The sequence below is a fragment of the Meiothermus taiwanensis WR-220 genome (genome assembly GCF_003568585.1).
GTDB lineage: Bacteria > Deinococcota > Deinococci > Deinococcales > Thermaceae > Meiothermus > Meiothermus taiwanensis.
In genome coordinates, this window is sequence record NZ_CP021130.1 from 2287754 (window position 1) to 2344407 (window position 56654).

Here is a 56654-nt window from a genome sequence, read left to right on the forward strand (position 1 = left end):
TCCTGAACATCGCCATGGGCTACGGCGGACGGGAAGAGATTGTAGATGCCGTCAAGAGCCTGCTATTGGAAGCAGCCCAGACCGGCAAGTCGCCGGAAGAGCTGGCCGCCGAGCTGGACATGAAGCACATCTCCGAGCGGCTTTACACCGCCGGCGTGCCCGACCCCGACTTCATCATCCGCACCTCGGGCGAGATACGGCTATCGGGCTTTTTGCTGTGGCAAGCGGCCTACAGCGAGTACTATTTCTTCGATGCCTTCTGGCCCGCCTTCCGCAAGGTGGACTTTCTGCGGGCGGTGCGCGACTATCAGAAGCGGGAACGCAGGTTTGGTAGGTAATACCAGATTCGGTTAGTTCGTCACCGAATGGTGGCGAACTAACCCGACCGAAGGGAGTGCTCTAGGATTCAAAAAGATAGCCTCTGGAGGTCTTTGCTTTGGAAGATTATCTTTTTGAATCCGGTATAACCTAGGTCAAAACACCAGCAAAACAAGCAAGGCCAGCACGCCCCCCGGTATCAGGCCAAGGGCCACGTATGCCCCCAGCCCCTTAGCCCCAAACGCCAGGGCGGCTTTGAACACGGTGTTACTAAGCGCAGCAACCAGAATAGCAACGGAAGCCACCGATACCATGAGCTGCTGGTTGGCGGCCAGCCGGGCCAGGGAGAGCGTGATAGCGTCTACATCAGCCACCCCTGAAAAAGCGCTCACCACAAACACCCCGGCACTGCCAAAAACCTCGAGGCCCGCCCTCGCCAGCAGTTTGACCAGGGCATACACACCGGCAAAGATCAGCGCGCTTTGGAGCTGCAAGGGATTCTGTACCGGTACACTTTCGGAGATACCGGAATCATGCCGGGCCAGCCAGGCCGTGACCAGCACCCCCCACAGCAGCCACACGAGCACCGGGAACCAAAGCAGCTGTAAAAGGGCCGGGGCTGTGGCGCTCCAGACCAGCAAGCGTCCCAACATCATCTGGGAAGCCAGCACCACCCCACCAGCCCAGAGCAGGTTTTTACTGGGGTTGGCCCGGCTTTGGGTCACCATCGAGAGGGTGACGGCGGTGGACGAAACCAGCCCCCCCAAAATGGCCGCTACCCACAAGCCTTTGGAGCCCGACAACCGCAAGGCCAGATAGCCCACAAAGTTGACCCCAGCCACCAGCAAAACCACCTGCCAGATTTCGCGGGGGTTCCAGACCCCATAGGGGCCATAGTTGACATCGGGCAGCAAGGGATAGACCACCCCCAGCAGCAGGGCCAGCAACACCACCGCTTCCACCTCGCTCCGCTCTATTCCACCCGCGAAGGCGTGCAGCTCGTCGTGGAAGGCCAGAAAGCCCAACAGCAAAGCCCCGGCAAACAGCGCGGGCAGCACGATCCCCAGGCCGCACAGCACACCCAGCACATACACCACCAGGGCGGCCACCTGGCTGGTAGCATCGCGGCTATTTTTCAGTGTGTATACCGCCAGGCCAGCCACCCCCAGCAGCCCTGCCGCCGAAAGCCATGGGGCTGGCCCCAGGGCCCCCACCCCACCCAGCAGCCCCAGCAGGGTGAAGGTACGCACCCCTCCAATGGTCGAACCCTGCCGTTCGACTTTGGCGCGCTCACGCTCGAGGCCCACCGCAAAGCCGATCAGGGTGGCGGCCAGCAAATGCCATAAAGACTCCTGCATCTCTTTACGCTACTACTTTTGCCCAGCGCAATCCTTCAGCAAGGTAGATCAGGGGTAGGGTTATCTCAGTGGTGTAGCCTCGAGGCCAGATTCAGCACCACCACCCCTGCGATGATAAGAAGGATGCCCAGGGCAATAGCGCCGTTCATAGGCTCCTTAAGCACCCACCAGCCCAGCAGCGCAATCAGAGCAGTGTCCAGCCCCGACCAGATGGCGTAGGCGATATTGAGCGGAATGGTTTTGAGGGAGAGGCTCAGAAAATAAAAGGCCAGGCCATAGCCCAGCACCACCACCAGCGAAGGCAGCAGTTTGCTAAACCCCTGGGAGGCCTTGAGTGCGGTGGAACCAATCACCTCAGAGACAATCGCAACCATGAGTAAAAGCCATCCGTTCATTCTTCCAGACTACACCGCGCCGCCGTGTACAATACCTGGTAATGATTCGCATCTTGCTTGCCGATGATCACGCCCTTTTTCGCCAGGGGCTCAAAAGCCTGCTGGAAGCTGAGCCCGACTTTAAGGTCATGGGCGAGGCTAAGGACGGGCGCGAGGCCCTACGCCACGCCCTCGAGGCCCACCCCGACATCATCCTGATGGACATCCAGATGCCCAACCTCGATGGCGTGCAGGCCACCCAGGAAATCCTCAAGGAATGGCCCCAGGCCAAGGTGATTATGCTCACCATGTACCGCCAGGACGGCTACGTCTTCGAGGCGGTAAAGGCCGGGGCACGGGGCTACATGCTCAAGGACGCCGACGCCAAGGAACTGCTGGAAGCCATCCGGCGGGTGTATCAGGGCGAGGTCTTGCTGGATGCCGAGATGGCCGAGCAGATCATCCAAGACTTCAAGGCCAAGCAAGAAACCACCCCCAAGGCCCACGCCGAGCTTTCCGAGCGCGAGGTGCAGATTTTGCGCCTGGTGGCCCAGGGCTACACCAACCTCGAGATCGCCGCCGAGCTATCGCTCTCGGAAAAAACCGTGCGCAACCGCCTGTCGGACATCTTTCAGAAACTTCACCTCAACAACCGCACCCAGGCCGCCCTCTACGCCCTGCGCGAGGGGTTGGCAGAAAAAAGCGACGAGTAGGCCCAGGGCCGGTATGATCTGGTTTGCATGAGTGATTTTGCCACCGAAACCACCCGCGATCCCGTCCTGCTGCTGGCAGAAATCGCCGAAATTAGCGGCGATGCTGCCCGGGCAGCCTGGGTTGCTCAGCAGCTGCAAGCCCAGGGGCTGCCTCCCCAGACCGACGAACTGGGCAATGTCTGGGCCGGCCAGGGCCCCATCTTGCTCATAGCCCACATCGACACCGTACTGCCCCCCGCCCCCTTGCGGCGGGAACAGCACCGCTGGTACGGCCCGGCCGTGGGCGATAACTCGTCGGGGGTAGCGGTCTTGCTGGCCCTGGCCGCTGAGCTGGTGGCCTTGGGCTGTACGGTGGCCTTTAGCGTGGGCGAGGAAGGCTTGGGTAACCTGCGGGGGGCCCGGCGCCTGGTTAGGCATCTACAGCCGCAGCAGGTGGTGGCGGTGGATGGGTATTTACCCGGTATCGTAAGCCGCTCGGCGGGCTCCCACCGGCTGCGGGCCCGCTTTATTGGCCCCGGCGGCCACGCCTGGGGCGACCGGGGGGCTCCATCCCCGGTGCCGGCCCTGGGGCAGGCCCTGGCTCAGATGTACGCCCTCGAGCGCACCAACCACACCAGCCTGAATGTGGGGCGGCTGTGGGGGGGTGAGGCCATCAACGCCATTCCCCAGGAAGTGGGCTTTGAGCTTGACCTGCGGGCCCTGGACGCAACAGAACTGGCTCAGATGGTGGCCCAGGTGCGCGAAATTCTGATGGAAGCGGCCCGTAAGTTCAATCTACGGATGGAGATTGAGGTACTCGGCGAGCGGCCAGCAGGCATGACCGCCACCCGCCCCATGCTGGAGGCCGCCCGTCAGGCCCTGATGGAGATCGGCCTCGAGGCCCAGTTCACCGCCGGCTCTACCGATGCCTCGGCTGGGGTGGAGGTAGGCCTCCCGGCCATCACCCTGAGCGTCTACCAGGGGGGCGGGGCCCACACCCCCGAAGAATGGGTGGAGCCCGACTCCCTGCGCTTGGGAGCACGCGCGCTGCGCAGCTTTGTGCGGCAGCTCCTCCAGATATAACGGCCTCGTAACGTTGATCCTGCTACCCTCCAGCCTGAGGGGTTATGTCCAACAACCGATCTTTCCTGCTGCAGCTCTGGCAAGACCAGGGAGGTGTCTGGGTGGTGCTCAAGGACGAGGTCTGCGGGCTGCTTTACCAGTTTGAGAGCCTCGAGGCACTGATCCATTTCCTGGCGCAAACCACGGGGTTTTCGCCACAGGCCCATGCCATTAAGGAAGCCGCGCGGGGCGCACCCGGAGAAAACAACCCGCAATAGCCAAGAGTGCGATAGGATAGTCGGGTGCGTGTGGGTGTTTTGAATAGCTGGCTGTCCAGTCGCTACCTGCCCTTCTGGGGATCTTACTTGCAAGCATTGGAGGTTGAGGTTGTCCAGCCTGAGGAGGCCTCGGTCAATTTACCGGTTCCCGCACCCATCCGTCGGGTGCTGGGTCAGGTTTTCAACCTCAAGACTCAAGGGGTCGACTATCTGTTGCTACCGGACGTGCAGCTTGGCGTTGAAGCCCACAAGGGCAGCCCTTCACCCTGGCTGGTCGATTTGCAGGCCACCCTGGAAAGGCTGGTACCGGGACTGCCCCCCGCCCTGGTGGTTCCTGCCGAGCGTTCGCCGGAGGTGGCGGGTCTGGCCGCCACAATTGGGCAGCTCCTGACCCAGAACCCCATGCTGGCCCGGCGGGCCCTGGAACGTACCAAACACCAGCTAGGCTTCACCTTTACCCCTCCCAAACAGTCCGGAGCCCACCTGATTGGACTGGTAGCCCAGCCCATGCTGCTGGACGACCCCGAGTGGCTGGACGCCCTGCGGGCTGCGCTGGCTGAGCAGGGGCTGAGCCTCTTCCTGGCCGACAAAGCCCCCGCGGAGCTGCGCCAGGAGGGGGCCCACCTCGAGCTGGGCCTCGAGCTGCCCACCGACCTCGAGGCCGCCGGTATGCACCGCTACCTCTCGAGGCTGGGCAAGATCAAGGGACTGCTCTACGTGCACGACCCTGAGTACCTGCCCCTGCCCAGCCCCCTGCGCAAACTGCTGAAGAAATCCGAACCCCCCAAGCCCTGGCGGGTGGTGGGCCTCGAGGCCCCCTGGCCCCAGGTGGCCGCCGAACTGGCCCAGCGCCTTCGGCTCTGATGCTTGGTCGAATAAACTACAGTCAGGTTATTGGGGAGGAATAAAGTGGTAAAGATGCCCTCATCCGATCATTCTAAGACATCCCCCAGAACTGACCGGTCAGTTTTCGGCCCGCTCTTCGCCCTGATGCCCTACCTGCGCCGCTACGGCCCCCAGTACCTGTGGGGCATGCTGGCCGGCATTGCCTCGGTGGGGGTGGCCTCGCTCTCGCCCTACTTCTTGCGCCACGCCATCGATGCCATCCGGGCCGGGGAGGCCTATCTGGTCTGGGTCTGGGCCATTCTGGGCGCGGCGGTGGCCTCGGCCTTCTTCTCCTGGGCCAACCGGCAGCTCTTGGTGGTGGCCAGCCGCTACATCGAGCACGACCTGCGCATGGATCTGTTCAAAAAGGCCCTCTCGCTGGACCACTATTTTTACAGCAAAAACCGCATCGGCGACCTGATGAACAAGTTCACCACCGACTTAGGCGCGGTGCGCGAGATGCTGGGCGGCGGTATCAACATGGGCAGCCGCCTGCTGATGTTTGTGGTCTTCGCCATTGTGGCCATGTACCTGGTGAGCGTGCCGCTGGCCCTGGCCCTCTCCCTGGTCTTCCCCATCATTTTTTTCGTGATGTACTACGTGCTGCGCCTGATTGACCGGCGCTACCGCGAAAGCCAGGAGTCCTTCGACCGGATCTCCACCCGCGCCCAGGAGAACTTCTCCGGCATCCGGGTGGTGAAGGGGTTTGCCCTGGAAGACCGCGAGCTTGCAGCCTTCCAGGCCCTCAACAAGGACTACATCGCCAAAAGCCTGGCCCTGACCCGCGTGGACGGGCCGGTGCGGGCCCTGATGGGCCTGATGATGGGCTTTGCCGCGCTCATCGTGCTGTGGATGGGTGGCGGCATGGTTATCCGGGGTGAGATGACCGCCGGGCAGTTCGTGCAGTTCAACGCCTACCTGATGATGCTGGGCTGGCCCATTATCGGCCTGGGTTATACCCTCACCATCTTCCAGCGGGGCTCGACGAGCTACAAGCGTCTGGAGGAGTTCTGGCATGAACCGGCCCGGATTGCTTCTACCCCCCCCTCCCCCGAGCCCGCTCCCCCATCAAAAGAGAACGGGGTGGCCGTCGGTTCGGAGCTGGCGGGAGAGATCAAGTTCGAGGGGGTCAGCCTCGAGCTGGGGGGGCGCAAGGTGCTGGACGGCATCACCCTGACCATCCCCGAGGGCACCACCCTGGGCATCACCGGGCGCACCGGCAGCGGCAAGAGCCTGCTGGTAAGCCTGGTTCCGCGCATCCTGGATCCCACCTCGGGCCGCGTCTTGGTGGGGGGCTACGACGTAAAGGAGCTGCCGCTCACCACCCTGCGGGCTTCAATCGGGATGGTGCCGCAGGAGCCTTTCCTCTTTTCCGACACCCTGGCCGAGAACATCTGCTTCGGGCTGCCAGCGGTGGACCTCGAGCGGGCCGTCTGGGCCGCCCAGCTGGCCGGGGTACACGACGACATCATGGCTTTTCCCAAGGGCTACCAGACCTCGCTGGGCGAGCGCGGCGTCACCCTTTCGGGCGGGCAGCGCCAGCGGGTGGCCCTGGCCCGGGCCCTGGCCCGCAGGCCGAAAATTCTAATCCTCGACGACGCCATGAGCGCGGTGGACACCGAGACCGAGTCGCGCATCCTCTCCGGGCTCAAAAGCGTGCTGGGCCAGCAAACCACCCTCCTGATCGGCCACCGCACCTCCACCTTGCAGTACGCCGACTGGATTGTGGTGCTGGATCACGGCAGAATCGTGGAGGAAGGCACCCACGAGATGCTGCTGGCCGCAGGCGGCATCTACGCCGAACTCGACCGCATCCAGCGCCTGCAAGCGGAGGTGGACTAGGAAAGCTTCAGCCCCCTATCTTAGCGGAGCAAACAGCGCACTCGCACTTCCCGTAGGGGCCCCAGGATGAGGGCAAATTAGCGGTAGAGCACTTGGTAAAGCGGCGATTGACCATCTGTTATCAGCTATCAGCGGAGCCTTATGCACGAAGAAGAAGCCTTTAAAAAGAGTTTTGATGCCAAGCTGGCCCGGCGCATCCTGAAGTATGTGCGTCCCTACTGGAAGCAGGTGGGGCTGGCCCTGCTGGCGCTGGTGGTGAGCACCCTCACCGCCGCCTCCACCCCGCTTTTCCTCAAGTACGCCATTGACAACGCCATCGTGCCGCGCGAGGTGCTCCCCCTGGCCCAGCGCTACGAGACCCTGTTGCTGGTCTGCGCGGTTTTTCTGGCGGTGCGGGTGGTGGACTTTATCGCCAACTACGCGCAAACCTACCTGATTAGCTGGGTGGGGCAGCACATCCTCTTCGACCTGCGCTCGGAGATCTTCGCCAAGCTCCAGCGCATGCATCTGGGCTACTTCGACCGCAACCCCGTGGGCCGTCTGATGACCCGCATCACCTCCGATGTGGACGCCATCAACCAGTTCATCACCGGCGGGCTGGTGGGGCTGATCGCCGACTTCGCCCTGATCATCGGCCTGATGACCTTCATGCTGGTGCTGGACTGGCGCCTGGCCCTGGTAGCCTTCGCCATCATGCCCATCTTCCTGGCCGTGACCACCTGGATCCGAGGTGGGATGCGCGAGGCCTACCGGGCCATGCGGCTGCGGCTGTCGAGGGTTAATGCTTCACTGCAAGAAAACCTGGCCGGCGTCCAGACCACCCAGCTTTTCAACCGGGAGCCCAAGAACGAAGCGCAGTTCAACCTGCTCTCCAGCGATCTGCGCGGGGCCTGGGTGGAGATCATCAAGTGGTTTGCCCTGTTCTTCCCTTTGGTGGGCCTCATGGGTGAGGTCACGGTGGCCCTGTTGCTGTGGTACGGGGGCGGGCAGGTCATACAGCAGGCCATTACCCTGGGCTTGCTGGTGGCTTTCACCGATTACGTGCGCCAGCTCTTCCAGCCCCTGCAGGATCTTTCCGAGAAGTTCAACATCTTCCAGGCCGCCATGGCCTCGGCGGAGCGCATTTTTGGCCTGCTGGACACCAAAGAAGAGGTGGCCGACAAGCCGGGGGCGATACCGGTCGAGCGCTTTAGAGGCCAGATTGACTTCGAGGACGTCTGGTTTGCCTATGGCCGGCGGGGCGAGGCCAAACCCCAGGGAACGGAGCCTGGGGATGAAGGAAAGGAGGTTGAAGCAGCCGGCCTCGAGGTGATCGAGCCCACCACCCCTGAAGAGGGCGAGTGGGACTGGGTGCTGCGGGGGGTGAGCTTCCGGGTGCGGCCCGGCGAGAAGGTGGCCCTGGTGGGGGCCACCGGCGCGGGCAAGACCAGCGTGATTAGCCTGATCGCCCGTTTCTACGACGTGCAGCAGGGTGCGGTCAAGATCGATGGCCTGGACGTGCGGGAGTACCGGCAGCGCGACCTGCGCCGGGCCATTGGCATCGTGCTGCAAGAGCCTTTTCTGTTCAGCGGCACCATTGCCTCGAACCTGCGGCTGGGCGACGAAAGCATTACCTTAGAGCGCATCGAGGAGGTGTGTGCCTTTGTGGGGGCCGACGAGTTTATAAAGCGGCTGCCGCAGGGTTACGAGACCGTTCTGCACGAGCGCGGCGGGGGGCTTTCCACGGGGCAGAAGCAGCTTTTGGCCCTGGCCCGGGCCATCCTGCACAACCCCGACATCCTGCTGATTCTGGACGAGGCCACCGCCAACGTGGACTCCGAGACCGAGCAGAAAATTCAGGCCGCGCTCGAGCGGGTTATGCAGGGCCGCACCTCGATTGTGATCGCCCACCGGCTCTCGACCATCCGCCATGTGGATCGGATTCTGGTCTTCCGCAAGGGCAGGCTGCTGGAAGAGGGCAGCCACGACGAGCTACTGAAAAAGGGCGGCTACTATGCCAGGCTCTACGAGCTGCAGTACGTGCATGGCGGCGGGGCCTGATTGGGCAGGGCTACAGCGCCTCCAGCGCTTCACGCTGGCGCTCGACAAGGGCCAGCAAGCGCGATAGGAGGGCTTTTTCTGCCAAGACCACCAGGCCTTTTTGCTTCAAGGGCACCAGCACCAGCACCCACTGGGGGAGTGATATAACCGAGAGGCGGGCCGGCTGTCCCGAGAGTTCGTTGGCCAGGTTGATCAGGTCGTCGAAAACCACCTGAGCACTCTTGGAGGCAAAAGGTAGCCCGCCCGCCACCACCTGCCCCCCTTCAACCAGGGCCACCGCCTCCACACCCCGTATGCGAAACTGCCTCAGCACCTCAGGCTCGGGGAGGGTGGCGGGCTGGGATGAGGGTGTAGGTGGTGGGCTGGGCGCCTGGAAAACGTCCAGCAAGGACTCGAGGTCGGCCCCTTTTAGTTCTTGCAAGACGCTCTGGGCTGCCTCGTACTCCTGGGCTAGCTGCGCCTCGAGGCGCTCGGCTTCCTCCAAAGCCCGCCGCACCTCGAGCAAACCGCTGGCCCCCAGGCGGGGCAGGCGCTCAGCCGCCGATTGCAGGAAGTCGCACAATGGCTTGAGGCGCAGGGCGGTTTCACCCCCCACCCCTTTGTGCACACCATAGGCCTCGAGCAAAGCCCCTATACGCGCGCCCAGGTCGGCCCGCAGCGTCTCCTGGGCGCGACGCAGACGGCCCAGGAGCGCGTGAATCTCGCTCAGGTCGGGTAGTTCACCGGCCTGGAGGTAGGTTCGGGCCTGGGCCACTTTAGCCTCGAGCTCCTCACCCCCCAGCCCCTTCATGCTGCGGGCCACCGCTTCGTAGCGCGAGAGTTCCTCGGCGATGGAAGCCCGCCGAGCCGCTACCAGATCGTCCAGCGCTCGCTCCAACGGGCTGGGGTCGGCAATACGGCCCTGGGCCAGGGCCTCACGGTTGGCCTGCAGGGGTTTCTTGAGTTCGATCAGGGATTCCTTGAGGACGCGCTCGAGGTGCTGGATGCGGGCCTCGAGGGCCTCCAGCCGGCCCAGCACCACCCCCCGGGCGCGCTCCACCAGGGCCTGCACCGCCGCCTCAAGCTCGGCCAGCGTGCCCAATCCCTGCTCGAGCTGCTGCAACAGGCGCTTTTTATCAGCCTCGAGGGGCTCGAGGCTTGGCAAAGCCTGCACGCTGGCCCGCAGGCCCATGCGCTTGAGGCTTTCCTCCTCGCGCTCCCGGGCCAGCTGGGAGAGCAGGTCGGAAAGCTCCTGGCGCAGGGTGCTCAAGGCCGCCTCGGAGATATCCGGGGCAGCCAGGGCCGTCAGGAAAGACTCCACCTGGGGCCGCCCACGGAAGGGCGACAGGGCATGTTCGGCCTCGCTGCGCAAAGTGGCCAGCGCGGCCTCGAGGCGGGCCTGGCGGGCCTTGTTTTCGCGGTTGGCCTTCTCTTCGGCCTCGAGGCTCTCCAGGTTGCGCTCCAGCTCGGCCAGCTCATGGGGAATCCCACCGGCCTGCAAGGTTTCCAGGGCCACCATCAAGCGCGCCTGCAGGGGGGCGGTTCGCTCCGAGGGCAGCTCGAGGCGGCCCAGGCGGTCGGCCAGCCACTCATAGCGCACCCGGGCCTCGGTTAAGGCCTCCTGGTGTGCGGTCTTGAGCAGCTCGGCAAAAGCATCCAGACGCTCCCCTAGGGGATTGCCGGCCGATAGCTCGGCCTCCAGTTCGGCCAGCTCACCAGCCACACTGGCCTGGTTCAGCACAGCCACATAGCGCTCTTTGAGTGACTCCAGCCGGCGGGCGTCCTCGGCCACATCGATCTCGCGGATGCGCGACAGCTGCTCAGAGGTCAGGGCCTCAAAGTCGAGGTCGATCACCAGGGCTTCGTCGTCGAAGCCGTCGCTGGCCTCCTCCAACACCACCGGCGCTTCGATGGTGGGGTCTTTGAGCACCACCTGTGGCTCGGTCGGCACGATTTCCTCGATGGTATCCAGGGTAATGGCAGCCTCACCGGTGGGATTCTGCACCACCGAGGACTCGACCAGCTTGCGCATATCAGCCGCCAGGGCCCGGGCTCGCTCCACCTCAGCGGCGGCCAGGGTTTCCTGGGCGTGGGCCTCCTGGATAATCCGGATCAGGTTTTCCAGGCGGCGCACCTTGGCCCCACCCACGCTCTGCACTCGAGATAAGCTCATCTCCAGCTCGGCAATATCCCGGGTCTGGCGCAGCAAAGCCGCCTGGAGCTTCTCCTCGAGCTGGGCCAGCACCTCCTGCCCCTCACGCAACAAAGTGCGCGCCGCAGCAGCCTCGGGATCCTGCTTAATCGCGTTGACCAGACCACGCAGGCGCCCAACCTCGGGCCAGTCCAGGTACAGGCTGAAGCGCTTTAGGCCGGCCTCGAGATCCGCCAGCACCCCCTGGGCATGCGCCGACAACCCACCGGTAGCGGACTTGGTGCTTTTCTCTCCACCAAGCCCCAGGGTTTTGAGCAGCTCCTCGATATGACTGCGGGCTGCGCTGGGGCTCATTTTGGCCTGAAGTTCGCGGTACACCAGGCGCTTGAGAATGGTCTCGGCCTCGGATGCGTCGAGCTTATCCGGGCTGGTGCCCAGCCGACGAAGGCCCTCTTCCAGCACCACCCGGGCACGATCCCCCAGCACCGGCTCGAGGGACTTACTGAGAGTCTGATACAGCGACAAGCCTTGACCTCCCGTCAAAACCATACGATACCCGTTCTTCGCCCAGTGTATCGTGAATCGCGCTGCCAGATGGTTCAAACCAACACCCGGCCAGTCTGTACAGCGGATTTACATCAAGTCCAAGCATCCCGTTAACATTCTGAAGCAGCCACCGCAGGCCTTTCCCTAGTGGATGTTCGGGGCCACCGCCTCTTGCTCAGCGAACCCGCTGGCCGGCAGCAGCCTCGATCAGCAGGTGGAAAATACCCCATTGCTCAGGCAGCAGCTCGGGGTGCCACTGTACCCCCAGGTAGAACGGATGGTCTTCGAGCACCACCGCCTCCACAATGCCATCGGGCGCAGCCGCCACCGCCCGCAGGCCGGGCGCCAGGTCTTTAATGGCCTGGTGGTGGTAGGAGTTGACCCGGAAGCGCGGCGCAAACAGCTTGCTGAGAGGGCTTTGCCCGGTCTGCTCAAGGCCATGCCCCAGCACCGGGGGTTCGGCCTTCTGGCTGTGCTGCACGGTGCGGAAGCCTTGCGCAGGCAGATCCTGGTACAGGCTACCGCCCAGGGCCACGTTCATGACCTGGATACCGCGGCAGATCCCCAGGGTAGGAATGCCGTGTTGGGCCGTATAACGAGCCACAAAGAGCTCGAGGGTGTCGCGCTCGAGGCTCACTTCCCCCAGCTCGGGGATGGGTTCTTCGCCAAACTGGGCCGGATCCACATCCACACCCCCTGGCAGCAGCACGCCGTCTAGCTGGTGCAGCAAAGCGGGCAGCTTGTCGCCCGCCTGGGGCGGTAGGATTACAATGCTGGCACCCTGGCTTTCCAGAGCCCGCACATAGGGCTCGAGCAGGCCCCAGATTCTGGTGCGAAAAAGACCTTCTGTGTTGCGCGACTGAGAGGTTACGCCAATGAGCATGCCCCAATCCTACACCGCCCTGCGGCCCGAGTTTAAAGAGGCCCTGCTGCAAGCCGCCTCTCAGTTTGAGACACCTTTTTACGCCTACGACTGGCCCACCATCCTAAAGCGCCTCGAGCGCCTGCAAAAAGCCTTTCCGCAGGCCGAGCTGTTCTACGCCATCAAAGCCAACCCTCGCCTGGGCCTGCTCAAGCGCTTCCTGGAACGGGGGGTCTTTGTGGAGGCGGTCAGCCTGGGTGAGGTGTTGCGGGCCTACAAGGCCGGCTTCCGCCGCAACGAGGTCTTGTTGAACGGGCCGGTTAAAACCCCGGCCATGCTGGAAGAGCTGAACCGCATGGGCCTTCCGATTCTGGGCCTCGACTCGCTGGCCGACCTCGAGCGGGCCTCAAGGGTGCTGCCCAGGGCCCGCGTCCTCTTACGGGTCAACCCCGACCTGCCCATCGTCACCCACGACCACCTGGCCACCGGGCGCGGCCATAGCAAGTTTGGCATCCTGCCCGAGGAAGTGGGGCCGGCCCTGGAACGGGCCCGCCGGAGCCGCCTCGAGGTGCTGGGCCTGCACATCCACCTGGGCTCAGCCCTGGAGCACCCCGAAGACTACCAGGCGGGCTACAGGGTGATGGACGAGCTGTACCGCACCCACGGCCCCTTCCAGGTCATGAACCTGGGCGGGGGCTTTGGGCTGGGCCTCGACCTGGATGCGTTGGGAGCACAGGCGACTGCCCTGGCCCACCGACACGGCGCGGAGCTGTGGCTCGAGCCGGGCCGCTACCTGGTTGCAGAGGCCGGGGTGCTGGTCACGCGCTGCTGGGGCATCAAGCGCACCCGGCGCAATTACCTGTTGATAGACGCCGGAATGAGCCAGCTGATCCGGCCCATGCTCTATGGCGCAGTACACCCGGTGGAGCCGCTGTACCACAACCCCCGACAAGCCACCTACGACCTGGCCGGCCCCGCCTGCGAGTCGGGCGATGTGCTGGCCCGCGACCTCACCCTGCCCGAACCCAAGGAGGGCGACCTGCTGGCCGTTTTGCAAGCTGGAGCCTACGCCGGTAGCATGAGCAGCAACTACCTCGACACCCCCCGCCCCCTCGAGCTGCTGTGGACAGGCCAGGACTGGGAGGTAATCCGCCGGCGGCAAAGCTGGGAAGCCTTGCTGGAAGACGAACTGTAGCCGGTCAAGCAGGAGGCCCGGCGCTGGGAGGCCTTTTATAGCGGATTCGGTGAGTTTGGCCCCTTTCGGGGCCAAACCAACCCGACCAACGGGATACGCTTTCTTCGCCGAGCGTAGCGAGGGGTGTGCTCTAGGATTCATACCAGATTCGGTTAGTTCGTCACCGAATGGTGGCGAACTAACCCGACCGAAGGGAGTGCTCTAGGATTCAAAAAGATAGCCTCTGGAGGTCTTTGCTTTGGAAGATTATCTTTTTGAATTCGGTCAGGCGAACCCAGGGCAATTCCTGGGGAGCAGGAAAGGCATGCAGCCTGCCCTGAGCTCGTACCAGGGGCTCAGCGCAGCAACCAGCGCACGTCCGCTAACACCCGTTCGGTTTCGGCGGCTTTGCCGTTGCCGTATATCAGCCGCAGCTGTCCTTTGGGATCGAGGGCAAAGACGGTGGCGGTATGGTCTACGTTGTACTCGGTGGCCGATTTGATCTGGGACTTTTGATAAAACACCCCGTAACGCTTGGCCACCTCGGCGATCTGCTCGGGGGTTCCAGTCAGCCCGATAAAGCTGGGGCTGAAGAAGGTGACGTAGTCCCTTAGCTTTTCCAGGGTGTCTCGTTCGGGATCTACCGAGATGAGCAGAACCTGCACCCGTGCCTGTTCGGCGGGGGTCAGGGCTTTGTAGACCTTGCTGAGCTCGAGCAAGGTGGTGGGGCAGACATCCGGGCAGTTTATAAAGCCAAAGAAGATCAAAACCACCTTACCCTGAAAGTCCGACAGGCTCTTGCTCGAGCCGTCGTGCGCGGTCAGGGTGAATTGGTTGGCCTCGAGCGGACGAGCATTCAACAGGCGCGTTCCATAGGGCTGGTAGGTATCGCGCGATACCAGAAAGGCCGCCCCCGCCAGCAACAAAGGCAGGCCAACCAACAGGATGATCCAAATTGCTCGACGCGGCATCTACACACTCCTGGGCTCGAGGGTTCGCAGCCCTCTGCACACCATGCTTAACCCTAGACAACCCAGCCCCAGGCAAATGTCCCTGAACGAACAGTCTGATACCAGATTCAAAAAGATCATCGTCCAGGGCAAAAACCGTCAGAGGCTATCTTTGAGCACTGACGTTGGTCGGGTTGGTTGACCACCTTCCGATGGGGCATGGCAAGCCAATTTACATTGGCCCCGCGGCTTTAGGGCAAGATAAGGGCTAGCATGGAGGATCGCACCATCGCTTTTACGCACCCCTTAGTACGCTGGGCCGGGGCCCTTTTGGTGGCCCCTTTCTTCCTGCAGCTGCTGGGACTGGGCAACACCTTGCTGGGGGGTGGGCTGTGCGGTGAGTTGTTCGGCAACGACACCCCGCTGGGGCTTCAGGGGGCGGGGTTCTGGTATGCGGTCCTGTTCATGATGCTGCTGGGATTCCAGCTTATGTACGGGGGGTTCTTGCTGCTGGCGCGCCTGCTCGAGATGCCCACCAGCATGGAGCGGGGAACCTACAAAGGGGGGGTCTGGCTGGTGGGGCTTATCACCCTGCTGTTCGTCCTGACCCGCACCACCGGCCTGCCCTACCCCAGCCCCCAGGGCCTGGCCTTGGGGGATACCGCCCCGGTAGATGTGCTGAGCCTGATACTGATGGGCTGCTCGTGGGTGGCCGGCTTCCTGCTGTGGCAGCTGCTCAGACATGGCGAACTTTCCAAAACCCGCTAGGCTGTAAGCATGGAGCGTTTACTCGAGGTCATGCGGCGTCTGCGGGGCCCGGATGGCTGTCCCTGGGACAAGGAGCAAACCCACCAAAGCCTGCGCCCCTACCTGCTCGAGGAGGCCGCCGAGGCTGTGGATGCCATTGGCAAAGGCGACCCCAGCGAAATCGCCGAGGAGCTGGGGGATGTGCTGCTGCAGGTGGCCTTTCATTCGGTGATTGCCGAGCAGGCGGGCACCTTTACTTATTCACAGGTGGAGCAGCACATTGTGGATAAGCTCATCCGGCGCCACCCCCACGTCTTCGGCGATGTGCAGGCCGACACCCCCGAGGCCGTTAGCGCCAACTGGAAGGCCATCAAGGCCCGGGAGGGCAAAACCGCCCAGTCTATTTGCGACCAGGTGCCGAGAAGCCTGGGGGCCCTGGCCCGCGCCGCCGAGATGCAGAAAAAAATGGGGTACACCTTTCCCGGAAAAGACCGGCTGATGGGGGCTCTCGAAGAGGGCAACCTGGCCGAGGCCCTGTGGCTGATGGTGGCCTGGTGCCGGGAGGAAAAAATCAATCCGGAGATTCTGTTGCGCGAGCGGTGCGAGGAAAGCTGTTTATAAAGCGTCAGATACCACAGATAGCAGCGCAAACCTGGTGCAAAATGGAAGTCCATGACAGCTCCGGCACGTTGTTGTCCAGTGTGCTGGACAGACCCATGAGATCGGACTTGCTCAAAGCCATTGTTGCCCGTCCTCCTGCCGCGCTCTCGAGGCCGGAGGGTTTTGTGGATGCCGCCGTGCTCCTGCCGGTTTGGGAGGGGCAACTTCTGTTCACCGTGCGCAGCGCCCACCTTCCCCACCACGCCGCGCAGATTAGCTTTCCTGGGGGTCGCTTTGACGATGGTGAGAGCGCCGAGCAGGCCGCCTTGCGCGAGGCCTGGGAAGAAGTGGGGCTGAACCCGGAGCATGTGGAAATCCTGGGACACCTCAACCCCACCCTCTCACCCTTTGGCTTCCGGGTATTTCCTTTGCTGGGCCGGATCACCCAGGAACCCCAGCTGACCCCCAACCCTGCAGAAGTAGATACCTTGCTCTGGGTACCCATAGAGGAGCTGCTGGCCGCACCCGCTTACGCTGAAGAACGCACCCCCCCGCCGGGCAACCGCCTTCCCAACGGCCTGGGCGGGGAGTTCTCCGAGATAGAAGGCCAGCTACGGCGCAAGGTCTGGCATTATCCCTGGCGGGGCTACGATATCTGGGGTGTGACCGGGAACATCGTGCACGATTTCCTCGAGCGCATCCGTGCGGTGCGCCTGTAGATCCCCTGGCCTCAGTCCGCGGCCGCCAAACCCTGCTCGAAAACCGGGCGGGCCTGCCGGGAGAGTTGATTGTACAGCTCGAGGAATTGCGCCTTGGCCTGCTGCCCCAAAAAGCCGGGTGGGGTCAGCTCGGGCGGCAGGCCGGGGTCTAAGAAGAGGTTCTTGCGGGCCTGGTGAATCATGTGGGTCAGGCGCACAAAGGCCTCCTCGGCGCTTTGGGGCCGCCCCTGCCTTTGCGATAGAAAAGCCCGGTAGCGGGTCTGGGCCGCCTTCAGGTTGAAGGATTTCTCGATGAGCTCGAGGGGGGGTGTGCTGGAGAAACGCTCGGCCTGGAACAGCTCCACATATTTTTGCAGGCCGTAAAAGCCCACCAGGTCGCGGGCGGCCTCGAGCGAGCCGTTGGGGCTGATCCAGACGCCCGGCGCCGGCGTACCGAAGCCCAGGAGGATTAGCTCGTTGCGGAAGCGATCCCGCACGGTGCGCTTGGTTTCCGGCACGGCGTAGACCAAAATGCGCCACCTGCCATCCCACGGGGCACCGTAGCTATACAGGCGCTCCCGCACCTTCTCGACCTGCCAGGCCACCCTGGGCGAAAGCCGGTAGTACGCCCGCCGCCCCTCTTTTTCCGGGATAATCCAGCCTCGTTTGACGCTGCGCGAAACCGCGGCCCGCACTGCAGGTTCGCTGAAATTCAACAGTTCCATCCAGCGGATCAGATCCCCCACCCAGGCCCGGTTTTCGGGGTACAGATACTCCATATAAAGCGTAAACAAGTAAGAGCGCGCCCGCATTGAGGCTCAGTATAATACGGGTTTTTGCATCTTCAGCAGAAAAGCGTTGGTACAGACCCCTAATCAGAGGCCGCTGCCCGGGCCTCGAGCCGAAACCACCGCCCACTTCGATAGCGCCACAAAAACATGCTCACCCGCACCGTCTCCTCGCCCAGAAGCCGCCCCAGAAATATGCCCCACAATCCCAAACCCAACGGAAACGCCAGCAACCAGGCCAGGGGCAGACCCACCACAAACACTGTTACGAAATCGGAGAGCAGCAAAAAACGGGTATCCCCCCCGCTGGCCAGGGTACCAAAAAAGATGAAATTGGACACCTTGACCGGCTGGAACAGCGCATTGAGCAGCACAGCCCAGAACCCCCATTCCTGCACCTGCGGGGTGGTGTTGGGGTAGAGCACCGGAAGGAGAAAAGCGAACAGGGCAAAAACAAAGCCAAAGATGGCGGCCGAAGCCAGTCCAATGTGCCAAATCTGGCGCGAAACTGCCCAGACGCCGGGGGAGTCGGCCCGCCCAATGGACTGGGCTACCAGAACGGTGGCCGCGTAATGCAGGCCGGCCGAGGCGGTGATGAAGACCATCTCGAGGTTGCTCACAATCTGAAACACCGCCAGCTCCGGGGTGCCCAGGCGCTCGAACAGCAGGGCAAACAAAAACACCCCTCCGCTAAAGACCACCTCGGTGATGAACAGCGGCAACACCAGCGGCACCGCCTCGCGGAGCAAATCCCGCCCTTGTCCCAGGCTGGGCCAGGCCCAGCGCAACCCCCAGCGGCTTCCAACGAGCAGCCCAAGCAGCAGCAGTGCCCGGATCCCCTGGGCCACCAGGGTCGCCAGCGCTGCCCCCACCACACCCATCCCCAGCGGATGCACAAACAGCCAGGACAACAGCGGTATCAGGGCAATGGCCGGAACGGTCACTAGCATTGGTATGCGCGCCCTGCCAATGCTACGAAAGGCCGCGCTGCTGACCACGCTTAGGGTAATGAGGGGCAAGGAGAAAGCCACCAGGGTGAGAAAAGGCCCACCGATGGCAGCAATCTCCGGGTTCGACCCAATCAGCTTTAGGAAAGGGGTGGCCCCCAGCCCCAGCGGCAGGGCCAGCGCCAGCGATACAAGCACAGAAAATCCGACAAAAAAGCTTACGATGCGCCGCACCGCGGCCTCGTCGCCCCGCCCCCTGGCCCGGCTGGCCAGAATGGCGCACCCCGCACCCAGGGTGTTCAGGCACAGGATGCCAATAAACAGCAGGTTGTTAGCCAGACCCACCGCGGCAATGGTGGCGGTACCCAGGGTTCCCACAATCACCTGATTAACCAAACCCAGGGCCAGCTGCGCGGTGGACTCGAGGCTCACCGGAAGGGCAATTCTGAATATTTCGCGCCGGGTATCAGCAGTCACAAAGGCCAGCATACTACGCAGCAGGAAGGTAGAATCGGGGAGATTATGAACCCCTTTGTATTGAACACCGAGCAGCTCATCGAGCAGGATATCGCCCACCACCTACACCCCGTCACCAACCTGCACCGCCACAAGCGGCAGGGCCCGCTGGTGCTGGTTGAGGGGAAGGGTTCCAAAGTGCGTGACAGCGAGGGCAGGTGGTACATTGATGGGTTCGCCGGGCTCTGGAATGTGAATGTGGGCTACGGGCGCCAGGAGCTGGTCGAGGCCGCCCGGCAACAGATGGCCCGGCTGGCCTTTCAGCCCACTTTTTTTGGGCTGGCCACCCCCCCGGTCATCGAGCTGGCCGCCAAGATGCACCAGCTTCTACCGCACCACTCCCATTTCCAGTTCACCTCGGGCGGGGCCGAGTCCAACGAGACCGCCATCAAGATTGCCCGCTATTACTGGGCTTTATCGGGCAAGCCCGAAAAAACCAAGATCATCTCGCGGCGCATGGCCTACCACGGGATCGCCATGGGGGCGCTGGCCGCCACCGGCGTACCGGCCTACCACGCCGATTTCGGGCCGCTGCCGCCAGGGTTTTTGTACCTGAGCGCGCCGCTGGCCTACCGCAACAACCCGGGGCTCTCGGAGCCCGGGTTTGTGGCGATGCTGGCCCAGGAGCTCGAGGACTTAATCCTTCGGGAAGGCCCCGAGACCATCGCGGCCTTCATCGGGGAGCCGGTGCAGGGCGCAGGGGGCGTGGTGCCACCCCCCGAAGGCTACTGGCAGGCCATTGTCCCCATTCTGAAGAAGTACGAGATCCTGCTGATCGCCGATGAGGTGATTACCGGCTTTGGCCGTACCGGCGAGATGTTTGGCCAGACCACCTACGGTTTCCAGGCCGACATCACCAGCTTTGCCAAGGGCATCACCTCGGGGTATGTGCCGCTGGGCGGGGTGGGCATCAGCCCGCAAATTTTCGAACGCATCTCGGCCCCCGACCGCATGTTCATGCACGGCTTTACCTACTCGGGGCATCCGGTAGCCTGTGCGGTGGCCCTGGCCAACATCGCGATTATCGAGCGCGAGCAGCTTTGGGTGAACGCCGCCGAGCGGGGTGCGCAGCTTTTGCGGCGGTTGCGCGAGCTCGAGGCCCACCCCCACGTGGGCAATGTGCGCGGCAAGGGCCTGATGGCCCTGGTCGAGGTGGTGGAGGATAAGGGCAGCAAAAAACCCTTCGATGCGGCCAGGGGCATTGGGGAACGCTTGATGCAGGTCAGCCGGGAAAAGGGCGTGATCGTGCGCTGCAACGACACCGGCTTTGCCATCGCCCCGCCCCTGGTCATTACCGAGCAAGAGATCGACGAGCTGGTAAACGCCCTAGCCGAGACCCTGGACGAAGTCCTGGGTGCCTAAAAAACCTCCCGTAATGGGGGCTCCATCAAACCGGTTCGGCGGTGGGCAGGTCGGCCACAGCGGGCCCCTGCAACAACCGGAGCACCTCCCCTGCTAGGTACAAAGAGCCCGTTACCAAAACCGGCCAGCCATCCTGCCGGGCCAACTGAATAGCGTTCTGGAGAGCCTCGAGGGGGTCTTGGAAGTAGGGCGCTGGGTAGGCCTGCGAGAGTTCCTCCCCCCGCAAAGCGCCCTTGGCCGCATAAGTAAAGCGCACGCTTTTGGCTTTGGGGAGCAGGGTTTGCAGGATGCTGCGGTAGTCCTTGCGGGGAAAGGCCCCAAACACCAAATGAAAACCCTCGAACTCACCCACCAGGGCCCTGGCTGCAGGGGGGTTGTGGGCCCCATCCAGCACCACCGGGACACCTTGGTAGGTAAGCTGCTGCATACGGCCTGGATGCTGGGCGCTGGACAGACCGCTGGCAATCACGCTGTCGCTATAGCCCAGCAAGCGCAACACCGCCGCGGCCAGGCGGGCGTTGTGCTCCTGAAAACGGCCCCGCAAAGAGGGAGGGGCCGGCAGCTCGAAGAGCGGACTGCCCTCGCTCAGCACATACATCGGTGCTGCCCGCTCAGCAGCGATGGTGCGGATTACCTCCAGCCCAACCCCCTCGGCCCCGGTCACCACCGGAACCCCTGTGCGAATGGCCCCTGCCTTATCCCTAGCCACCCCCTCGAGCGTGCCCCCCAGGGTCTCTAGGTGGTCTTCGCCGATGTTGGTCAGCACTGTGACCCGTACCCCAGGGAGCACGTTGGTGGCATCCAGCGCACCGCCCACCCCTGCCTCGACCGCCGCCAGCTCCACGCCCTGCTGGGCAAAATGCTGAAAAGCCAGGGCCGTGGTGAGATCGAAAAAAGCCACCGGTTCACGGAACGACTGGCTGCGGGCCCACTCCACAAAACGCAGCACCTCCGCCGCGGGGATCGGGCCCAGATGCGTGCGGATGCGCTCGCGAAAGTCCAGCAGATGGGGGCTGGTGGTGGCTCCATAGCGCTGACCAGCGGCTTTGAAGGCCGCCTCGAGGTAGGCCACCACGCTGCCTTTGCCGTTGGTGCCAATCACATGAACCGCAGAAAACCCAGCCTCGGGATGGCCCAGGCGTTCCAGCAGCTCTTGGATGCGCGAAAGGCCCCGCGGCGCCCCGGCGCGGCTTTGAGAAAACAACCATTCCACCGCTTCTGGGTAGGTCACAGGCATCAGTTTAGCGCAGATTTCGGGGTGTTTACAGGATAATAGGGCCATGGAAGCGCTGCGCGCCCGGTTGGAACTCGAGCTCAGCCAAGTCCTGCTGCACACCTGGATCAGCCGCCAGCTCGCCCGGGTGGACATGCCGGTTCGGCTGCTACGCTTTCCGCTGGGCCGCCTCCAGCACGGCCAGCTTCGGGATTTCGAACTGGGCCAAAACCACTGCCAGGCCGAGATTGGGTTCGCCAGCGGCCCGGCCCTGCGCTTCAGGGTGCGGGCGCTGGACTTCCAGCCCGATTCACAGGCCTGGCGACTACAGGTCGAACACCTACATTTTTCGGGGTTTCGGGGAGGGCCGGTGCTCAACCTGTTGCCGGGCAAGGTGCTGGAGATGATGGCCCAGCAGGCCAACCAGCGGCTGCCCGGTCTGCTGACGGTACACAACAACCTGGAACTCGAGTTTCGCCTGGAGCCGTTGCTGCAAAAAATCCTCCAAGAAACACCGCTCCAGACCATGGGCCTGGGAAAAACCCCCAGCGTGCGAATCGAGCACCTCGAGCTGGCTCAAAACCTGCTGCGGCTCACCCTTCGGGCCAGCGGCTGAGTCGGGTGGTCTTGTACCAGATTCGGTTAGTTCGTCACCGAATGGCGGCGGCTACCCCGACCGAAGTTATCCGCGTAGCGGAGGGCGATACCGCCCCTTGGAAGGGATACGCTTTCTTCGCCGAGCGTAGCGAGGGGTGTGCTCTAGGATTCAAAAAGATAGCCTCTGAATGTTTTTTGTTTGAAGATTATCTTTTTTCCGGTATTAGACAACCTGGCGCCGCAGGTTGGAAAATAGCAGGCTCGAGGCCAGCAGCACCCCCGCCAGCAACCCAAACATGCCGCTAATCTCGGTGCGCTGGGGCTTCCAGCCCACCGTCCGACCCAGGTTGCGGTAGGCCTGCCGCAGGGCTTCCGCCGAGTCTGCAGCGTAGTACTGACCCCCGGTGGCCTCAGCAATGGCCCGCAGGGTTTCTTCGTCGAACTGCATCCAGTAGCCGCCCCAGTACTGATCGGGGTCGCTGGGGTTGTTGCGGCGGCCCAGCCCGATGGTGTGCACCACCACCCCCATATCCTTGGCAAATGGGACGACCTCGAGCGGGTCTACACCGCTGTTGGTTCGACCATCCGAAAGCAGCACCACCGTGGAGGGCCCTAGGGGCTTGCCGTCTTCGTCTTTGGGGATGGCTTTGAGGCTCTCCAGCAAACCATCACCAATGGCCGTTCGACGGGCCATCTGCAACAGCTCGATCTGGTCTATCACCCGCCGGTGATCGGTGGTCGGCTCAACCTCCAGGGTGGCGTAGCCCGCGAAGCTCACCAGCCCCACCTTGACGCTATCCGGCAGCGACTCCACGAAGTTTTTGGCTTCCCGTTTGGCCGCCTCGAGGCGGGTCGGCTGGATGTCCTGGGCCCGCATCGAGAGGCTGATATCAATGGTCACGATGACGGTGGCAGTGGGGTCGGGTACCGGCAGCACAGCTTGCGGACGGGCTAGCGCGGCGATGGCCAGGGCCAGGGCCAGGCCGTACAACCCAGCGCTCAGGTGACGCTTCCAGCGAGGCTCGGATAAACGGGCCAACGGGGCCAGACCGGGGTAGAGCACGTGGCCGCTCGCGCGCCCCTCCTGCACCCTGCGCTGGTAGGCCCAGGCCAGCAGCGGCAGCAGCAGGAGCAACAGCAGCAGCAGCGGAAACTCAAACCCCACGGTTCACCCCTCGAGCAGCGCTTCGACAAATAAGCTACCCCTCGAGTTTGCCGGCTAATGCCCTGCCAGATGGTAGGCCCATTTACGGTTGGTCTTCAAAAAATATACACAAACCAACAGACCTGGGGTTTCCCGCCAAAGGCACACTACCCATTGGCCATCACCGGCTGGGCTTCAGGCTGGGATGAGGCCGGGGTGCCCAGCAGGTAGGCCACCACGTCCCGCGCGCTGTACTCGGTGCCAAACTGCCGCACGAAGCGGCCGATGCGCTCGAGGTCGTCGCCGCTGGTGACCAGGGGCAGCTCGAGGTCGCCATTTTTCTGGAGCTGGCCCATCCCCACCGCCGCCAAAAGGGCGTTGCACAGGCACTTGCGCCCCTCGGTGTGGGCGAGTTGGCCTCCTTTGGCCAGGTACTGCTCGATGGGTTCGGAAGCGCAGCGGAAGCCGATCTTGCCTTGGGGCGTCTGGTAGGCCTCACGCAGGTAGCCCAGGTCGCAGACCCGCGTTCGCCGCTGGTATTCCTCGGGCTGCGACAGGGTGCCCTCGACCTCGGCTACCTTGAAGGGAAACCCGGTGGGCGAGGCTTTGGGATCGGTAAAGACCCTGACTTCCCCCCTGGCAGCTTGCTCGAGGATGCCCCGCTTGAGGCCGGCCTCGAAGCCCGACTCCTGGCTATAGGCGAACAGCGTCCCTACCTGAATGCCGGCGGCCCCCCGTGCAAGGGCTTCTTGCAAAGCCTCGGGCGAGCCCGTACCACCGGCCAGCCAGAAGGGCAGGCCCAGGGCTTTGATCTGCTCCAAGTCCACCACCTCCCGCTCGCCGTACACCGGCTGCCCGCGTTCATCAAACACCGGCGCTCCCCTTGGTGGAGCGTTGTGCCCGCCTGCGGTGGGGCCCTCGATCACGAAGCCTTGAATGGTGCCCGTTACCTTGCGGGCCAGCAAAGTAGCCAGCGAGTTGGAGGCGATGATGGGCAAAAAGTGGGGGCGCTTGAGGGTTTGCACACCGCCCAGCACCTCGCGTGGGTTGAAGTGGAGCCGGGGGGCCTCGGTTCCCGTCCAGCCGGTTACGTCAATTTTGAGCGAGGCGGTCTCACCGGCGGCCAGTTTGTCGAGCACCTCGGGTATCTCGCGGGGAATGCCAGCCCCCATCAAAACGTAGTCCACCCCGGCCAGCATAGCCCCATACAGCGTGCCCAGGGTGGGCAGCTGCAACTTGGTCAGCAGGTTAATGCCCACCAGGCCCGGGTGCCCCTCCTTGGCCAGAAACACCTCCACATAACCCCCCAGCACGTGCATGATCTGCGAGGCGGTATCACCCAGCCGGCTGGGCATGGGCAGGCGCAGGTAGGGCTGGCCTTTGCGGCCTTCGGGCCGGAAGTATTTTTCCAGCACCGGTTTAACCCAGTGCTGTACAGGAAAGGAAGCCAGCGCGCGGCGCACCAGCCCACCGGGGTCGCCGTCCTGCAAACGCCGCACCAGCACGGTGTCCATGGCGGTTCCAGAAACCACCCCCAGCTGCCCCAGCAGCGAAACTGTTTTAGCCAGCCGCCAGCTGGAAACGGAAACACCCATCCCACCCTGAATAATGCGCGGTAGGGCTACAGTAGCAACACTTTGCACGTCAACAAACCTCCATATAAAGCACCTCGAGACAACGACAAGATGGCCGATTGTACGGTATGCGTGGGTGAGAACTACAGGCACAGGTTCAAAAGCCGCCCGATCTGTACTGGGTACAAAAACTACAGTCATACCAAGATTCGGCTAGCCCGACCAACGGCAGTGCTCAAAGATAGCCTCTAACGGTCTTTGCCCTGGACGACGATCTTTTTGAATCCGGTATCAGATGATGTAATGGAGCCTGTATGAGCCTCGAGGCCCTCTACGCCCGACTTACTACCTGCCGGGCCTGCCCCCGGCTGGTGGCCTGGCGGGAACAGGTTGGGCGGGAAAAACGCGCAGCATTCCGCAACACCCAGTACTGGGCCAAACCCGTGCCGGGCTTTGGCGATCCCATGGCCCGGATTTTGATCTTTGGGCTGGCCCCTGGTGCCCACGGCTCCAACCGTACCGGGCGGCCCTTTACCGGGGATGCCTCCGGTGATTTTCTGTACCCTGCCCTCTACCGGGCTGGGCTGGCCAGCCAGCCCACCTCGAGCCACCCGGGCGATGGTCTGAGGCTCGAGGGGGTCCACATCACCGCGGCGGTGCGCTGCGCCCCACCCCAAAACAAGCCCAGCCCGCTCGAGCTGCGCACCTGCGCAAACTGGACAGCCCAGGAACTGGCCCTCCTGCCCCATATTCGGGTCTACCTGGCCCTGGGCCAGATCGCCCACCAGGCCCTGCTGGCATACCACGGCCTGCCCAAAGCCCACCACCCCTTCCGGCACGGCAGCGAGTATCGGGTGGGGGAACGGTTTCTACTCAGCTCCTACCACGTGAGCCGCCAGAACACCAACACCGGCAGGCTAACCACGGCGATGTTCGAGGCCATCCTGGAGCGGGCCAAAACACTGGCCGAGATCGGGTAAAAAAAGGCCGTCTAGCTTTCCACCTGCTTGCTGTATAGGAAGTCGTAGAGTAACGCTGCCAAACCAGCCCCCACCAATGGGCCCACCCAGTAGACCCAGTGGGCCGCCCATTCCCCACCGATGATGGCCGGGCCCAGCACCCGCGCGGGGTTCATGGCCGCACCCGAGACGGCCCCACCGGCCAGGATGTCCATGGTGACCGCCAGGCCAACCGCCAGCCCGGCAAAGCTAAAGTTGTTAAAGACCGCTGAAGCAAAAAAGACCGAGGCCAGGAAAAAGGTTAGAAAAACCTCCATCATGAGGGCCTGGATGGCGGTGTGGTTCGTGCTGGGGGCCGGGGTTCCGTCCGCCACAGCAGTTCCGCCATAGATGGCACCAATGAAGAAGGCTGCCACCAAGCCTCCCAACAACTGCGCCACCCAGTAACCCACCGCACCCACCGGGGTCATGCGCCCGGTGATCAGCATTGCAAAGGTCACAGCGGGGTTAAAGTGCCCGCCCGAGATGGTCCCCAAGGCCACCATTGAAAGGCCAATGGCCAGGCCATGGGCCAGGGCAATGGCCATCCAGTCGCCCCCCTGGGTAGCCGCAATGGCCCCGATCCCCACAAAACACAGGGCAAACACCCCTAAAAACTCTGCCACAAGGGCGCGTAAGTTCATGCTTTCCTCCCGCCCATACGTTACCCCAGCCCGCCAACTTCTCACAATTGGCCGAATTTGACAGTCAAGCAGGGCTTGTGTGCGTAGGATAAACCCGTGTGGTCGCGGCTCAAGCGTTTGTATAAAGCCTTCGTCCCAGCCCGGGCCCAGCCGGACGACGACTGGGCACTGGCCGAACTCAGCCTCGAGGAGGCCCATCTATACAAAGCCATGGATGTGCGGGATCGGGAGCACGCTGTGCGGGTGGCCAAAAGGCTGCTGGAGCGCTACCCGGACGCCCCCAGCTATGCCGTGCGGGCCGCGCTGCTGCACGACTGCGGCAAAGCCCTGCGGCCCTACCGTCCCCTGGAGCGCATCCTGACCGGGCTCATAAGCCTGGATGTGCCCATTGAGCCCTTACACAAGGGTCTGCTGGGTGCCTGGCAGATTCGCCAGCACCACCCCGAGTACGGGGCGATGCGCATCCTCGAGCCCCAGGTAGCCCAGATTGTGCGGGAACACCACCACCCGGTGAGCCTGTGGGCCCAAAGGCTGCACGAGGTAGACGAAGAGTTCTAAGGGAAAACCACGTTGCGAACGATATCAGAATGCTCGATCAATTCGGCTTTAGGCCTACTTTCAAGGGGAACCAAAATAACTTGAACACCCTCTCTGCGTGCAAATTTCATCGCAGGTATAAAGTCGCTATCTGCGGTAACGAGGATAATTCGATCTACAAGGCGTTTACTTGATAACCAGGCAACATCTAGACCAATATTCATGTCCACACGTTTTTGTGTGAACTTTGGGTGAACCTCTTCTGCTGTGAGAATAACTGGATTAGGGGGCGAAGAAGCGGCTTCACGCATCAAGCGATCAACCCCATCTTTTGTGATCTGCCATCCATCAAAAGATAGCATTCCTCTACGGAAAGCGATGTAATCCTTTTTTACCAGCTCCGCTAGCATTTGCTTTCTTGCTCGGGCCATTTTACTTTGGGCATAGTCGATTTCCTCAGCCGATATAGGATGCCTGAGCATGCCTTCGAATGGGGGGCAGTCGTAGTAGTAAAAGCGAAATAGCTCTTCATTAGCCTCGAGCGTCTTGAGGCCAAACTCGTAGACGTCAGCGGCGCTAGGATCTCGTCCCATACGCCTCTTGAGCATAGGCAAGAGAAATCCACCATCCACCAACAATGCTGTTCTTTTCATAGCTACTACAGCATACAAGCACTGACCCCAGTGCTTAGATCTTGCCATGCACCGGGGTCTCGATTGCTTGCCCGCCTACGGGCTTATCGGATTCGTGTATATAGGATAGATGTTTAGGTGCCAAATGTCAATTTGGCTAGAACCGCTCGGTCACGCTCTTCATCTGCAGGAAGTTGAGCAGGTAGTCGGGCCCCCCGGCCTTGGTGTCGGTGCCCGAGAGGTTGAAGCCGCCAAAGGGCTGCACCCCTACCAGCGCCCCGGTGATCTTGCGGTTGAAGTAGAGGTTGCCCACATGGAACTCGCGCCGGGCCCGCTCGAGACGCTCGCGCTTGCGCGAGAAGACCCCGCCGGTCAGGCCAAAGCGCGTGCCATTGGCCACCTCCAGGGCGGTGTCGAAGTCGGGGACGCGGATCACCGAGAGCACCGGGCCAAAAATCTCCTCCTGGGCAATGCGGGCGTCGGGGGATACGTTCTCGAAGACGGTGGGGGAGATAAAGTAGCCGCCCCCCTCGAGCCGCCGCCCCCCCAGCGCGAGCCTGGCCTCCTGCTGCCCGATCTCGATGTAAGAGAGCACGGTTTTCTCCTGCTGGGCGCTGGCCACCGGCCCCATGTCGGGGTTCTCCTCGGCCGGGCCCACAATCAGGCTTTCGGTACGGTCGAGCACCTGTTCCATGAGCTGGTCGTAGATCCCGTCCACCACAATCAGGCGCGAGGCCGCCGAGCACTTCTGCCCCTGGAAGCCAAAGGCGCTCTGCACCGTGGCCTGGGCCGCTGCTGCGATATCCGCGGTTTCGTCCACGATCAGGCCGTCCTTGCCGCCCAGTTCCAGGAAGACCCGCTTGATCCAGACCTGCCCGGGCGAAAGCCGGGCCGCGCTCTCGTTGATCTTGAGGCCCACCTCGAGCGAGCCCGTAAAGTTGATGAAGCGGGTGCGCGGGTGCTGCACCAGATAGGCCCCCACCTCGCCCCCCTCTCCGGGCAGGTAGTTGGCCACCCCGGCGGGCAGGCCGGCTTCCTCCAGAATCTCGAAGAGCTTGGCCGCAATCACCACGGTATCCTCGGCGGGCTTGGCCACCACGCAGTTGCCCACCGCAATGGGGGCCAGCGTCATACCGGTCAGGATGGCCAGGGGGAAGTTCCAGGGGGCGATCACCACCCCCACCCCCAGCGGGATGTAGAAGGCCTCGTTGTCCTCGCCCGGATAGGGCACCACCGGGGCCCCGTCCTTGTACTTGAGGGCCGAGAGGGCGTAGTAGCGGGTAAAGTCGATGGCCTCGGCCACATCGGCGGCGGCCTCCGTCCAGTTCTTGCCGATCTCGTAGACCAGCCAGGCCTCGAGCTCCCGCTGGCGGCGCTTCATGATCTGGGCGGCTTTCAGCAGCACCCGGCTGCGGTGCTCCTGGGGCCAGTCGCGCCAGGTTTTGAAGGCCCGCCAGGCCGCGTCCAGGGCGGCGTCGGCCTCGGCGATGCCGGCCTTGGCGCTCACCCCCACCACCTCGCTGGGGTTGGAGGGGTTGGTGGAGGTGATGGTGGCCTGGGTGTGCACCCGCTCCCCCCCGATGATGAGGGGATAGTGGCGGCCAAACTGGGCCCGCACCTCGGCCAGGGCCTTGCGCATGGCCTCGAAGGCCTCGGGGCTCTGGAAGGTTTCGATGGGTTCGGGGCGGTAGGGTTCGGCGGTCATACTCACTCCTTTCAGTTAGGTTACAACAGCGCTTGCACGATACCCGGGATGGATCAGAAGCGGAGTCCCTCAGCGTGCGTACATCGAGCCGGCCACATCTACCCCTGAATCAGGCTGCGCGCCACGAACAAAAGGTTCTCGGGGCGCTCGGCGATGCGGCGGGAGAAGTAGGGATACCAGTCGGTGCCGTAGGGCACGTAGGCCCGCACGGTATAGCCCTCGGCGGCCAGCTTTTTCTGCTCGTCGCGGCGCACCCCATAAAGCATTTGAAACTCGAAGCGATCCGGCCCAATGCCCATCTGCGCCGTCCAGCGTTTTATCTCCTGGATGATCCGGGGGTCGTGGCTGGCAATGGCCGTGTAGAGACCGCTTTCCAGGGCTTTCTTGCACAGCAGCACAAACTGGGCGTCCACCAGGCGCTTATCCTGGAAGGCCACCTCGGGGGGTTCTTTGTAGGCACCCTTCACGATGCGCACCGGCGCTTTGAGAGGTATCAGGGCCTGCAGGTCTTGTTCGGTGCGCTTTAGGTAGCTCTGCAGCACCACCCCCACGTTTTCGAAACCCGCCTCGCGCAACCGCCGGTACATCCGCAGCGTTGCGTCTACACGGGGGCTGTCCTCCATGTCCATGCGCACGAAGCAGCCCACCTGCCGGGCCTCGCCGAGAATCTCCTCCATCAAGGAAAAAGCTAGGTCTTCGGAGATATCCAGACCTAGCTGGGTGAGCTTGAGGGCCACATAGCGGGGGTAAGGTCGTTCGCCCAGCGCCTGCACCAGCCGGATAATCTCGCGCTGGAACTGCCGGGCCTGGGCTTCGGAGGTGACCATCTCGCCCAGCAAGTCCAGGATGGCGTGAATCCGGTCGCGCTCGAGGGCCTCCACTGCCTGCAAGGCCTCCTCGAGGGTATCCCCGGCGATGAAGCGGCGGGCAAAGTTGCGGCCACGGGTGAGCACCAGTTGCTTGATGCTGGGATTCTGGGCAACGGCCAGCACAAACGAGCGGTAGCTTTGGTTGAAATCCATAGGGGCTCCTCTACTGCCAGGCCTGGGCCTGGAGGCTCTGCATCACCAGGTCGCGAAAGTGGCGCACATGGGCCCGGGCGGCCTCGGCGGCCTCGGCTGGGTTGCGGGCCTTGAGCGCCGACAAAATGGCCTGGTGCTGCTGGCGGGTTTTGGGGTGCTGGGAAAGGGTTTGCTGAAACGAACGGACGAGGGTGAGGCTCGAGCGCAGGTCGGCGTAGATGCGGGCCAGGGTTTTGTTGTGGGCCGCTTCGATCAGGGCGGTGTGAAAGTCGAAGTCCACCTGCATCTGCTGGGCATAGGCTTCCTTGGGCAGGGCATCGAGCGCCTGAAGCAGCCGCTCCAGCCGGTTCAGTTCCTCCTCGGTGGCGTTTTGTGCCGCCAGGGCCGCCGCCTCGCCCTCGAGCAGGGCCCGCACATCGTAAACCTCGCGCACCTCCTCCGCCGAGAGCACCCGCACCCGCGCCCCCTTCCCCGGCAGCAGCTCCACCAGCCCTTCCTGGGCCAGGCGCTGCAAGGCTTCGCGCACCGGGGTGCGGCTCACGCCCAGTTCCTGTGCCAGCCCCGGCTCGGAGATGCGCGCCCCCGGCAGCAAGGCCCCCATCAGGATGGCCCCCCGCAGGTGGGCATAGGCCGCCTCCCGCACCGAGTGAGGTCGCTGAAACTGGGCCATAAAGTGTATACAGTATACATTCCCTGTTTCGCCGGGTCAAATCAAAAGGGCGGCCTGCGGGCCGCCCAGAGAGTTTGTGCAGGTCTACGGCAAAAGCTTGCGCAGCTCCTCGACCTTGTCGGTGTTCTCCCAGGGGAAGCCCTCGCGGCCAAAGTGCCCGTAGGCCGAGGTGGGGGTGTAGATGGGGCGCTGCAGGTTCAGGTTCTCGATGATGGCCCGGGGACGGGCATCGAAAACCTTCTGGGCCGCCTCGGTGATTTTCTCGTCGGGCACAATCCCGGTGCCAAAGGTCTCGACCCGCATCCCCACCGGGCGGGCCTTGCCGATGGCGTAGGCCAGCTCGATCAGGGCGCGCTTGGCCAGCCCCGCTGCCACGATGTTCTTGGCAATGTAGCGGGCGTAATAGGCCGCCGAGCGGTCTACTTTGGTGGGGTCTTTACCGCTGAAGGCCCCGCCCCCGTGGGGAACCGCACCGCCATAGGTATCCACGATAATTTTGCGTCCGGTCAGGCCGGTGTCGCCGTGGGGCCCCCCAATCACAAACTTGCCCGAAGGGTTGACCAGGTAGAGGGTCTCTTTGCTCAGGTACTCTTCGGGAATGGCCTTTTCGATCACCTTGGTGCGGATGTCGTGGTGGATCTGGTCGGCCTCCACCTCCTCAGAGTGCTGGGCGGAGACCAGGGCCGTACCCACGTAGAGGGGCTTCTGCCCCTCGTAGACCACCGTCACCTGGGCCTTGCCATCGGGGCGCAGATAGGGGATCTCCCCGGTTTTGCGGGCTTCGGCCAGGCGGCGGGTCAGGCGGTGGGCCAGCGAGATGGGCAGCGGCATCAGCTCGGGGGTCTCATCGGTGGCGTAGCCGAACATCAGCCCCTGGTCGCCCGCGCCCACCCGGTCAAACTCATCGCGGGATCCCAGCACCCGCCACTCCCAGGACTCGTTGACCCCGCCTGCAATGTCCGGCGACTGCTCGTCTATAGCGGTGAGCACGGCGCAGGTATCGCCGTCGAAGCCGTATTTGGCCCGGGTATAGCCCACCTCGAGCACGGTCTGGCGCACCAGGCGGGGAATGTCCACGTAGCTATCGGTGGTGATCTCGCCCGCCACCATCACCAGGCCCGTGGTCACCAGGGTTTCGCAGGCCACCCGGGCTTTGGGATCCTGGGCCAGAATCGCGTCCAGCACCGCATCTGAGATGCGGTCGGCCAGTTTGTCGGGGTGCCCCTCCGTCACCGATTCCGAAGTTACCAGTCGTCGCAACTTAGTCCTCCTTATAGCAGCGGCCAGGCCGCGTCAACCGAAAGAGTATAGCACCCCATCCTTCCGTTCGACCAAAAAGCCCGCCCCCCTGTCTTATAGAGGGTCAGGCCGAACCCACCCGGCTGGCAATCAGCTCGACAAAAGCCTCCACGATGGCTGCATCGAGGGTCTGCCCAGCCTGCCGCTGTAGCTCGCCCAGCGCGTCCTCACAGCGCCAGGCGGCTTTATAGGGCCGCGGGTGAATCAGGGCATCGTAAACGTCCACCACAGCAAACAGGCGGGCCTCGAGGGGAATCTCCTCGCGGGTCAGACCAAAGGGATAGCCGGAGCCATCCACGCGTTCATGGTGGTAACGAACGATATTCCGGGCTGTCTGCGACAAGAAGCCCAGGTTTTCTAGCATGCCAAAACCAATATCGCAGTGGCTTTGCATAATGCGCCACTCGGCGTCAGTGAGGGTTCCAGGCTTGAGCAGAATTGAGTCTGGGATCGCCAGCTTGCCCAGGTCGTGCAGGTAGGCCCCCATGCGCAGCCCCTCGAGGTCGGGAAAGCCCAGACGCTGCCCCAGGGCCACGGTCAGGGCCACCACCCGGTCGGTGTGACCTTTGGTCTCGAGGTCACGCAGCTCCAGGCCCAGGCCCAGGGCCCGCAAGGCGTCCTCACGGGTACGGGTAATCTCCTCGAGGTGGGCCGCCCGTTCCAGCGCCCGCTCAAGCCGCCGGGCCACCGCCTCCAAAAGCGCCAGGTGCTCCTCAAAGATGTGGGCCTTGTGGTCAAAGCTGGCCAGGGTAAGGGCCCCATACGGCTCACCCCGTAAAAACAAAGGAGCGGTTAGCAGGGTTCTTAACTTATAAACCTTCAGCTCCGGCCAAGCCCCTTCCCAGTCCTGGTAGTCCTCGATGCGCTGCACCTTGCCGCTGGCCAGGGCCTTACCCATAAACCCCTGGCCCAGGGTGACGGGTAGGTTGGAAAAATGCTGTAAGCGCCCCTCTCCAGCCCGCTCATGCCCCAGAACCAGCCGCATCCAACCGCTGCCCCGGCTCGCATCCTGCAGTTCCAGGCGAAAAAAGCCACCGGCAGAAAGCCCCGTAAGGTCGATCAGCGTCTCCAGGGCCCGCTGGGCCATACGGGGGGGTTCGTCCAGGGTCTCGAGGTCGGAGGACATCTGCACCAGCCTGCGGTAGCGCTCGGCCTCCCGGTTGGCGCGCTCGAGGGCCTGCAAGCGCGAAAGCAACACCCCAGCCACCTTAGCCAGCGCTTCCAGCGCATAGCGATCCTGGGGGTGTATCTGCCCGCCCGCCCCGGCCGTATCCACCGAGAGCACACCCACCATCCGGCCTTCAGGGTCGCCCAGGGGCACCCCCAGGTAGGCCGCGGGAACCCGCCGGCCCGAAGCATACACAGCGTTGGGATCACCAGAGGCATCCGGTAAATACAGGGGGCTGCGCTGCTCCATCACCCGCCAGGCCAGCCCTTTATTCCGCTTGATTCGGATACCTGCCGCCTTTTCAGCCGCATAGCCCGCCGCTGCCACCACCTCGAGCACATCTGCTTTAGGCCGGTACAACGTGACCAGACTGGTGGAAGCCCCGGTCTGCTCCAGGGCTTCCCGCACGATAAGCTGTAGCAGTTCTTCGGTGGTTTGCGCGGCCGTTAGGCGTTGGCTGGCCCGGGTCAGGCTTTGCAACCGAGCCAGCTCGCGCTGCTGGGCCGCCTGTGCCTGCAAGCGGGCCAGCACCTGACCGGCCCCACGGCCGAAGGCCTCGAGCACCGGCACATCCTCCGCTTCGAAGGGGGTCTCCGAGTAGGCCACCACCACCCCGAAGCCCTCCCCCTGGGCATCCTGGAGAGGAATGGAAGCCGCGTACTCCTGAGGCCTGGCCGGTACCGCGAATTTTGGGCCGGTGTCTTCGAGGCGCACCATCTGCACCCGGCGCTCCTCGAGGGCCGCCCAGGAGATCCCCTGGCCTTTGGGAAGCGAGAAGCCCAGCGCCTCCCTCCAGTTGATGGCGGCCTCCACCCTTAACTCGCTGCCCTCCCGACGCAGCGCCACTGCCCGCTCCGCTCCCAGGATTTCCATTACCAGGCGGGGCAGCGCCTGCCAGAGCAGGTTCGCCTCATGAAAAGTAGACAGCACCTCCAGCACCCGGGCCAGGCGCTCTTCGCGCTCGAGGCGGGCCTGGGTATTCTGACGCTCCTTGAGGGTTTGCAAAACGACGCCCAGGCTAAGAGCCAGCTCCCGGGCCAGCGATACAGCCTCCGGCGGAAAGGGGGTGGCCTCACAGCGATCCAGGTTGATCCAGGCCTCTACCCGGTTTTGCAGTGGGACGGGAATCTTGAGCAACCAGCACATGCCCTGCAGGCTCTGGCGATCCCGCGGCAGCAAGCCGCTCCGCTCGGCCTGAATCCGGACGGCTCGGGGCCAGCCCGATAAGGCCTCCTCAAGGCTGCCCCCATACCAGCGAAGCTCATCTTGCAAGCTCAGGGTATACCCGGGCAGGGGCATATTGTGGCCTCGCATTGCCACAAAGCGGTAGGCGTTTTCCTGGCGCAGCAAAACCGAACCGGCCTGGGCCCCCGGAATCAAGCGCATGGCCCCCTCGAGAGCGGCCTTGAGCAAATCTTCCAGGGTGGGGCATCCAACCAGCTCACGCAGTAGGGCCAGCATGCCCTGATAAGAAGCGCCCATCTTTACACCAGCCTAGGGCTATATCCAACTTACACCAGTTTACACATCACAAGCCTGTTAACTCCGGCTTTGGTGCGGCAGACGGGCATGTTTTTCTCAGCGCTGCAAATTCGGCACCCCGTCCAGGCGGTACTGCCACTCGGCTTCAAAGCTGCGCCCCCAGGGGAATTGCAAACCCTCCGGCCGAAGCTGCCCCAGCCCCAGGCGCGGCATGGGTTCGGTTTGTAGGCGTTCGAAAACATAGCGGGCGGCCTCTTCGGTGAGGGGTTCGGGAAACCGGGCGCGCACCCACGGGCGGCCAATCTCCCCCCAAAGGTACTCGAGGTAGGCCTGGGCCAGCACCCGGGCGCGCCGCTCCTCGCACCAGGCCGCCGGATTGCCCGCCCTCTGACACAGGGGTGCAGCAAACAACCCCCCCTGGGCCAGGGCCGCACCCAGGTTATTGCCGGGGGTGCCCCAAGATGCGTAGGCGGCCAGGTCGCGGTAGATATCCAGGGCTAGCAGGTAACGAACCAGCGAGGCCTCACCCCGGTTGACCCGGGCGATATCAGCCAGCGCAACCGGCGCTTCACGCAAGCCCTGCAACACCGTCAAAACACCCCGCCGGGGGTCGCCGCCGGTGTACACCACCAGCACCAGATCGGGCCGGCTTTCCACAGCAACCGCCCCTGCCGAAAGCAGCAGCCGCGAAACGGATTCTTGCAAGGGAATCCCCTCGTAGCGGGTGATCTGCTGAGCCGCCTGGGGCTGGTCGTAGAGCACCCGCACCCGCACCCCTGGATTCAAGGCCCGCAGCAACAACACCTGCCCCGCCTCGTCGGCCCCGGGCCGCGTGGGAATGGGTAGGGTGGCGGCCTCGGCCACCGCTGGTGAGCCCGGCAAAGCATCGTCCCAGGGTGCTTCGAGGTACGCAAAACCATCCCCCAAACTGCGCAGCAGTTCCAGGTTTCGCGTCCGGTGGGTGGCATCGGGGTGACGCGGAATCACCCCAAAAGCCAGCACCTGCCCTCCCGTACGGGCCTGCCAGCGGTACAGTACCTCGAGGCGGCCCCGGGCCTCTTCCAGCGGGAGAGCAGAACTGCGGCTCTGCACCAGCCCGCCATACACCAGGGCATCCAGGCTGGCCACCAGGGTACGGCCGGTCTGTTCTTGCAACCAGCCCCAGAGCGCCTCTAGGTTGGCCCCTTGGCGCCCTTGGTAGAGGGCTCGAGGGGGGCAGCGCACCACCTGCCAGGTGCAGGGCAGCCAGTTGGGGGGTCGGTCGTCAAGGGGCAGATAAAGGGTTCCACTCGGAAAAGCCCATCCATGCGACACAAGGACAAAAGCAAGCAGCAACGCCCAGCGCACCAGGCCATGGTACGGCAGGTTGGTGAGGAAAATTGCAGGGTCGAGCCGCCGCCCCTGTCAACACGCTGGAGATGGTCGGCCGCATAAAGGGCGGGCTGGGGTGGATCGCCTCCCCCACCCCAGCGCCCCAACCTTGAATCTAGGTACTAGACCCCCACCCGCAGAAAGCGATCGGTGTAGAAGGGGCCCTCCCAGCGCTGGCTGCGGGGTTCATTGAGGATGGTGATGCGGTTTTCCAGGCGCGGCTCCCAGGAAGGCTGGGTGCGCAGGTACTCGATGAGCACCTCGGCATCGCTAAAGCCGGTGTCCACCCGCAAGCCTTTGGCATCCCGCAAAACCGTAAATCCGTCGCCCCCACCGGCGATAAAGTTGTTGGTGACAACCCGGTAGGTGGCATTGGGGTCGAGTGGCTGGAAGCCCGTAGGGGTCTGCACCTGAACCTGGGTTACCCGGCTGCCTGCCGGACGCGAGAGATCGAAGGTGTAGCGAAGGCCGGCCACCCCCGACAAGAAGCGGCCTGCGATCTGCTCCCACTGGGAAGCGCCGTTTTCTAGCGCGGCCAGAACTTCGCTGCCCCTGAGCTCGAGCACCACCAGGGTGTTGCCGAAGGGCAGCACCTCGTTGACCTGCCCCACCGTAATGTTCCCCGCTGGAATGGTCGCCCGGATGCCCCCACCGTTCTGCAGCGCGATGGTAGTGCCCGCCTGGCGGGTTTTCCAGAGCATGGCATCGGCAATCAGGTTGGCCAGGTTGGTCTCGCGGCGGCGCACATCGTTGCGCTCACCGTTGAGCGTAACAGCCGCCCTGGAAATCACCTGGGCCCGCAAGGCTGCGATGGGCAGCCCGTAAGCCGAAATGGCGTCGAGGGCGAAGCGATCCTCAGGGAGGTCGGTGGTTAGGGGAATCACCTGGCCTTGGTGAGCCACCAGCTCACCCCGCTCATCGAAGGTGACCTGTAGGCGACCCACCACCTTGGCCCACTCCCAGGCCTGCACGATCAGTACGTCTTTGTTTTCGGGGTTTTTCACGATGGTGGGGTAGGGCCCCCCAGGGCGCAGCTCCGGGAAGGGGGTCTGCCCCAGCAGGGTGTGGCTGTGACCCCCCACAATTACCTGAACGCCCGTCACCCGGCGGGCCAGTTCTTGGTCTTGCAGGTAGCCCAGGTGCGAAAGCACCACAATGTATTTCACGCCCTTAGCCAACAGTTCCACCACGGCCTGCTGGGTGGCCGCAACAGGATCGGTAAAGCGGACATTGGGGCCAGGGCTGGACATGATGGGGGTATCGGGGGTGGTCAGGCCGATAATCCCCACCCGCTGCCCGCCCACGCTCACCACCGCGTAGGGCTTGATCCGCCCGGCCAGCTTGGGCTCCCGCGAGACATCGGTGTTGGCCGAGACCACCGGGAAGCGCACCCCGTTCAAAAAGTTGGCCAGTCCATCCGGCCCCAGGTTGTACTCGTGGTTGCCAGGGGCCAGGGCCCGGATACCCATGCGGTGTAAGAAGTGCCGGTCGGCCAGCCCCTGGTACTGGTTGAAGTAGAGGGTCCCCTGGAACACATCGCCCGCGTGCAAAAACAGAGGGTTGGTCGCGGTCGCACGTAGGCGGTCAAACAGCGAGATCACCCGGGCAAAACCCCCCAGGCGCTGGTCTCGCCGCCCCCCCAGGGTAAGGCCGCCAGTGGGCTCGAGGTGGGCGTGGGTATCGTTGATGTGAACGATGGTCATGGTGAAGCTGCCACCCTGGGCCCGGGTCAACCCGGCCAGTGCCGCTCCACCCAGCAAACCCGCTTTGAGTACTTCTCTACGACGCATGCTTCCTCCTCTTGTATCGCCAGGTCATTCTATACCTGCTTCAGGTCAAAACCGAGTCAGCCTCTGGCATATCTAAAATACCAGCCCCTGGCCTCAGGGTATAAAGGGGCTTAATCCCAGCTTCAAGCAGCCCTCAGACAGACCACATCCCCAGGGCTTAGGCTGCCATATAAACCTAGACGGCTCGAGGAAACCTATATGCGCTATTTACTGGCTTGCTCAATGGTGGCCCTGGCTGCTTGCCAGGACGCTCCCACAGGCGAACCTTCCCTTTATCTCAGCCTGCTCGTCCCCTCCGGCCTCGATCAGCCCCTCTATCTGACCCATGCCGGCGACGGCAGTGGAAACCTGTACGTGGTAGAAAAAGCCGGGCGCATTCGGCTCATCGAAAATGGGGCCCTGCGTGCCCAAGCCTTCCTCGACATCACCGCAAAAACCGCCAAAGGCGGCGAACAGGGCTTGCTGGGCCTGGCTTTTCACCCCAACTACCGCAACAACGGCTTCTTCTACGTCAACTACACCAACACCGCTGGCGATACCATCATTGCCCGCTACACAGCCAACCGCAGCAGCAAGGTGGCCGACCCCGGTTCCGAGCAGATCGTCCTCAGCGTAGACCAGCCCTACGATAACCACAACGCCGGCTGGCTGGGTTTTGGCCCCGACGGCATGCTCTACATTCCCCTGGGGGATGGGGGCTCAGGTGGTGACCCGCAAAACCACGCCCAGCGCCTCGAGCCCCAGAGCGGGAATCGGCACCTGCTGGGCAAAGTCTTGCGCATCGACATCAATGGCAGCGAGCAGGGGCGCAACTATCGCATCCCCCCCGATAACCCCCGCCTGGGCGGACGGGTTTCGGAAATCTGGGCCTACGGCCTGCGCAACCCTTGGCGGGCCAGCTTCGATAGACAGACCGGCGATCTCTGGATCGGCGATGTGGGCCAGAACAGCCAGGAAGAAGTCAACCGGGGCCTAGGCGGTGGCAAAGGGCTTAACTACGGCTGGAAAATCATGGAAGGCACCGACTGCTACGACAACAGCATCGCCCCCGGCTGCCACAGCAGTGACCTAACCCCACCCGTACATACCTACGGACGCAACGACGGTTACTCCGTGATAGGGGGCTACGTCTACCGAGGCCGGCGCTTTCCCCGGATGCAGGGCCGCTATTTCTTCACCGACTTTGGCTCGGGCCACCTCTGGAGCCTGCGCCAGGTCAATGGGGCCTGGGAGCGCAAAACCGAGCTGGCCTCGGCTGGAAGCGCCCTGGCCTCCTTCGGCGAGGATGAGCAGGGTGAACTGTATGTCATAAGCCTAACCGCAGGGCAGGTCTGGCGACTGGAAGATCGACCCTAAAACAGACCCTGCACCCAACCCGGCGGGTCAACTTGTAGCCTGCACACACCGACCTCAGAAAAAGCTTGGCTACACTGCCTTCATGCGACAGATCGTTTGCTTTACCCTGTTGTGGTTCGGCCTGGCTTCTGCGCAATCTATTAACCTGGTTCCAATCGCCAGCAACCTCAGCCGCCCGCTGTTCCTCACCTATTCCCCGGACGATACCGGACGGCTTTTTATCCTCGAGCAGGGCGGCACCATCCGCATCTGGCAGAACGGGCGGCTGCTCGCAGAGCCATTCCTGGATATAAGCAACCTGGTCTCTTGCTGCGGTGAACGGGGTCTCTTGGGACTGGCCTTCCATCCCAACTTCCGCCAGAACAATTTGTTCTTTATCAACTACACCAACCGCAGCGGCGATACCGTAGTTGCCCGCTACCGCGCGAACGGCAACCGCGCCGAGACAAGCTCCGCCCAGATCCTGCTCACCATCGAGCAGCCCTATGCCAACCACAACGGCGGCATGATCGCTTTTGGCCCGGACGGCATGCTGTACATCGGCATGGGCGACGGGGGCTCGGCCGGCGACCCCCTCAACGCCGGCCAGCGGCTCGACACCTTGCTGGGCAAGATCCTGCGCATAGATGTGAACCGTAGCGAGGGCAACCGGGCCTATGCCATCCCCGCTGACAACCCCGTTCTGGCCGGGCGCCGCAGCGAGATCTGGTCGTATGGTTGGCGCAACCCCTGGCGCTTCAGCTTCGATCGTCAGACCGGCGATCTGTGGGTCGCAGATGTCGGGCAGAACGCTGTGGAGGAGGTACACTTTCAACCGGCCAGCAGCAAAGGCGGCGAGAACTACGGCTGGCGCATTATGGAAGGGGATCGGTGTTTCAATCCCCCGCAAAACTGCAACCGCAACGGTCTGGTAATGCCCGTGTTGACCTACACCCACGAGCAGGGCCGCTCCATCACCGGGGGCTACCGCTACCGGGGCAACGCCATGCCGGCCTTCCGTGGGGCTTACTTTTATGCCGACTATGTGAGCGGTCGCATCTGGGCGGCCACCCCCCAGGGCAGCGGCTGGCAGAGCCGGGAGGTGCTTAAGACCGATCTAAACATCAGTTCTTTTGGCGAAGACGCCGAGGGCGAGCTATATGTGGTAGATCACCGCGGTACTGTCTACCGTATGACCCAACGCTAAAAAGCCTCCCGCAGGGGAGGCCGGTTGGTTTCACCCAGGCTCAGGGCAGGTAGTTGCCAGGTGTGCCCAGGGTCTCGGGTTTTTCTGTCCACTCACCTGCAATGCCCAGCTTCCAGGCACCCGCAGCCCCACTGGGGTTGGCGTAGCCCCCGTAGATCCCCAGCCGCAGCCCACGCAAAACGGTGTAGTACAGCGAAGCGGTCACATCGTAGCCCAGGCCAAGGCCAAAGGGATAGCGTAGCCCCCCCTCCAGGTAGGCATTGAGGTCGCGCGTGAGTTCCAGCTTCAAACCGGCATAGGCGTTGGCCGCAGCATTGAGCGAAAGCGACGGCACAACCACCAAAGCGACGTCCAGGCCCGCCCCCCCATACAGCGCCGCCGCATTGGCGATGCGCTGGGTAATGAAAATTTCTGCACCCGCATCAAAGTCGAAGCTAAACGGGCCAGGCAGAAGAACCTGGTTGGAACCCAGGCGAACGGCCCCTTCCACATAGCCGCTACTGGACTCGTTCAGCTTGGCAACCCCCACCAGCCCGGCCCGGCTGGCCAACACAAACTGACCGGCGAAAAAACCCGGGCGCAGGCTGGCTCCCGCCACGATGTTATCCGACAGGTTGAAGCTGTAGTTAAGCGCGGTACCCCGGTAGCTACGGTAAGGGGTTGTAAACTGCCCACCCACCAGGCCAACCTCGGGCAAAAACTGTAGGTTGCCCGTAATGGAAAAGCCATCGGCTAAAGCCGCTCCCCCTATACCCAACGAAGCCATTGCTGCCAGCACGATTTTTTTCATGATGCCTCCTGATGGCAAGAACGCCACAAACGGCCCAATGATAGGGGCTCCACACGCCCTATGCCTGAGAGGGATTACAAATTTTCTTAATCGAATCAGTGCCCGTCCTATTCGCACATAGAAGGCCCGTCGCCAGCCCCGATCCACCGGTATGCTGTATACATGGCACGAACCAAGCAGGACATACTGCAAGAGCTCAAAGAACAGCAGGTGCGCTTCCTGCGTTTACAGTTCACCGATATCCTGGGCATTAACAAGGTCGTCGAGCTACCGGTGAATCAGTTCGAAAAGGCGCTGGACGGCGAGATCATGTTCGATGGCTCCTCCATCGAGGGCTTTGGCCGCCGGGAGGTAGAGGAGTCGGATATGTTGCTAAAGCCGGACTACAACACCTTTGTGGTCTATCCGAGCGACCTCGAGCCCAGCACCAAAGGGGCCGTGGCCCGCCTCATCTGCGACATTGCCTACCCCGATGGCAAACCCTTTGAGGGCGACCCCCGGCAGGCGCTCAAGCGGCAGATTGAGCGGGCTCAGAAAAAAGGCTTCGACAACCTCTATGTGGGCAGCGAGGTGGAGTTCTTTTTGTTCAACCGCAGCCCAGAAGGCGGCCCCACCACCCATACCTACGACCGGGCCGGCTACTTCGACCTGGCCCCCACCGACAAAGGCGAGGAGGCCCGCCGGGATATGGTGGACATGCTGGTGCGGATGGGTTTGCAGCTCGAGGCCGCCCACCACGAAGGGGCCCCCGGCCAGCACGAGATCGACCTCAAGTACACCGATGCCCTGCAGGCCGCCGACAACCTGACCACCCTCAAGTTTGTGGTCAAGCGCGTCGCCATCAACCACGGGCTGCACGCCACCTTTATGCCCAAACCCATCGCCGGCATCAACGGCTCGGGGTTGCATTTCCACCTTTCGCTCTTCAAAAATGGCGAAAATGCCTTTTATGAGCCAAAGGGGAAGCTCGAGGCCTGGCCCCACCAACTTTCCAAAACCGCCCTGCAATTTATCGCCGGCCTCTTCGAGCACGCCGAGGGCATGGCCGCCATCACCAACCCGCTGGTCAACTCCTACAAGCGCCTGACCCCCGGCTACGAGGCCCCTACCAGCGTGGCCTGGTCGGTCTCACACCGCAGCGCCATGATCCGGGTGCCCAAGCGGCGCGGCGTAGGCACCCGGGCCGAGTTTCGTTTCCCCGACCCCTCCTGCAACCCCTACCTGGCCCTGGCGGCAATCCTGGGGGCAGGCCTCGAGGGTATCGAGAACAACCTGACCCCCCCGCCGCCCATCGAGCGCGACGTATACGAGCTTTCGGTGCGCGACCGGCGCAAGTACCGCGTAAGCGAGATGCCCGGAACCCTGCGCGAGGCCCTCGAGGCCCTGCAAAAGAACCGGGTTATACGGGCTGCGCTGGGTGAGCAAATTTATAAAGATTTCCTACACGCCAAACAGGTGGAATGGAACTCTTACCGAATCGCAGTACACCAGTGGGAGCTTGACCAGTACTTGGCTGAGTACTAGCACAAAACGGAGGTTTTTGCTGGATTGCTTGTAAGATGAAAGGCTTCATCGGTGGTATGCGGCGGTCTTACCGAAGGGAGTGCTCTAGGATTCAAAAAGATAGCCTCTGGAGGTCTTTGCTTTAGATGATTATCTTTTTGAATCCAGTACTACAACCAGCCAATGCCATTCCACACGCATCCTGACCTGATTCAAGAATCATACAAAGCACCGGGAGAATCTTGCATTTTTATCCAGGACGATCTTGCATTTTTATCAGAGTTGTGTAGGCTCATATTGGCTGGTCAGCAGAACATCCCCCTAGATTGACACAACACAGCATGGGTTAGGTAAAATAGGCCAGCCAGCTAAGGCTAAACTTGTTGTTCTTTAGGAGGAATCGGCATGAAAAAGCTCGCAATTCTAGCACTGGGCGCATTGGCTCTGGGTGCAGCCTCGGCCCAGTCCAATGTGATCAAGATCGCTTCGGTCTCGCCCCTGTCCGGGCCCCAGTCGGGTCTAGGCACCGCCATCCAGCAGGGCGCTCAGATGGCTATTGAGGACGCCCAGGCCCGCTTCCAGCAGCTTGGCTTCCAGCTCCAGTTCGCCCCCCAGGACGATCAGGCCAACCCCGATGTGGGTGTGGCTGTGGCCCGGCGTATCGTTAACGACCCCGACCTTTTGGGAATCGTAGGTCACCTGAACTCAGGTGTGGCCATTCCAGCTTCGGAAATTTATAAAGACACCAACCTGGTGATGGTCTCCCCGGCCAACACCAACCCCCGGGTGACCGACCGCGGCTACCTGAGCGTTAACCGCATCTGCGGCCGCGACGATGTGCAGGGCCCGGTGGGCGCCGAGTACGCTGTGAAAGTACTCAAGCGCAACCGCCTGTTCGTAATCCACGACAAGACCCCCTACGGCCAGGGCCTGGCCGAGGCCTTCGCAGCCCGTGCCAAAGAACTGGGTGCCAACATCGTGGCCCTGGTGGGTACCGAGGAAGCCTCCAACTTCCAGCCCCTGATCCTCCAGATGCGCGCCCAGCGCCCCGACCTGGTCTACTACGGCGGTATCTACGACAAGGGCGGCGTGCTGGTCAAGCAGATGCGGGAGCGCGGCATCACAGCCACCTTCATGGGTGGTGACGGTCTGGACTCCTCCGACCTGGTCAAGATTGCCGGCGCAGCCTCCAAGGGTGTGCTCTACACCACCACCGCCGGCCCCATCAGCACCCTGCCCAAGGCTGCCGCTTTCGCCCAGCGCTACAAAGCCAAGTTCGGCAAAGACCCCGAGGCCTACGCGGTGTACGCTTTCGATGCCGCCAACGTGATTCTGAACGCCATCGAAGCTGCCATCAAGGCCAACAACGGCCGTAAACCCACCCGCGAGCAAGTGGCCCGGGCGGTGCGTGCGGTCAAGATGGACGGCCTTACCGGTCGCATTGAGTTTGACAGCAAGGGTGACCGTAAGCTTTCCGACTACTATGTCGTAGGTCTGAAAGAGGCCAAGTACCCTGGTGAAGTGCTGCGGGTGATTCAGTTCGCACCCCCGGCTGCTCGCCAGTAAGGTTGCTTACCCGCCAAAGGCCCCCGTTCACGCGGGGGCTTTTTGGTTGCTTATACCGGATTCAAAAAGATAATCTTCAAACAAAAAGCATTCAGGGGCGGCTTCGCCCTCCGCTATGCGGACAACTTCGGTCAGGTTGTCCGGTGCCGAACCAACCGAATCTGGTATTACAACCAACCCTTATAGCTTTACGTTGCTTCAGGAAAACCTTCAGGTACGATACACAGAAACCCCCATGCTCCAGCCGGCGGTTCAAACTTTGTACGGAAATATCAAAAAACTGACTCAATGGTCAGTTTTATCCAAATTTCAGCACTGCCAACCTGTTGTCAGGTTGGTTTGCAGCCTATATACTCTGGCAGGCTAAAGCTGGAAAAGAACGCACGCTTGTATGAGTTTTTATGCGTGTGTTCGTATAATCATAAAAGACTAGGGAGGTTTACTTGACGGTTGCAGATCTGTTTGCCATCCTACCGCAAACCCTGCTCGAGGGTCTGCTCTTGGGGTTCGTATACGCCATGGTGGCCCTGGGATACACCATGGTGTATGGGGTGTTGGGGCTGATTAATTTTGCCCACTCCGAGGTGTTCATGATCGGGGCGGTGATCGGCCTCGAGGTCTTCCGCTTCTGGGGCAATCCCGAATCACCGGTGATCGCCAATCCGTTCTTGCTGCTCTTGGTGGCTCTGATTTTTGCCGCGGTGGGTTCGGGCATCATGGCTGTTTTGGTCGAGCGCTTCGCCTACCGGCCCCTGCGCAAACGAGGCAGCAAAAACATTCTAGTGCCCATGATCACGGCCATTGGGGTCTCTTTTTTGTTGCAAGACCTGACCCGTATCTACGCCGCGCTGCGCCACAACGAGTTCAACATGCAGTACCGCACCTACGACGCCTTGAACCAGACCTTTGAGCTGCCCTTCCAGACCATCATCCAGGTCAAGGGCATCATCATCATAGTGGTTTCCATCCTGATGCTCATCGGGCTCACCTACCTGGTCAACCGCACCAAGCTGGGCAAGGCCATCCGGGCTGTCTCCCAAGATATGCAGACGGCCTCCCTGATGGGCATCAACCCCGATGTGATCATCTCGCGCACCTTTTTGATCGGGGGTTCGCTGGGTGGGGTGGCGGGGGTTTTGTTTGGCCTGCTCTATACCAACGTAACCCCCTACTCCGGGGTGCTGCCAGGGCTCAAAGCCTTTACCTCGGCGGTGCTGGGTGGCATTGGCAACATCCCGGGGGCTATGGTCGGGGGGCTTATTCTGGGCCAGCTCGAGACCCTTTCGGGCACCTACCTGCCCTTTCTAACCAACGGCAACTTTGGCACCGAATACAAAGATGTGTTTGCTTTCCTAACCCTGGTGCTGCTGTTGCTGTTCAGACCACAAGGCATCTTTGGTCAGAATGTGAGTGAAAAGGTATGAGCCCATTCATGCTTCCTTTTACCGTGGCCTTCACGGCCCTCTCCATGCTCGGGGCCTTTCTAGCACCTGAAAATGGGCTGACCAACCTGGCCATGCTGCTCTCGGTTGGGCTCGTCAGCCTGGGCCGGCTGCCCACCGCCTGGCGCTCGGGCTTGCTGGCCGCACTGGCCTTGGCCCTGACCCTGCTGCTGCGGCTCAATCCTGACGACAAGCTGGCCTTCTACGGCCTGCTGGGCGTGCTGGTCGCAGCCTTTTTGCTCCCCAATTTGAGCCGGTTGGTACGCATCGCCCTGGGCGTAGCCATCCTGTTTATTGCCGTGCCCATCGCCGGGCTTACCAACTCGTTCCTGTTCGAACTGGGCATCCAGATCGGGATTTTTGCCGCGCTGGCGCTGGGCCTTAACGTGGTGGTTGGACAGGCCGGGCTACTCGACCTGGGGTTTGCGGCCTTTTTCGCCATCGGGGCCTACACCTGGGGCATCTTCGGCTCACCGCAGGCGGCCCAGTTCATCCCCGGTTACCCCTCCGAGGGCCTGCCCGGCAACTACCTGTACCTGTTTATGGCGCTGGCCGTTATTACGGCGGCCATTACCGGGGTGCTGATCGGCTTGCCGGCCCTGCGCTTGCGGGGCGACTACCTGGCCATCGTAACCCTGGGCCTGGGTGAGGTGGTACGGGTTTTCGCCAACAACCTCGATAAGCCCCTCAACATCACCAATGGCCCCCAGGGCATCACCCCGGTCAACCGACCGGAGGTAGGGCCGCTTGCCGAGTTCCTGCGGGCCATTGGGGCCGAGCGCCTGTACGGTCGGCCCATTGACGAATCCATTGCCTATGCGTTTTTCTTCTATCTGCTGGTGCTGCTGGTCATCGGCATTGTGGTGCTGGTAAACATCCGGCTGGCCAACTCCCGCTTCGGACGGGCCTGGGTGGCCATCCGCGAGGACGAAATTGCCGCCAAGGCCATGGGCATTCCACTGCTGCCTACCAAGCTGCTGGCTTTCGCCACCGGTGCAGCTTTCTCCGGTGCGATGGGGGCAATTTTCGCCGCCAAGCAGACCTTCGTAAGCCCCGAGTCCTTTACCCTGCAAGCCTCGATTAATATCCTGGCTTTCGTGATTCTGGGGGGCATGGGCTCCATCGGTGGCGCGGTGGTGGGTGCGGCAGCGGTCACAGTGCTCAACATCGGCATCCTCAAGGACTTCTCCGACCTCCTGAACACCTGGCGCCAGACCGGGGTGACCATCCTGGGATACAACATGGCCAACCTACCACCCCAGCTTAACCCTGCCAAGTACGAGCGCCTGGTCTTCGGTTTGATTCTGATTCTGATGATGATCTTCAGGCCCGAGGGGCTTATACCCGAGCAGAGACACCGGGCCGAGCTACAGGAAGCCCGTCAGGAAGCCAAGGAAGGCGGTGGCAAATGAGCGAACTGGCCCTGGACGTACAAAACGCCACCAAAAAGTTTGGCGGCTTGGTGGCGGTTAACAACGTGAGCCTGCAGGTACGCCCTCGAGAAATCTTCTCGGTGATTGGCCCCAACGGGGCCGGCAAGACCACCTTTTTCAACCTGCTGACCGGAATTTACAAGCCCGATACCGGCAAGGTGCTGTTCTTTGGCAAAGACATTACCGGCTACTCACCCGATCGGGTGGCTCGCACCGGAATTGGTCGCACCTTTCAGAACATCCGGCTGTTCAAGGCCATGACCGTGCTGGAGAACGTGTTGGTGGGACACCACAGCCTTACACACCAGAGCTACCTGGACGTGCTGCTGCATACGCCGCGTTTCCACGCCTCGGAGCGGAAGGCGAAAGAGCGGGCCATGGAGCTGCTGGCCTATATGAACCTGGACAAGCGGGCCGAGGAGCTGGCCTCGGGGCTTTCGTATGGTGAGCAGCGTCGCCTCGAGATTGCCCGGGCCCTGGCCTTGGAGCCCAAGCTGCTCTTTCTGGACGAACCAGCGGCTGGTATGAACGAGCAAGAGACCGAAGACCTCAAGATGCGCGTACGCAAGCTGCGCGACGACCTGGGCCTGACCATCGTGCTGATCGAGCACGACATGGCCATGGTGATGAGCATCTCGGATCGGATTGCGGTGCTCGAGTACGGCTCCAAGATTGCCGAGGGGCTGCCGGCCGAGATCCGCAACAACCCCAAGGTAATCGAAGCCTATCTGGGCCGGGGCGCCGCAGGGCAGGCTGGAGGGGGTGCCCATGCCTCTGCTTGAAGTTAAGGACATCCACACCTACTACGGTCACATCCACGCGCTCAAGGGCGTCTCGCTCACGGTGGAGGAGGGTGAGATTGTGACCCTGATTGGTGCCAACGGCGCGGGCAAAAGCACCACCCTGCGCACCATCAGCGGAATGAACAAGCCCCGCAAGGGCGAGGTGGTGTACCAGGGCAACCCCATCCACAAACTGCCTGCCGACAAGATTGTGGGGCTGGGCATTGGGCACGTGCCCGAAGGACGGCGCATCTTCCCCCGCATGACGGTGGAGGAGAACCTCGAGATGGGCGGCTTTCTGATCCGCGACCCCAAGGTGCTGCAGGAGCGCAAGGAGCAGGCCTTTACCCTCTTCCCCCGCCTGGCCGAGCGCCGCAACCAGAAGGGGGGCACGCTTTCGGGTGGCGAGCAGCAGATGCTGGCGATCGGTCGCGCCCTGATGCAAGACCCCAAGCTGCTGCTGATGGACGAGCCCTCGATGGGCCTGGCCCCGGTGCTGGTGGATTTTATCTTCGAGATCATCCAGAAGCTCAATCAGCAGGGCAAAACCATTCTGCTGGTAGAGCAGAACGCCCGCCTGGCCCTGCAGATTGCCCACCGGGGCTACGTTTTGCAGACCGGACAGCTCACCATGAGCGGCCCAGCTAAAGAGCTGGCGGCCCGGCCTGAAATCCAGGAAGCCTATCTGGGTGGGCACTAGCCTTGGAGGAGCGAGTTATGAAAACCAAGCATGCCCAGTCCGCCAGCCTGAAGGGCCTCGAGGTGCCCGGCGCGGTGCTGCGCCCTTTTGCCGGTGAGCAGCTGATGCTCATGCGGGCCGAGGGCAAAGCAGGCTGGCCCCTGGCCGCCCACGCCCACCCCCACGAGCAGATCACCCTGGTGGTCTCGGGGCGGCTGCGGATGCGGGTTGGAGAGGAGTGGCTCGAGCTCGGTGCAGGCGATATAGTGCACGTCCCCTCCAACGTGGAGCACGAGGTGCTCTTCCTCGAGGACAGCGTGGTGTTTGACGCCTTTCACCCAGTGCGGCAGGATTTGCTCGAGCGCCTCGAGGCCCCAAAATAGTCCCCATGCAGCAGGAGGTCACCACCTACTACCTCGAGATCTGCGCCCCCCATGAGCTACGCCCTAAGCGCGTTGAGATGGAGGGGTTGCTGCTTATCAAAGCCGAAATTCCCAGCGCCGAGTTGCAGCATTTTCTGTATCGCAGCGTGGGCGGCAACTGGTACTGGTACGAAAAGGCCGACTGGACGTATAAGCAGTGGCTCGAGTACGCGCAAAACCCCCACCTGCACACCTGGATGCTGCTTCTAAAAGGCACGCCAGCGGGTTACTTTCAGCTCGAGGTGCAGCCAGACCACCAGGTGCAGATCGTGTATTTTGGCCTGCTGCCGCAGTTTGGCGGGATGGGGCTGGGGGGCCACCTCTTGACCTGTGCGCTCGAGGAAGCCTGGCGGCTGGGAGCGAAAAGGGTCTGGGTGCACACCTGCTCGCTGGATAGCCCAGCCGCCCTGGCCAACTACCAGGCCCGGGGTATGCAGCTCTACAAAACCGAGACCAGGCTGATGGAGATCCCCGACCAAACCCCCGGCCCCTGGCCCGGGGCTTATGGCTAGGTGGGCGACAGCTCGCCAAACCACTCAGCTGCCTTGCGCCGGGCCTGCTCCTTGATGGCAGGGGTGATGTAGGCGGCTACCGTAGCGATGGCCGCCAGTAGAACGCTCAAATCGTCGGTGAAGCCCACCAGCGGGGCCAGGTCGGCCACCAGATCGAAGGGCAGGATAAAGTAAACCAGCGCGCCCACGATGGTGCGCTTGGCCCAGGCCGGGGTCTCCGGGCGCTTCAGGGTGTAGTAGAGCCAGAGGGCTTTTTCCACCACCTCGCGCCCCGCCATGCGAGCGAACCTTCGCAGCTTGCGCCAGAAGGCGGCCTCGCTGTAGCGCTCGGTAGGTTGGATGGGCACGGCCTCGAGCTTCTGCAATTCTCCCATAAACCCCTCCTCTAGATGGTAGCAATTCCTCGACCAGATGGATGAGTTGGGTTCAAAAATGTAACCCAAGCTGCAAGATTGAGCACCCTTCTTTCCTTATGCTAACCTCGTCTTACAAGCAGCGTTCACCTGCAATCGGATGCCCAAGCAGTTCCCTTTCTTTGGAACCCTGCTAAATCCTGTGGGCTGACGTTGCAGGCAGCGACTGCAAAGGAGGAATAAGCATGCGAATCCGGTTTTGGCTCACCCTGGGGCTAGCCCTCCTGCTATCCTGGGCTCTGGCCCAGCCCCGCACCCTGATTATTGCCCAGGGCACCGACCCCACCTCGCTGGACGCCCCCCTGGCCACCGACTCGCCTTCCGGAACAGTGGTGAGTCATGTGGTGGAAACCCTGTTTGAGTACACCCCCGACGGCAAAATTGTGCCCTTGCTGGTCGAGCGCTACAGCTTTAGCAGCGACCGCAAAACGCTGACCCTGTTCCTTCGCAAAGGCATCAAGTTCCACGACGGCACCGATTTCAACGCCGAGGCGGTGAAGTTTAACCTCGAGCGCCTGATCTCCCCCGAGCTGGCCTCCTCGTTTGCCTTCCTGCTGCGCGGCCGGGTGAGCGCCTTCGAGGTAGTGGACAGCCACACCCTGCGCCTGCGCATGCCCGAGCCCTTCGCTCCAGTGCTGGCGCACCTCTCCCACGGCTCCACCGGGATCCAAAGCCCAGCCGCCATCCGGCGTTTGGGCGCAGGTTACCGCGACAACCCAGTAGGCACCGGCCCCTACAAGTTCGACCGTTGGCAGAAAGGGCAGTTTGTGGAGCTGGTGCGCAACGAGGAGTACTGGGGTAAAAAGCCGGCCATCGAGCGCCTGCGCTTCCTGGCTGTACCGGAGGCCACCACCCGGATGGCCCTGGTCGAGACCGGGCAGGCCCATGTGGCCGTGCGGGTGCCGCCCCAGGACGTGCAGCGCCTGAGCGCCCGCCCGGAAATTGAGGTGGTCACCACCCCCAGCGTGCGCACCATCTTCTTCTACTTCAACCAAGCCAAAAAGCCCTTCGACGATGTGCGGGTGCGCAAAGCCATCAACCACGCCATCAACAAGGAAGAGATTGTGAAGTTTGTGCTGGGCGGCTTTGGCCGGGCCTCCGATGCCCCCATCAGCCCCGGCATCTTTGGGTACACCAAGATTGGCAGCTATGAGTACAACCCCAACCTGGCCCGGCAACTGCTGGCCCAGGCCGGTTACAACGCTCAAAACCCCCTGCGCTTCACCCTGCACAGCCCCAACGGACGCTACCTGCAAGACATCCGGGTAGCCGAAGCGGTGCAGAGCCAGCTCCGGGCAGTGGGGGTACAGGCCCAGATCCAGACCCTCGAGTGGGGCGCCTACCTGGCCGCCAGCAACCAGCCGCGCGAGCGCAACGAGTTCCAGATGGCCATGCTGGGCTGGGGCACGGTAACGGGCGATGCCGACTACGGCCTGTTTGGCCTCTTCCACTCCTCGCAACACGCCCCCAATGGCTTTAACCGGGGCTTCTACTCCAACCCCCGGCTTGACCGCATCCTCGAGCAGGCCCGGGTTGCCACCAACCCCCAGGCCCGGCAACAGCTTTACAGAACAGCCATGCAGATCATCTACAACGATGCCCCCTGGGCCTTCCTGCACTCTGAACAGCAGGTCACAGCCATCCGTCGCGAGGTGCAGGGCTTTATCGTACACCCCATTGAGCGCCTTATTGCTACCCAGGCCAGCTTCCGGACTGCAAGCGAGCGCTAGTTAGCCACACACCCCCCGCCACAGCCAGCTGTGGCGGGCTTCTTCTTGCAGGAGAAGCGAGGCCTGGGTAGGATATCCAGCGACGTCAACCCGTACCGCACCTCAAGTCTGGTGTAGTCTTCACATGACCACTTATATTCTCCGCCGCCTGCTAACGGTCATCCCCACCTTGCTCGGGGTCTTGCTGGCCGTATTCCTGATGGTGCGGCTGGCGCCCGGCGACCCCGCCCAGCTCCTGGCCGGCGAGTTTGCTACCCCCGAGACCCTGGCCGACATCCGCCAGCGCTTTGGTCTGGATCAGCCCTGGTACACCCAGCTCGGACTCTACACCCTGAATGTGTTCCGTGGCGACTTGGGCGAGTCGGTTCGCACCCGCAAACCCGTAACCTACGAGCTAAGCCAGTACTTCCCCAATACCCTCCGGCTCACCCTGGGGGCCATGCTGGTGGCCCTCCTGATTGGCATACCGGCGGGCATCATCGCCGCCATCCGCCCCGGTACCATCTTCGACCTGCTCGCCATGCTGGGGGCCTTGATTGGGGTCTCGATGCCGGTCTTCTGGTTTGGCCTGATGGCGATTTTGATTTTCTCGGTGCAGCTCGGCTGGTTTCCGGTGGCCGGTACGGGTACTTTGCGCCACCTGATCCTCCCCGCCATCACCCTGGGCATCGGCACCGCCGCCATTCTGGCCCGCATGACCCGCAGCGCCATGCTGGAGGTGCTCTCGCAGGACTACATCCGCACCGCGCGGGCCAAAGGGGTGGCGGGCCGGGTGGTGATTTTCAAGCACGCCCTGCGCAACGCCCTGATTCCGGTGGTCACCATTGCTGGCCTGCAGTTCGGTGGACTGCTGGAGGGTGCGGTCATCACCGAAACGGTGTTTGCCTGGCCGGGCATTGGACAGCTGCTGGTGGGTTCGATCCTGGCTCGAGACTACCCGGTCGTCCAGGGGGCGGTGCTCCTGATTGCGGTGGCCTTTATCCTGATTAACCTGATAGTAGACCTGCTGTACGGCGCCATTGACCCGAGGATCCGCTATGACTAAACCAGTGGCGAATACCTCCACCCCAACCAGACGCGAGCCACCCCGCTGGCGGCGGCGCTTGTTGCGGAGCCCTCTGGCCATCACGGGGTTCGTCTTTATCGGTGTTTTCGTGCTGGTGGCAGCTTTCGCACCTTTCATCTCGCCGTACAGCCCGGTTGAGCAAAACCTGCGCGGCACCTATGTTCCCCCCATGCGTGTGGAGCTGAGGGGCCCCCAGGGCCAGCCCGGCCTCTGGGTGCGCGAGGTTAGCCGCACCCCACTGGGCCAGCTCGAGGTGGGGCAGGAGCTGTATCCCATCCGGTTCTTCGTGCGCGGCGAGCCCTGGGTCTGGTGGGGTGGCCTGCTCCGAAGTGATTTGCACTTGTTTGGGGTGGACGGCCCGATCAAGTTTTATCTGCTGGGGGCCGACGAACAGGGCCGCGACATCCTGAGCCGGCTGGCCCATGGCGCCTGGATCTCGCTCTCCATCGGGCTTATTGCGGTGACCATTGGTCTTTTGGTCGGGGTTCCGGTGGGGCTTTTTTCCGGCTACTTTGGCGGCACCTTCGACCTGATCACCCAGCGCATCGTGGAGGTGATGCTCTCCTTTCCTGGCATTCTGCTGGCCATCGTGCTGGTGGCCACCCTGGGCACCGGCCTGACCAACGTGATGATTGCGGTGGGTATCGCAGCCATTCCGGTATACGCCCGGCTGGTGCGGGGCTCGGTGCTGGCCTTGCGCGACCGGGAGTTTGTGGAGGCCAGCCGCGCCCTGGGTAGCCGCGATCTGCGCATCATGCTCCGGCACATCCTGCCCAACGCCCTCTCCCCCATCATCGTGCAGTCGAGCCTGCAGATGGCGGTGGCCATTTTGTTTGCCGCTGGGCTGGGCTTTCTGGGCCTGGGGGCGCGTCCCCCCGAACCGGAATGGGGGCTGATGCTGGCCCGGGGGCGCGAATACCTGGCCACGGCCCCGCACGTAGCAACCTTTCCGGGGCTGGCCATCATGTTCGTAGCCCTGGGCTTCAACCTGCTGGGCGATGCGCTGCGCGATGCCCTCGACCCCAGGGCTTTGCGGTAAGACATTTCTCACCAGCGGCCCCCTCTTTTTGAGCAAAGCTTCACCCAGGGCCCCCTACGCCTGCAAAGCCGCTAATATGGGGGTATGAAACCATGGCTGGGTCTTATCCTGCTGGCCCTGGCGGGCTGCATCCCCGAGCCGGGTCAGGCTACCTACCGGGTCGGCGAAATTCAGTTGCTCTTCCCCGAGAACACCGAGCGCTGGACGTACTTTTACGGCGAGCCCCAGGCGGTGCAGCTCGGCGGGCGCACGCTGGCCCTTACCAAAGGCAGCTCCAGCAGCCCCCTGGCCGTGCCGGAGGCCTTGCTGGTGGATGGCGAGGCCCTCTACCGCGAAATTGGGCCGGCGCAGCCGCGTGTAGCCCAGACCAGCCGCACCTTCCCGGGTTTGCAGTTTGTGGTACGGGCCAGCCGCAACCTGCAAAGCGCCTGGCTGTTTGATGGGAACTGGTCGAGGCTGGAAAGCAGCTTTGCCAGCAATAGCGCACAGGTTGTAGAGAACCGGCCCGGTACGCCCCGCTTCGAAGAACTGTCCGAGGCCGAGAACAGGGTGGTGCTGCAGGAGATCCTGGCCCGCCGCGGAGGACGCCCGGTGGTGCTGTACGAGGTTCAACCGGCCCTCGAGCCCAACCGCTACACCCCCGCCCCTGTCCAAAGCCGGGTGGTGGCCCTGGCCGTGCAGTACGGCCTCGAGACGGAACTCACCCTTATGCCCCCCAACCCCAGCCCCAATCCCCGCGTGCTGCGACAAGGCAGCCAGTCGGCCTACACCGACCCAACCCCCGCCGCGTACCTGGCGAGCAGCCCCGATCAGCTCCTTAGTGTCTGGCGGCTGGCCACCGGCCACCAGATTCCCCAGCCCGCCACCCCCTCGGTCGATTTCAGCCAGAGCCGGGTGGTGGCCTTCTTCTGGGGACAGAAGCCCACCGGCGGCTATGGTGTGCAGTACGTGAGCAGCCAGCTTTCGGGCAGTACCCTGCGGGTCACCTTGCGCCTGGTGAGCCCCGCGCCGGGGGCCATCCTGACCCAGGCCCTGACCAGCCCCTTCGTGCTGCTCGAGGTGCCCGGACGCTTCAACCGGGTTGAGTTTGTAGACGTGAACGGACGGCCCCTGGCCAGCGCAGGGAACTGAATCCCAACCCTTGGGGTGCGCGTTACTCCCTCTCCCCTGCCCCCTTGCCCTCCCGGCGCCCGCGGAAGACCATCCGGAAGGGAATCTCGCGCAGACCTAAGTCTTCGCCGATGCGGTTGCGCAAAAAGCCCTCGAAAGCCCGCGTGACAAACTCGGGGTGGTTGCAAAAGAAGACAAAGGTGGGGGGGGCCACCTCGGGCTGGGTGAGGAAAAAGAGCTTGAGGGGTTTGCCCTTGAAGTTGGGCAGCTGGGTCTGGGTGCTCCAGACCGAGAGCCAGCGGTTGAGCTCGGCGGTCTCGAAACGCACCCGGGCCAGCTCATAGAGCCGGGCGGCCTCGGAGAGGAGCTTGTGCAGGTTCTGCTTGGTCACCGAGGAGACATACAGCAGGGGCAGGTGCTGAACGTGCGAGAGTTTGAGGGCCAGGTCGGCCCGCACCCGCCTGGCCTCCTCTTTGCTTTCGATTAGATCCCATTTGGTGATGGTCAGGATGACCGGCTTGCCGGCCTCGAGGGCCTCGTTGGCCAGCTTAAGTTCGTGGTCGCCCAGCTCCTTGGGGTCTATCACCAAGAGCACCACATCGGCATCGCGGATGGCCTGGTGGGCCCGCACGATGGCCTGTTCCTCCACCCCGGTCTCGGGCCGCTTGCGGATGCCGGCGGTGTCGACCAGCAAAAACCGGCTACCCCCGTAGTCGAACTCCACATCGATGGAGTCGCGGGTGGTGCCGGGTATCTCCGAGACGATCACCCGCTCCTCGCCCAGGATGGCGTTGAGCAGGCTGGACTTGCCCGCATTGGGCCGGCCCACAATAGCCAGCCGGATGGGTACGACCTCGGGCTCGCTCTCCTCCTGGCGGATGGGCAGCAGGGCCCAGATGCGCTCCAGCAGCTCATCGAAGCCCCGGCTGTGGGCTGCGCTGGTGGGGACGGGCTCGCCAAAACCCAGGGCATAGAAACTCCCCAGGTAGGCCTCGTGCTTGGGGTCGTCTATCTTGGTAGCCACCAGCAGCACCGGCTTGCCCTGGCGGCGCAAAAAGTCGGCGACCTCGAGGTCGGCGGTAACGATATCGCTGCGCCCATCCACGGCAAAGAGCACCAGGTCGGCCTCCTGGATGGCGCGCTCCACTTTTTGCTTGATCTTCTTCTCCCACACATCCCCCGACCACAAGCCGCCGGTATCGATCAGCTTGAAGCGGCCCTGCTCGCTCTCCACCACACCCTCTTTGAGGTCGCGGGTCACCCCCGGCACATCGGCCACCACCGCAAACTGGCTCCCGGCCTTGGTGGCTTTCTCCGGGGCGGTGCGCAGTCCCAAAAGCTTGTTGAACAGGCTCGACTTACCCACGTTGGGGCGGCCCACAATCACCACTCTATACATAACTCAACCCGCTTTCGGTTCTAGCTGGCCCACGTTGCATAAGGCCACAAACAACATTCTTGATGTTACCATGCACGGTATGAAGCCTAAAGCCTGCCTGGTGGTCGGGATGGGGCGGGGCCTTGGGCTCTCGGTGGCCCGGCGCTTTGGCTGCGAGGGGTACCGGCTGGGCCTGATCGCCCGCAGCGCGGCCAGCCTGGAAAACTACGC

52 protein-coding genes (2 of these 52 running past the window's edge) are annotated in these 56654 nt (G+C 62.8%); 30 read left to right on the forward strand and 22 right to left on the reverse strand.

From position 1 onward, the window contains the following. A protein-coding gene (locus tag MTAI_RS11260; RefSeq protein WP_081698336.1) for an isoprenyl transferase crosses the window boundary here: on the forward strand, positions 1-338 show its end. 505 nt of this gene lie to the left of the window's left edge; the window shows 338 of its 843 coding nt (coding positions 506-843); the start codon falls outside the window, past its left edge; the stop codon is at positions 336-338. 135 nt (positions 339-473) lie between these two features. On the opposite strand, the gene MTAI_RS11265 is transcribed toward MTAI_RS11260, so the two are convergent. Together MTAI_RS11265 and MTAI_RS11270 are read right to left on the reverse strand one after the other, a co-directional pair. Further along, positions 474-1676: an MgtC/SapB family protein gene (locus MTAI_RS11265; RefSeq protein WP_027886420.1), complete on the reverse strand. Its 1203-nt coding sequence runs from the start codon at positions 1674-1676 to the stop codon at positions 474-476. 65 nt (positions 1677-1741) lie between these two features. Next, positions 1742-2071, reverse strand: a complete 330-nt coding sequence (locus tag MTAI_RS11270) for a DMT family transporter (RefSeq protein ID WP_187388552.1) — start codon at positions 2069-2071, stop codon at positions 1742-1744. A 41-nt stretch (positions 2072-2112) separates the two neighbouring features. Here MTAI_RS11270 and MTAI_RS11275 point away from each other — a divergent pair, with 41 nt between their 5' ends. The 6 genes from MTAI_RS11275 (at position 2113) to MTAI_RS11300 (ending at position 8849) form a co-directional block, all read left to right on the forward strand. Continuing rightward, entirely contained in the window at positions 2113-2763 is a 651-nt protein-coding gene (locus MTAI_RS11275; RefSeq protein WP_024049954.1) for a response regulator, read from the forward strand. A gap of 27 nt (positions 2764-2790) precedes the next feature. Further along, positions 2791-3825 carry a M20/M25/M40 family metallo-hydrolase gene (locus tag MTAI_RS11280; RefSeq protein ID WP_027886422.1) on the forward strand — a complete coding sequence of 345 codons (1035 nt, stop codon included), beginning with the start codon at positions 2791-2793 and terminating at the stop codon, positions 3823-3825. Between the two features lie 44 nt (positions 3826-3869). After that, positions 3870-4082 (forward strand): hypothetical protein, encoded by a 213-nt coding sequence (locus tag MTAI_RS11285; RefSeq protein WP_027886423.1) that lies wholly within the window; start codon positions 3870-3872, stop codon positions 4080-4082. 24 nt (positions 4083-4106) lie between these two features. Next, positions 4107-4946 carry a hypothetical protein gene (locus MTAI_RS11290; protein WP_027886424.1) on the forward strand — a complete coding sequence of 280 codons (840 nt, stop codon included), beginning with the start codon at positions 4107-4109 and terminating at the stop codon, positions 4944-4946. A 126-nt stretch (positions 4947-5072) separates the two neighbouring features. After that, the gene (locus MTAI_RS11295) at positions 5073-6809 is read left to right on the forward strand and encodes an ABC transporter ATP-binding protein (RefSeq protein WP_027886425.1); all 1737 of its coding nucleotides are present in this window, start codon (positions 5073-5075) and stop codon (positions 6807-6809) included. Between the two features lie 141 nt (positions 6810-6950). Next, the gene (locus MTAI_RS11300; protein ID WP_027886426.1) at positions 6951-8849 is read left to right on the forward strand and encodes an ABC transporter ATP-binding protein; all 1899 of its coding nucleotides are present in this window, start codon (positions 6951-6953) and stop codon (positions 8847-8849) included. A gap of 10 nt (positions 8850-8859) precedes the next feature. Here the strand turns inward: MTAI_RS11300 and MTAI_RS11305 are convergent, their stop codons facing one another. Beyond that, a complete protein-coding gene (locus tag MTAI_RS11305; protein WP_223299661.1) occupies positions 8860-11505 on the reverse strand; it encodes a coiled-coil domain-containing protein in 2646 nt (881 codons plus the stop codon). A 196-nt stretch (positions 11506-11701) separates the two neighbouring features. Next, complete coding sequence (locus MTAI_RS11310) at positions 11702-12409, reverse strand: gamma-glutamyl-gamma-aminobutyrate hydrolase family protein (RefSeq protein WP_027886428.1); 708 nt, start codon at positions 12407-12409, stop codon at positions 11702-11704. On the opposite strand from MTAI_RS11310, the gene lysA reads away from it, so the two are divergent. Beyond that, complete coding sequence (gene lysA / locus MTAI_RS11315) at positions 12402-13583, forward strand: diaminopimelate decarboxylase (protein ID WP_027886429.1); 1182 nt, start codon at positions 12402-12404, stop codon at positions 13581-13583. The genes MTAI_RS11310 and lysA overlap by 8 nt on opposite strands. Before the next feature lie 335 nt (positions 13584-13918). Here the strand turns inward: lysA and MTAI_RS11320 are convergent, their stop codons facing one another. Beyond that, complete coding sequence (locus tag MTAI_RS11320) at positions 13919-14533, reverse strand: SCO family protein (RefSeq protein WP_027886430.1); 615 nt, start codon at positions 14531-14533, stop codon at positions 13919-13921. A 252-nt stretch (positions 14534-14785) separates the two neighbouring features. Between MTAI_RS11320 and MTAI_RS11325 the strand changes: the two genes are divergently transcribed. The 3 genes from MTAI_RS11325 to MTAI_RS11335 all read left to right on the forward strand — a co-directional run bounded on the left by MTAI_RS11325 (position 14786) and on the right by MTAI_RS11335 (position 16578). Continuing rightward, positions 14786-15280 (forward strand): hypothetical protein, encoded by a 495-nt coding sequence (locus MTAI_RS11325; protein ID WP_036196727.1) that lies wholly within the window; start codon positions 14786-14788, stop codon positions 15278-15280. Between the two features lie 9 nt (positions 15281-15289). Further along, positions 15290-15880: a MazG family protein gene (locus MTAI_RS11330; protein ID WP_027886432.1), complete on the forward strand. Its 591-nt coding sequence runs from the start codon at positions 15290-15292 to the stop codon at positions 15878-15880. Positions 15881-15975: 95 nt separating this feature from the next. Beyond that, a complete protein-coding gene (locus MTAI_RS11335) occupies positions 15976-16578 on the forward strand; it encodes an NUDIX hydrolase (protein ID WP_027886433.1) in 603 nt (200 codons plus the stop codon). An 11-nt stretch (positions 16579-16589) separates the two neighbouring features. Here MTAI_RS11335 and MTAI_RS11340 read toward each other — a convergent pair whose 3' ends face one another. Together MTAI_RS11340 and MTAI_RS11345 are read right to left on the reverse strand one after the other, a co-directional pair. Continuing rightward, on the reverse strand, positions 16590-17369 hold the full coding sequence (locus tag MTAI_RS11340; protein ID WP_027886434.1) for a PaaX family transcriptional regulator: 780 nt from the start codon (positions 17367-17369) through the stop codon (positions 16590-16592). 59 nt (positions 17370-17428) lie between these two features. Then, positions 17429-18769, reverse strand: coding sequence for an MATE family efflux transporter (locus tag MTAI_RS11345; protein WP_027886435.1), 1341 nt, complete (start codon positions 18767-18769; stop codon positions 17429-17431). A gap of 45 nt (positions 18770-18814) precedes the next feature. Between MTAI_RS11345 and MTAI_RS11350 the strand changes: the two genes are divergently transcribed. Next, a complete protein-coding gene (locus MTAI_RS11350; RefSeq protein WP_027886436.1) occupies positions 18815-20170 on the forward strand; it encodes an aminotransferase family protein in 1356 nt (451 codons plus the stop codon). Positions 20171-20195: 25 nt separating this feature from the next. Here the strand turns inward: MTAI_RS11350 and MTAI_RS11355 are convergent, their stop codons facing one another. Beyond that, on the reverse strand, positions 20196-21401 hold the full coding sequence (locus tag MTAI_RS11355) for a bifunctional folylpolyglutamate synthase/dihydrofolate synthase (protein ID WP_043981917.1): 1206 nt from the start codon (positions 21399-21401) through the stop codon (positions 20196-20198). A gap of 49 nt (positions 21402-21450) precedes the next feature. On the opposite strand from MTAI_RS11355, the gene MTAI_RS11360 reads away from it, so the two are divergent. Beyond that, positions 21451-21999, forward strand: a complete 549-nt coding sequence (locus tag MTAI_RS11360) for a hypothetical protein (RefSeq protein ID WP_027886438.1) — start codon at positions 21451-21453, stop codon at positions 21997-21999. Between the two features lie 204 nt (positions 22000-22203). Here MTAI_RS11360 and MTAI_RS11365 read toward each other — a convergent pair whose 3' ends face one another. Together MTAI_RS11365 and MTAI_RS11370 are read right to left on the reverse strand one after the other, a co-directional pair. Further along, positions 22204-23145 carry a VWA domain-containing protein gene (locus MTAI_RS11365; protein ID WP_027886439.1) on the reverse strand — a complete coding sequence of 314 codons (942 nt, stop codon included), beginning with the start codon at positions 23143-23145 and terminating at the stop codon, positions 22204-22206. A 146-nt stretch (positions 23146-23291) separates the two neighbouring features. Further along, on the reverse strand, positions 23292-24767 hold the full coding sequence (locus tag MTAI_RS11370) for a nitronate monooxygenase (RefSeq protein WP_027886440.1): 1476 nt from the start codon (positions 24765-24767) through the stop codon (positions 23292-23294). A 245-nt stretch (positions 24768-25012) separates the two neighbouring features. On the opposite strand from MTAI_RS11370, the gene MTAI_RS11375 reads away from it, so the two are divergent. Continuing rightward, a complete protein-coding gene (locus MTAI_RS11375; protein ID WP_027886441.1) occupies positions 25013-25678 on the forward strand; it encodes a uracil-DNA glycosylase in 666 nt (221 codons plus the stop codon). 11 nt (positions 25679-25689) lie between these two features. Here the strand turns inward: MTAI_RS11375 and MTAI_RS11380 are convergent, their stop codons facing one another. Beyond that, positions 25690-26340, reverse strand: a complete 651-nt coding sequence (locus MTAI_RS11380) for an MIP/aquaporin family protein (RefSeq protein WP_027886442.1) — start codon at positions 26338-26340, stop codon at positions 25690-25692. A gap of 96 nt (positions 26341-26436) precedes the next feature. Between MTAI_RS11380 and MTAI_RS11385 the strand changes: the two genes are divergently transcribed. After that, complete coding sequence (locus MTAI_RS11385; protein WP_027886443.1) at positions 26437-26898, forward strand: HD domain-containing protein; 462 nt, start codon at positions 26437-26439, stop codon at positions 26896-26898. Here MTAI_RS11385 and MTAI_RS11390 read toward each other — a convergent pair. The 8 genes from MTAI_RS11390 to MTAI_RS11425 all read right to left on the reverse strand — a co-directional run bounded on the left by MTAI_RS11390 (position 26895) and on the right by MTAI_RS11425 (position 38016). Further along, complete coding sequence (locus MTAI_RS11390; protein WP_051349774.1) at positions 26895-27530, reverse strand: NYN domain-containing protein; 636 nt, start codon at positions 27528-27530, stop codon at positions 26895-26897. The genes MTAI_RS11385 and MTAI_RS11390 overlap by 4 nt on opposite strands. A 136-nt stretch (positions 27531-27666) precedes the next feature. Continuing rightward, a complete protein-coding gene (gene pruA, locus MTAI_RS11395; RefSeq protein ID WP_027886444.1) occupies positions 27667-29214 on the reverse strand; it encodes an L-glutamate gamma-semialdehyde dehydrogenase in 1548 nt (515 codons plus the stop codon). Positions 29215-29312: 98 nt separating this feature from the next. Continuing rightward, positions 29313-30236 carry a proline dehydrogenase gene (locus MTAI_RS11400; protein WP_027886445.1) on the reverse strand — a complete coding sequence of 308 codons (924 nt, stop codon included), beginning with the start codon at positions 30234-30236 and terminating at the stop codon, positions 29313-29315. 10 nt (positions 30237-30246) lie between these two features. Beyond that, positions 30247-30906 carry a GntR family transcriptional regulator gene (locus MTAI_RS11405; protein ID WP_027886446.1) on the reverse strand — a complete coding sequence of 220 codons (660 nt, stop codon included), beginning with the start codon at positions 30904-30906 and terminating at the stop codon, positions 30247-30249. An 84-nt stretch (positions 30907-30990) separates the two neighbouring features. Then, positions 30991-32166: a methionine adenosyltransferase gene (gene metK, locus MTAI_RS11410; protein ID WP_027886447.1), complete on the reverse strand. Its 1176-nt coding sequence runs from the start codon at positions 32164-32166 to the stop codon at positions 30991-30993. 103 nt (positions 32167-32269) lie between these two features. Beyond that, a complete protein-coding gene (locus tag MTAI_RS11415) occupies positions 32270-34855 on the reverse strand; it encodes a GAF domain-containing protein (RefSeq protein WP_027886448.1) in 2586 nt (861 codons plus the stop codon). A gap of 96 nt (positions 34856-34951) precedes the next feature. Beyond that, the gene (locus MTAI_RS11420) at positions 34952-36202 is read right to left on the reverse strand and encodes a DUF4127 family protein (protein WP_027886449.1); all 1251 of its coding nucleotides are present in this window, start codon (positions 36200-36202) and stop codon (positions 34952-34954) included. A 146-nt stretch (positions 36203-36348) separates the two neighbouring features. Further along, positions 36349-38016 (reverse strand): bifunctional metallophosphatase/5'-nucleotidase, encoded by a 1668-nt coding sequence (locus MTAI_RS11425; protein WP_027886450.1) that lies wholly within the window; start codon positions 38014-38016, stop codon positions 36349-36351. 198 nt (positions 38017-38214) lie between these two features. Between MTAI_RS11425 and MTAI_RS11430 the strand changes: the two genes are divergently transcribed. Both MTAI_RS11430 and MTAI_RS11435 read left to right on the forward strand, forming a co-directional pair. Next, positions 38215-39372 carry a PQQ-dependent sugar dehydrogenase gene (locus tag MTAI_RS11430; RefSeq protein WP_036196733.1) on the forward strand — a complete coding sequence of 386 codons (1158 nt, stop codon included), beginning with the start codon at positions 38215-38217 and terminating at the stop codon, positions 39370-39372. An 82-nt stretch (positions 39373-39454) separates the two neighbouring features. Continuing rightward, on the forward strand, positions 39455-40558 hold the full coding sequence (locus MTAI_RS11435) for a PQQ-dependent sugar dehydrogenase (protein ID WP_027886452.1): 1104 nt from the start codon (positions 39455-39457) through the stop codon (positions 40556-40558). Positions 40559-40598: 40 nt separating this feature from the next. Here the strand turns inward: MTAI_RS11435 and MTAI_RS11440 are convergent, their stop codons facing one another. After that, entirely contained in the window at positions 40599-41348 is a 750-nt protein-coding gene (locus MTAI_RS11440) for a hypothetical protein (protein WP_036196734.1), read from the reverse strand. Between the two features lie 162 nt (positions 41349-41510). Here MTAI_RS11440 and glnA point away from each other — a divergent pair, with 162 nt between their 5' ends. The 8 genes from glnA to MTAI_RS11480 all read left to right on the forward strand — a co-directional run bounded on the left by glnA (position 41511) and on the right by MTAI_RS11480 (position 49687). After that, positions 41511-42872 carry a type I glutamate--ammonia ligase gene (gene glnA / locus MTAI_RS11445; protein ID WP_027886454.1) on the forward strand — a complete coding sequence of 454 codons (1362 nt, stop codon included), beginning with the start codon at positions 41511-41513 and terminating at the stop codon, positions 42870-42872. Positions 42873-43256: 384 nt separating this feature from the next. Further along, positions 43257-44417, forward strand: a complete 1161-nt coding sequence (locus MTAI_RS11450; protein WP_027886455.1) for a branched-chain amino acid ABC transporter substrate-binding protein — start codon at positions 43257-43259, stop codon at positions 44415-44417. A gap of 443 nt (positions 44418-44860) precedes the next feature. After that, positions 44861-45841: a branched-chain amino acid ABC transporter permease gene (locus MTAI_RS11455; RefSeq protein WP_027886456.1), complete on the forward strand. Its 981-nt coding sequence runs from the start codon at positions 44861-44863 to the stop codon at positions 45839-45841. Beyond that, positions 45838-47271, forward strand: coding sequence for a branched-chain amino acid ABC transporter permease (locus MTAI_RS11460; protein ID WP_027886457.1), 1434 nt, complete (start codon positions 45838-45840; stop codon positions 47269-47271). The genes MTAI_RS11455 and MTAI_RS11460 overlap by 4 nt, the downstream gene beginning before the upstream one ends. Next, positions 47268-48074, forward strand: a complete 807-nt coding sequence (locus MTAI_RS11465) for an ABC transporter ATP-binding protein (protein WP_027886458.1) — start codon at positions 47268-47270, stop codon at positions 48072-48074. The genes MTAI_RS11460 and MTAI_RS11465 overlap by 4 nt, the downstream gene beginning before the upstream one ends. Continuing rightward, complete coding sequence (locus MTAI_RS11470) at positions 48061-48774, forward strand: ABC transporter ATP-binding protein (RefSeq protein ID WP_027886459.1); 714 nt, start codon at positions 48061-48063, stop codon at positions 48772-48774. Before MTAI_RS11465 ends, MTAI_RS11470 begins: the two co-directional genes overlap by 14 nt. Before the next feature lie 17 nt (positions 48775-48791). Continuing rightward, positions 48792-49136: a cupin domain-containing protein gene (locus tag MTAI_RS11475; RefSeq protein WP_027886460.1), complete on the forward strand. Its 345-nt coding sequence runs from the start codon at positions 48792-48794 to the stop codon at positions 49134-49136. 5 nt (positions 49137-49141) lie between these two features. Next, positions 49142-49687, forward strand: coding sequence for a GNAT family N-acetyltransferase (locus tag MTAI_RS11480; protein ID WP_027886461.1), 546 nt, complete (start codon positions 49142-49144; stop codon positions 49685-49687). Here the strand turns inward: MTAI_RS11480 and MTAI_RS11485 are convergent. Then, complete coding sequence (locus tag MTAI_RS11485) at positions 49684-50061, reverse strand: YkvA family protein (RefSeq protein WP_036196735.1); 378 nt, start codon at positions 50059-50061, stop codon at positions 49684-49686. The genes MTAI_RS11480 and MTAI_RS11485 overlap by 4 nt on opposite strands. A 224-nt stretch (positions 50062-50285) precedes the next feature. Here MTAI_RS11485 and MTAI_RS11490 point away from each other — a divergent pair, with 224 nt between their 5' ends. The 4 genes from MTAI_RS11490 to MTAI_RS11505 all read left to right on the forward strand — a co-directional run bounded on the left by MTAI_RS11490 (position 50286) and on the right by MTAI_RS11505 (position 55066). Continuing rightward, positions 50286-51830 carry a glutathione ABC transporter substrate-binding protein gene (locus MTAI_RS11490; protein WP_027886463.1) on the forward strand — a complete coding sequence of 515 codons (1545 nt, stop codon included), beginning with the start codon at positions 50286-50288 and terminating at the stop codon, positions 51828-51830. A gap of 124 nt (positions 51831-51954) precedes the next feature. Further along, positions 51955-52875 carry a nickel ABC transporter permease gene (gene nikB, locus MTAI_RS11495; RefSeq protein WP_027886464.1) on the forward strand — a complete coding sequence of 307 codons (921 nt, stop codon included), beginning with the start codon at positions 51955-51957 and terminating at the stop codon, positions 52873-52875. Positions 52876-52933: 58 nt separating this feature from the next. Further along, complete coding sequence (locus tag MTAI_RS11500; protein ID WP_027886465.1) at positions 52934-53935, forward strand: ABC transporter permease; 1002 nt, start codon at positions 52934-52936, stop codon at positions 53933-53935. A gap of 84 nt (positions 53936-54019) precedes the next feature. Continuing rightward, positions 54020-55066: a protease complex subunit PrcB family protein gene (locus tag MTAI_RS11505; protein WP_027886466.1), complete on the forward strand. Its 1047-nt coding sequence runs from the start codon at positions 54020-54022 to the stop codon at positions 55064-55066. 22 nt (positions 55067-55088) lie between these two features. Here MTAI_RS11505 and der read toward each other — a convergent pair whose 3' ends face one another. Continuing rightward, positions 55089-56444 (reverse strand): ribosome biogenesis GTPase Der, encoded by a 1356-nt coding sequence (gene der / locus MTAI_RS11510; protein ID WP_027886467.1) that lies wholly within the window; start codon positions 56442-56444, stop codon positions 55089-55091. 79 nt (positions 56445-56523) lie between these two features. On the opposite strand from der, the gene MTAI_RS11515 reads away from it, so the two are divergent. Continuing rightward, positions 56524-56654: the start of an SDR family NAD(P)-dependent oxidoreductase gene (locus tag MTAI_RS11515; RefSeq protein ID WP_027886468.1), read on the forward strand. 532 nt of this gene lie beyond the right edge of the window; only the first 131 of its 663 coding nucleotides appear in the window; its start codon is at positions 56524-56526; the stop codon falls past the right edge of the window.

Bases quoted from the DNA above. Each gene is read 5' to 3' on its own strand.
- MTAI_RS11265 (WP_027886420.1), bottom strand. From the start codon at position 1,676: ATGCAGGAGTCTTTATGGCATTTGCTGGCCGCCACCCTGATCGGCTTT.
- MTAI_RS11270 (WP_187388552.1), bottom strand. From the start codon at position 2,071: ATGAACGGATGGCTTTTACTCATGGTTGCGATTGTCTCTGAGGTGATT.
- MTAI_RS11275 (WP_024049954.1), top strand. From the start codon at position 2,113: ATGATTCGCATCTTGCTTGCCGATGATCACGCCCTTTTTCGCCAGGGG.
- MTAI_RS11280 (WP_027886422.1), top strand. From the start codon at position 2,791: ATGAGTGATTTTGCCACCGAAACCACCCGCGATCCCGTCCTGCTGCTG.
- MTAI_RS11285 (WP_027886423.1), top strand. From the start codon at position 3,870: ATGTCCAACAACCGATCTTTCCTGCTGCAGCTCTGGCAAGACCAGGGA.
- MTAI_RS11295 (WP_027886425.1), top strand. From the start codon at position 5,073: ATGCCCTACCTGCGCCGCTACGGCCCCCAGTACCTGTGGGGCATGCTG.
- MTAI_RS11300 (WP_027886426.1), top strand. From the start codon at position 6,951: ATGCACGAAGAAGAAGCCTTTAAAAAGAGTTTTGATGCCAAGCTGGCC.
- lysA (WP_027886429.1), top strand. From the start codon at position 12,402: ATGAGCATGCCCCAATCCTACACCGCCCTGCGGCCCGAGTTTAAAGAG.
- MTAI_RS11310 (WP_027886428.1), bottom strand. From the start codon at position 12,409: ATGCTCATTGGCGTAACCTCTCAGTCGCGCAACACAGAAGGTCTTTTT.
- MTAI_RS11320 (WP_027886430.1), bottom strand. From the start codon at position 14,533: ATGCCGCGTCGAGCAATTTGGATCATCCTGTTGGTTGGCCTGCCTTTG.
- MTAI_RS11325 (WP_036196727.1), top strand. From the start codon at position 14,786: ATGGAGGATCGCACCATCGCTTTTACGCACCCCTTAGTACGCTGGGCC.
- MTAI_RS11330 (WP_027886432.1), top strand. From the start codon at position 15,290: ATGGAGCGTTTACTCGAGGTCATGCGGCGTCTGCGGGGCCCGGATGGC.
- MTAI_RS11335 (WP_027886433.1), top strand. From the start codon at position 15,976: ATGAGATCGGACTTGCTCAAAGCCATTGTTGCCCGTCCTCCTGCCGCG.
- MTAI_RS11340 (WP_027886434.1), bottom strand. From the start codon at position 17,369: ATGCGGGCGCGCTCTTACTTGTTTACGCTTTATATGGAGTATCTGTAC.
- MTAI_RS11350 (WP_027886436.1), top strand. From the start codon at position 18,815: ATGAACCCCTTTGTATTGAACACCGAGCAGCTCATCGAGCAGGATATC.
- MTAI_RS11360 (WP_027886438.1), top strand. From the start codon at position 21,451: ATGGAAGCGCTGCGCGCCCGGTTGGAACTCGAGCTCAGCCAAGTCCTG.
- MTAI_RS11375 (WP_027886441.1), top strand. From the start codon at position 25,013: ATGAGCCTCGAGGCCCTCTACGCCCGACTTACTACCTGCCGGGCCTGC.
- MTAI_RS11380 (WP_027886442.1), bottom strand. From the start codon at position 26,340: ATGAACTTACGCGCCCTTGTGGCAGAGTTTTTAGGGGTGTTTGCCCTG.
- MTAI_RS11390 (WP_051349774.1), bottom strand. From the start codon at position 27,530: ATGAAAAGAACAGCATTGTTGGTGGATGGTGGATTTCTCTTGCCTATG.
- pruA (WP_027886444.1), bottom strand. From the start codon at position 29,214: ATGACCGCCGAACCCTACCGCCCCGAACCCATCGAAACCTTCCAGAGC.
- MTAI_RS11400 (WP_027886445.1), bottom strand. From the start codon at position 30,236: ATGGATTTCAACCAAAGCTACCGCTCGTTTGTGCTGGCCGTTGCCCAG.
- MTAI_RS11405 (WP_027886446.1), bottom strand. From the start codon at position 30,906: ATGGCCCAGTTTCAGCGACCTCACTCGGTGCGGGAGGCGGCCTATGCC.
- MTAI_RS11415 (WP_027886448.1), bottom strand. From the start codon at position 34,855: ATGGGCGCTTCTTATCAGGGCATGCTGGCCCTACTGCGTGAGCTGGTT.
- MTAI_RS11425 (WP_027886450.1), bottom strand. From the start codon at position 38,016: ATGCGTCGTAGAGAAGTACTCAAAGCGGGTTTGCTGGGTGGAGCGGCA.
- MTAI_RS11430 (WP_036196733.1), top strand. From the start codon at position 38,215: ATGCGCTATTTACTGGCTTGCTCAATGGTGGCCCTGGCTGCTTGCCAG.
- MTAI_RS11435 (WP_027886452.1), top strand. From the start codon at position 39,455: ATGCGACAGATCGTTTGCTTTACCCTGTTGTGGTTCGGCCTGGCTTCT.
- MTAI_RS11440 (WP_036196734.1), bottom strand. From the start codon at position 41,348: ATGAAAAAAATCGTGCTGGCAGCAATGGCTTCGTTGGGTATAGGGGGA.
- glnA (WP_027886454.1), top strand. From the start codon at position 41,511: ATGGCACGAACCAAGCAGGACATACTGCAAGAGCTCAAAGAACAGCAG.
- MTAI_RS11450 (WP_027886455.1), top strand. From the start codon at position 43,257: ATGAAAAAGCTCGCAATTCTAGCACTGGGCGCATTGGCTCTGGGTGCA.
- MTAI_RS11460 (WP_027886457.1), top strand. From the start codon at position 45,838: ATGAGCCCATTCATGCTTCCTTTTACCGTGGCCTTCACGGCCCTCTCC.
- MTAI_RS11465 (WP_027886458.1), top strand. From the start codon at position 47,268: ATGAGCGAACTGGCCCTGGACGTACAAAACGCCACCAAAAAGTTTGGC.
- MTAI_RS11470 (WP_027886459.1), top strand. From the start codon at position 48,061: ATGCCTCTGCTTGAAGTTAAGGACATCCACACCTACTACGGTCACATC.
- MTAI_RS11475 (WP_027886460.1), top strand. From the start codon at position 48,792: ATGAAAACCAAGCATGCCCAGTCCGCCAGCCTGAAGGGCCTCGAGGTG.
- MTAI_RS11480 (WP_027886461.1), top strand. From the start codon at position 49,142: ATGCAGCAGGAGGTCACCACCTACTACCTCGAGATCTGCGCCCCCCAT.
- MTAI_RS11485 (WP_036196735.1), bottom strand. From the start codon at position 50,061: ATGGGAGAATTGCAGAAGCTCGAGGCCGTGCCCATCCAACCTACCGAG.
- MTAI_RS11490 (WP_027886463.1), top strand. From the start codon at position 50,286: ATGCGAATCCGGTTTTGGCTCACCCTGGGGCTAGCCCTCCTGCTATCC.
- nikB (WP_027886464.1), top strand. From the start codon at position 51,955: ATGACCACTTATATTCTCCGCCGCCTGCTAACGGTCATCCCCACCTTG.
- MTAI_RS11505 (WP_027886466.1), top strand. From the start codon at position 54,020: ATGAAACCATGGCTGGGTCTTATCCTGCTGGCCCTGGCGGGCTGCATC.
- der (WP_027886467.1), bottom strand. From the start codon at position 56,444: ATGTATAGAGTGGTGATTGTGGGCCGCCCCAACGTGGGTAAGTCGAGC.